This is a genomic window from Planobispora longispora (assembly GCF_016863135.1).
In the GTDB taxonomy this organism is placed as follows: domain Bacteria; phylum Actinomycetota; class Actinomycetes; order Streptosporangiales; family Streptosporangiaceae; genus Planobispora; species Planobispora longispora.
Genome location: NZ_BOOH01000074.1, coordinates 1 through 44,727 on the forward strand (window position 1 = coordinate 1; position 44,727 = coordinate 44,727).

General features: G+C 73.4%; 42 protein-coding genes and 2 pseudogenes. 18 read left to right on the forward strand and 26 right to left on the reverse strand.

Annotation, left to right across the window (positions count from 1 at the left end; genetic code table 11):
• Positions 1–73 precede the first annotated feature (73 nt).
• The 3 genes from Plo01_RS38325 to Plo01_RS38335 all read right to left on the reverse strand — a co-directional run bounded on the left by Plo01_RS38325 (position 74) and on the right by Plo01_RS38335 (position 2,149).
• Positions 74–286 carry a hypothetical protein gene (locus tag Plo01_RS38325; RefSeq protein WP_203895709.1) on the reverse strand — a complete coding sequence of 71 codons (213 nt, stop codon included), beginning with the start codon at positions 284–286 and terminating at the stop codon, positions 74–76.
• A 111-nt stretch (positions 287–397) separates the two neighbouring features.
• The gene (locus Plo01_RS38330) at positions 398–1,282 is read right to left on the reverse strand and encodes a DUF2268 domain-containing putative Zn-dependent protease (RefSeq protein WP_203895710.1); all 885 of its coding nucleotides are present in this window, start codon (positions 1,280–1,282) and stop codon (positions 398–400) included.
• Positions 1,283–1,387: 105 nt separating this feature from the next.
• Positions 1,388–2,149 carry a hypothetical protein gene (locus tag Plo01_RS38335; RefSeq protein ID WP_203895711.1) on the reverse strand — a complete coding sequence of 254 codons (762 nt, stop codon included), beginning with the start codon at positions 2,147–2,149 and terminating at the stop codon, positions 1,388–1,390.
• Between the two features lie 128 nt (positions 2,150–2,277).
• On the opposite strand from Plo01_RS38335, the gene Plo01_RS38340 reads away from it, so the two are divergent.
• The 3 genes from Plo01_RS38340 to Plo01_RS38350 all read left to right on the forward strand — a co-directional run bounded on the left by Plo01_RS38340 (position 2,278) and on the right by Plo01_RS38350 (position 5,342).
• Entirely contained in the window at positions 2,278–3,282 is a 1,005-nt protein-coding gene (locus Plo01_RS38340; RefSeq protein ID WP_203895712.1) for an AAA family ATPase, read from the forward strand.
• Positions 3,283–3,444: 162 nt separating this feature from the next.
• Positions 3,445–4,398, forward strand: coding sequence for a DUF58 domain-containing protein (locus tag Plo01_RS38345; RefSeq protein WP_203895713.1), 954 nt, complete (start codon positions 3,445–3,447; stop codon positions 4,396–4,398).
• On the forward strand, positions 4,395–5,342 hold the full coding sequence (locus Plo01_RS38350) for a VWA domain-containing protein (protein ID WP_203895714.1): 948 nt from the start codon (positions 4,395–4,397) through the stop codon (positions 5,340–5,342). The genes Plo01_RS38345 and Plo01_RS38350 overlap by 4 nt, the downstream gene beginning before the upstream one ends.
• A 66-nt stretch (positions 5,343–5,408) precedes the next feature.
• Here Plo01_RS38350 and Plo01_RS38355 read toward each other — a convergent pair whose 3' ends face one another.
• The gene (locus Plo01_RS38355) at positions 5,409–7,004 is read right to left on the reverse strand and encodes an ABC-F family ATP-binding cassette domain-containing protein (protein WP_203895715.1); all 1,596 of its coding nucleotides are present in this window, start codon (positions 7,002–7,004) and stop codon (positions 5,409–5,411) included.
• A gap of 254 nt (positions 7,005–7,258) precedes the next feature.
• On the opposite strand from Plo01_RS38355, the pseudogene Plo01_RS38360 reads away from it, so the two are divergent.
• From Plo01_RS38360 to Plo01_RS38370, 3 genes and pseudogenes are all read left to right on the forward strand, one after another.
• Positions 7,259–8,501: pseudogene (locus tag Plo01_RS38360) on the forward strand (IS701 family transposase).
• Positions 8,502–8,636: 135 nt separating this feature from the next.
• On the forward strand, positions 8,637–9,251 hold the full coding sequence (locus Plo01_RS38365) for a class I SAM-dependent methyltransferase (protein ID WP_203895716.1): 615 nt from the start codon (positions 8,637–8,639) through the stop codon (positions 9,249–9,251).
• A 100-nt stretch (positions 9,252–9,351) separates the two neighbouring features.
• Positions 9,352–9,921, forward strand: coding sequence for a TrmH family RNA methyltransferase (locus tag Plo01_RS38370; RefSeq protein WP_203895717.1), 570 nt, complete (start codon positions 9,352–9,354; stop codon positions 9,919–9,921).
• 153 nt (positions 9,922–10,074) lie between these two features.
• On the opposite strand, the gene Plo01_RS38375 is transcribed toward Plo01_RS38370, so the two are convergent.
• From Plo01_RS38375 to Plo01_RS38410, 8 genes are all read right to left on the reverse strand, one after another.
• Complete coding sequence (locus Plo01_RS38375) at positions 10,075–10,248, reverse strand: hypothetical protein (RefSeq protein WP_203895718.1); 174 nt, start codon at positions 10,246–10,248, stop codon at positions 10,075–10,077.
• A 545-nt stretch (positions 10,249–10,793) separates the two neighbouring features.
• Complete coding sequence (locus Plo01_RS38380; protein WP_203895719.1) at positions 10,794–11,432, reverse strand: hypothetical protein; 639 nt, start codon at positions 11,430–11,432, stop codon at positions 10,794–10,796.
• On the reverse strand, positions 11,429–12,679 hold the full coding sequence (locus Plo01_RS38385; RefSeq protein WP_203895720.1) for a DUF58 domain-containing protein: 1,251 nt from the start codon (positions 12,677–12,679) through the stop codon (positions 11,429–11,431). The genes Plo01_RS38380 and Plo01_RS38385 overlap by 4 nt, the downstream gene beginning before the upstream one ends.
• The gene (locus Plo01_RS38390) at positions 12,676–13,656 is read right to left on the reverse strand and encodes an AAA family ATPase (protein ID WP_203895747.1); all 981 of its coding nucleotides are present in this window, start codon (positions 13,654–13,656) and stop codon (positions 12,676–12,678) included. Before Plo01_RS38390 ends, Plo01_RS38385 begins: the two co-directional genes overlap by 4 nt.
• Before the next feature lie 2 nt (positions 13,657–13,658).
• Positions 13,659–14,108, reverse strand: coding sequence for a hypothetical protein (locus tag Plo01_RS38395; RefSeq protein WP_203895721.1), 450 nt, complete (start codon positions 14,106–14,108; stop codon positions 13,659–13,661).
• Positions 14,109–14,225: 117 nt separating this feature from the next.
• The gene (locus Plo01_RS38400) at positions 14,226–14,918 is read right to left on the reverse strand and encodes a DUF4129 domain-containing protein (RefSeq protein ID WP_203895722.1); all 693 of its coding nucleotides are present in this window, start codon (positions 14,916–14,918) and stop codon (positions 14,226–14,228) included.
• Positions 14,919–15,059: 141 nt separating this feature from the next.
• The gene (locus tag Plo01_RS38405; RefSeq protein ID WP_203895723.1) at positions 15,060–17,060 is read right to left on the reverse strand and encodes a Xaa-Pro dipeptidyl-peptidase; all 2,001 of its coding nucleotides are present in this window, start codon (positions 17,058–17,060) and stop codon (positions 15,060–15,062) included.
• Positions 17,061–17,243: 183 nt separating this feature from the next.
• Entirely contained in the window at positions 17,244–17,912 is a 669-nt protein-coding gene (locus Plo01_RS38410; protein WP_239317883.1) for a TetR/AcrR family transcriptional regulator, read from the reverse strand.
• Positions 17,913–18,001: 89 nt separating this feature from the next.
• On the opposite strand from Plo01_RS38410, the gene Plo01_RS38415 reads away from it, so the two are divergent.
• Both Plo01_RS38415 and Plo01_RS38420 read left to right on the forward strand, forming a co-directional pair.
• Positions 18,002–19,021, forward strand: coding sequence for an oxygenase MpaB family protein (locus Plo01_RS38415; RefSeq protein WP_239317886.1), 1,020 nt, complete (start codon positions 18,002–18,004; stop codon positions 19,019–19,021).
• Positions 19,022–19,142: 121 nt separating this feature from the next.
• Positions 19,143–19,802 (forward strand): nucleotidyltransferase domain-containing protein, encoded by a 660-nt coding sequence (locus Plo01_RS38420; protein ID WP_203895724.1) that lies wholly within the window; start codon positions 19,143–19,145, stop codon positions 19,800–19,802.
• Between the two features lie 16 nt (positions 19,803–19,818).
• On the opposite strand, the gene Plo01_RS38425 is transcribed toward Plo01_RS38420, so the two are convergent.
• Positions 19,819–19,956, reverse strand: a complete 138-nt coding sequence (locus tag Plo01_RS38425; RefSeq protein WP_203895725.1) for a hypothetical protein — start codon at positions 19,954–19,956, stop codon at positions 19,819–19,821.
• Here Plo01_RS38425 and Plo01_RS38430 point away from each other — a divergent pair.
• The gene (locus Plo01_RS38430; RefSeq protein WP_203895726.1) at positions 19,955–20,866 is read left to right on the forward strand and encodes an oxidoreductase; all 912 of its coding nucleotides are present in this window, start codon (positions 19,955–19,957) and stop codon (positions 20,864–20,866) included. The two genes, Plo01_RS38425 and Plo01_RS38430, sit on opposite strands and share 2 nt — an antisense overlap.
• Before the next feature lie 58 nt (positions 20,867–20,924).
• Here the strand turns inward: Plo01_RS38430 and Plo01_RS38435 are convergent, their stop codons facing one another.
• On the reverse strand, positions 20,925–21,707 hold the full coding sequence (locus Plo01_RS38435; protein WP_203895727.1) for a thioesterase family protein: 783 nt from the start codon (positions 21,705–21,707) through the stop codon (positions 20,925–20,927).
• Between the two features lie 312 nt (positions 21,708–22,019).
• Here Plo01_RS38435 and Plo01_RS38440 point away from each other — a divergent pair, with 312 nt between their 5' ends.
• The 3 genes from Plo01_RS38440 to Plo01_RS38450 all read left to right on the forward strand — a co-directional run bounded on the left by Plo01_RS38440 (position 22,020) and on the right by Plo01_RS38450 (position 27,300).
• Entirely contained in the window at positions 22,020–24,593 is a 2,574-nt protein-coding gene (locus Plo01_RS38440) for a DUF4118 domain-containing protein (protein WP_203895728.1), read from the forward strand.
• Positions 24,590–25,258 (forward strand): response regulator, encoded by a 669-nt coding sequence (locus tag Plo01_RS38445; RefSeq protein WP_203895729.1) that lies wholly within the window; start codon positions 24,590–24,592, stop codon positions 25,256–25,258. Before Plo01_RS38440 ends, Plo01_RS38445 begins: the two co-directional genes overlap by 4 nt.
• Positions 25,259–25,362: 104 nt before the next feature.
• Entirely contained in the window at positions 25,363–27,300 is a 1,938-nt protein-coding gene (locus tag Plo01_RS38450) for an APC family permease (protein WP_239317888.1), read from the forward strand.
• A 31-nt stretch (positions 27,301–27,331) separates the two neighbouring features.
• On the opposite strand, the gene Plo01_RS38455 is transcribed toward Plo01_RS38450, so the two are convergent.
• A complete protein-coding gene (locus Plo01_RS38455; RefSeq protein WP_203895730.1) occupies positions 27,332–28,222 on the reverse strand; it encodes a Rossmann-fold NAD(P)-binding domain-containing protein in 891 nt (296 codons plus the stop codon).
• A 71-nt stretch (positions 28,223–28,293) separates the two neighbouring features.
• On the opposite strand from Plo01_RS38455, the gene Plo01_RS38460 reads away from it, so the two are divergent.
• Positions 28,294–29,238, forward strand: a complete 945-nt coding sequence (locus tag Plo01_RS38460) for a GlxA family transcriptional regulator (RefSeq protein ID WP_203895731.1) — start codon at positions 28,294–28,296, stop codon at positions 29,236–29,238.
• A gap of 130 nt (positions 29,239–29,368) precedes the next feature.
• On the opposite strand, the gene Plo01_RS38465 is transcribed toward Plo01_RS38460, so the two are convergent.
• The 4 genes and pseudogenes from Plo01_RS38465 to Plo01_RS38480 all read right to left on the reverse strand — a co-directional run bounded on the left by Plo01_RS38465 (position 29,369) and on the right by Plo01_RS38480 (position 33,948).
• Positions 29,369–30,583 carry an RNA polymerase sigma factor gene (locus tag Plo01_RS38465; protein ID WP_203895732.1) on the reverse strand — a complete coding sequence of 405 codons (1,215 nt, stop codon included), beginning with the start codon at positions 30,581–30,583 and terminating at the stop codon, positions 29,369–29,371.
• Positions 30,583–30,998 (reverse strand): annotated as a pseudogene (locus Plo01_RS38470) (YciI family protein). Before Plo01_RS38470 ends, Plo01_RS38465 begins: the two are co-directional and overlap by 1 nt.
• A gap of 316 nt (positions 30,999–31,314) precedes the next feature.
• Positions 31,315–31,926: a hypothetical protein gene (locus tag Plo01_RS38475; protein ID WP_203895733.1), complete on the reverse strand. Its 612-nt coding sequence runs from the start codon at positions 31,924–31,926 to the stop codon at positions 31,315–31,317.
• 249 nt (positions 31,927–32,175) lie between these two features.
• Positions 32,176–33,948: a helix-turn-helix domain-containing protein gene (locus Plo01_RS38480; RefSeq protein ID WP_203895734.1), complete on the reverse strand. Its 1,773-nt coding sequence runs from the start codon at positions 33,946–33,948 to the stop codon at positions 32,176–32,178.
• A 222-nt stretch (positions 33,949–34,170) separates the two neighbouring features.
• Between Plo01_RS38480 and Plo01_RS38485 the strand changes: the two genes are divergently transcribed.
• Positions 34,171–34,593 carry a hypothetical protein gene (locus tag Plo01_RS38485; RefSeq protein ID WP_203895735.1) on the forward strand — a complete coding sequence of 141 codons (423 nt, stop codon included), beginning with the start codon at positions 34,171–34,173 and terminating at the stop codon, positions 34,591–34,593.
• Between the two features lie 713 nt (positions 34,594–35,306).
• Here Plo01_RS38485 and Plo01_RS38490 read toward each other — a convergent pair.
• The 3 genes from Plo01_RS38490 to Plo01_RS38500 all read right to left on the reverse strand — a co-directional run bounded on the left by Plo01_RS38490 (position 35,307) and on the right by Plo01_RS38500 (position 37,876).
• Entirely contained in the window at positions 35,307–36,425 is a 1,119-nt protein-coding gene (locus Plo01_RS38490) for an MBL fold metallo-hydrolase (protein ID WP_203895736.1), read from the reverse strand.
• A gap of 119 nt (positions 36,426–36,544) precedes the next feature.
• A complete protein-coding gene (locus Plo01_RS38495) occupies positions 36,545–36,844 on the reverse strand; it encodes an MTH1187 family thiamine-binding protein (RefSeq protein ID WP_203895737.1) in 300 nt (99 codons plus the stop codon).
• Between the two features lie 18 nt (positions 36,845–36,862).
• The gene (locus tag Plo01_RS38500) at positions 36,863–37,876 is read right to left on the reverse strand and encodes a helix-turn-helix transcriptional regulator (protein ID WP_203895738.1); all 1,014 of its coding nucleotides are present in this window, start codon (positions 37,874–37,876) and stop codon (positions 36,863–36,865) included.
• Between the two features lie 145 nt (positions 37,877–38,021).
• On the opposite strand from Plo01_RS38500, the gene Plo01_RS38505 reads away from it, so the two are divergent.
• Entirely contained in the window at positions 38,022–38,447 is a 426-nt protein-coding gene (locus tag Plo01_RS38505) for a VOC family protein (RefSeq protein ID WP_203895739.1), read from the forward strand.
• A 4-nt stretch (positions 38,448–38,451) separates the two neighbouring features.
• On the opposite strand, the gene Plo01_RS38510 is transcribed toward Plo01_RS38505, so the two are convergent.
• The 3 genes from Plo01_RS38510 to Plo01_RS38520 form a co-directional block, all read right to left on the reverse strand.
• Positions 38,452–38,625 carry a hypothetical protein gene (locus Plo01_RS38510; protein ID WP_203895740.1) on the reverse strand — a complete coding sequence of 58 codons (174 nt, stop codon included), beginning with the start codon at positions 38,623–38,625 and terminating at the stop codon, positions 38,452–38,454.
• A 73-nt stretch (positions 38,626–38,698) separates the two neighbouring features.
• The gene (locus Plo01_RS38515; protein WP_203895741.1) at positions 38,699–39,424 is read right to left on the reverse strand and encodes an MOSC domain-containing protein; all 726 of its coding nucleotides are present in this window, start codon (positions 39,422–39,424) and stop codon (positions 38,699–38,701) included.
• A gap of 10 nt (positions 39,425–39,434) precedes the next feature.
• Complete coding sequence (locus Plo01_RS38520) at positions 39,435–41,024, reverse strand: SDR family oxidoreductase (RefSeq protein WP_203895742.1); 1,590 nt, start codon at positions 41,022–41,024, stop codon at positions 39,435–39,437.
• Between the two features lie 101 nt (positions 41,025–41,125).
• Between Plo01_RS38520 and Plo01_RS38525 the strand changes: the two genes are divergently transcribed.
• Together Plo01_RS38525 and Plo01_RS38530 are read left to right on the forward strand one after the other, a co-directional pair.
• A complete protein-coding gene (locus Plo01_RS38525; protein WP_203895743.1) occupies positions 41,126–41,788 on the forward strand; it encodes an endonuclease V in 663 nt (220 codons plus the stop codon).
• A gap of 40 nt (positions 41,789–41,828) precedes the next feature.
• On the forward strand, positions 41,829–42,380 hold the full coding sequence (locus Plo01_RS38530) for a hypothetical protein (RefSeq protein ID WP_203895744.1): 552 nt from the start codon (positions 41,829–41,831) through the stop codon (positions 42,378–42,380).
• Between the two features lie 18 nt (positions 42,381–42,398).
• Here the strand turns inward: Plo01_RS38530 and Plo01_RS38535 are convergent, their stop codons facing one another.
• Positions 42,399–43,421 (reverse strand): Acg family FMN-binding oxidoreductase, encoded by a 1,023-nt coding sequence (locus Plo01_RS38535; protein WP_203895745.1) that lies wholly within the window; start codon positions 43,419–43,421, stop codon positions 42,399–42,401.
• A gap of 443 nt (positions 43,422–43,864) precedes the next feature.
• Here Plo01_RS38535 and Plo01_RS38540 point away from each other — a divergent pair, with 443 nt between their 5' ends.
• Positions 43,865–44,530, forward strand: coding sequence for a pyridoxamine 5'-phosphate oxidase family protein (locus Plo01_RS38540; RefSeq protein ID WP_203895746.1), 666 nt, complete (start codon positions 43,865–43,867; stop codon positions 44,528–44,530).
• Positions 44,531–44,727 lie beyond the last annotated feature (197 nt).

A 44,727-nucleotide genomic window follows, 5' to 3' on the forward strand; every position in this document is an offset into this window, starting at 1 on the left:
AGCAGATCGACAACCTTCTGCACACCCGGCTGACCACCGAGGCCGCCTGAGCCCCGCTCCCGGATCGCGGGGCTCAACCGTCGTCGGGGGATCTCAGCAGGGCGTCGCGCCGCGCCTCCAGCTCGATGATCAGAGTCTGCTGCTCGTCGGCCATATTGATCATCTGTGCCCGCTCGACGGCGTCGGTGGCTCCCAGGTCTCCGACCTGGTCACGCATGACGGCGACCTCGGAGCGCAACCGCTCCAGGTCCGCCTCCACCTGACGGAGTTCCTCTTGCTTGTCCATCTGCTGTCCATACCCTGAGATCGCGCCTCGACGCGGATCACCGCGCCCGGAGATCACCCCGCTCGGAGATCGCCGCGGGCCGGCCCACAGCGCCGGGGACGGCCCGCGGCGTCACGCCGCCGGGGCGCTCACCCCCGCGCTGCGCAGGATCTCCGCGCCGGACAGCACGGTGCTCTCCGCCACGGTCAGGCCGGAGGCGGCCAGGTGCGCGTCCACGATGCGCAGGCCCACGCCGTACCCCGCCATGTCCGGGACGCCGACGGGCTCCTGGCCGAACCTGCGCGCGGCCGAGTCGCCCAGCACGTAGGCCGGGGTGCGGGCCATCCCGGCCAGGCCCGCGTCCGCGGTGATCTTCTCGTAGGCGCGGTCGAACTCGGATCCGGTCACCATCGCCGACCACGGCCCCATGGCCTCCGGGCCGGACAGCTCGCGCACGAACGCCTCGGCCAGCCCTTCGGCCACGACGTGCTCGCCCACCGTCACCGTCACCGGGTTCCACTCGACGTTGTGGTAGCGCACCTGGTGGTGGAACTCGTGCACCGCGCAGTGCGCGATCCGGCCGATCACGTCGTCGGAGGGCCAGGCCAGCAGGTAGAGCCAGCCCGGCGAGCCGCCCATTCCGTAGTAGCCCCCGGTGATCTCCGTCAAGTAGCTGTTGTCGGGATCGCCGAGCACGAACATCACCTGCAGGCTGTCCGGTCCCTTGATTCCGGGGACCGCGCCGGACAGGTGGCTCCACGCGGCGTGGAGGGCGCGCTCGATCTGGCCGCGGACGTCCTCCCCGACCAGGCGGCGCAGGGCGGGCAGGTAGCGGTCGTCGTCCCGGTCGACCCGGAAGCCGCCGCCCTGGTGGTGGATGTCGACGAGGTCGCCGGGCATGGGGATGGCCTCGCGCATCGGGGCCAGCATGTCGCGCAGCGCGCCGGCGCGCCGCTCGAGCGGGAGCTCCGCCAGGTCCAGCATGACCCGCGGGGTGTCGTGAACGATGAATTCCATGGGGCCGACGCTAGAGACTCACGTCACGTGAGGTTCAAGCCCTTGTCCGCGGGCGTTCCCGGGCGGGAGCGTCCCCGGGGCGCGGGCGCTCCGGCCCGCGGGTGTTCAGATCGCGCCGTTCGCGTCGTCACCGTCCTCCTCCGGGCCGGGCGTCTGCGACCCGCTCTCGGAGGGCGACGGGGAGGGGGTGGGCTGCCGCGGTTCCGGCGTCGCCGGGACCGGCGGCGGGGTGGGCACGAACACCGTCGACGGCGGCGGGGGAGGGAACCGGTCGTCCTCCTCCTCGACGCGGAACAGCAGCCAGATCATCGAGGCCAGCAGCGACAGCAGGACCGCCAGCACCACGGCGGCGATGATCACCGACATGCGGGTCTCGACGGCCGGCGGGGCGACTCTGGGCGCGGGCAGCGCGGGCATGCGGTCACCCAGCCAGTGCGGCGCGAAGTCCGGGCCGTGCCGCTCGCCGATCAGGGTGCCGCGCACCAGCACCGGCTCCAGGAACCGCTCGGCCCCCACCCGGTCCGGCTCGTACGGCGTGGCGACCCACGGGGCGGTCCCGCCCCCCATCGCGAGCACCTGCGGGGCCGCGTCGATCACCGCGGTACGGCTGCGCGACGCCCTGGTCATCCACCCCCGCACCCCGTTCCGGCCCGCGGCGGCCTCCCGGATCGCGGTGACGAAGCGGTCGCGGGCCGCCGGGTCCTGCGCGGCGCCCTTGGTCAGCACCGCGACCGAGACCGCCCGCCCGTCCGGTCCCTGCCCCAGGTAGACCAGCCCGGCGGGTCCCACCCGCAGGCGCGCCTGCAGGACGAAGGGCCCGAGCAGGGGCGGGTCACCGTACTGGAGCGGAGTGGCCACGTCTGCCATGAAAGCACACGGGGGAAAACACAGCGAAAGACCCGAGAGTGATCACACCACGCGCCAGTGGGTATTGACAGGAAATCCGGATCCGATCAGCCGTGTCAGGCGGCGTCTCGTTTGGTGGAATATTCAACATGACCGTCGCCGAAGAACTGCCGGGCGAGACCGACGCCGGACTGCTGCGCGAGACGCTGACCGAGGTCCGGCGCGTCATCGTGGGCCAGGAGCACATGGTGGAGCGGTTGCTCGTGGCGCTGCTCGCGCGGGGCCACTGCCTGCTGGAGGGCGTGCCCGGGGTCGCCAAGACCCTGGCCGCCTCCACTTTGGCCACCGTGGTGGGCGGCAGTTTCGCCCGCATCCAGTTCACCCCCGACCTGGTGCCCAGCGACATCGTCGGGACCCGGGTCTACCACCCCTCGCGGGAGGAGTTCGACGTCGAGCTGGGGCCGGTGTTCGTCAACTTCCTGCTCGCCGACGAGATCAACCGGGCCCCGGCCAAGGTGCAGTCGGCGCTGCTGGAGGTCATGGCCGAGCGCCAGGTGTCGCTGGCCGGACGGACCCACCCGCTGCCCAAGCCGTTCGTCGTGCTGGCCACCCAGAACCCGATCGAGTCCGAGGGGGTGTACCCGCTCCCGGAGGTCCAGCGCGACCGGTTCCTGTTCAGGGTCCGCGTCACGCACCCCAGCGCCCATGAGGAGCTGGAGATCCTGCACCGGATGAGCGTCTCCCCGCCGGTGCCCCGGCCCGTCCTCGATCCCGTACGGCTGGCGGCCCTGCAGGATCTGGCCGACCAGGTCTCGGTGCACCAGCTCGTCGCCGACTACGTCGTCCGCCTGGTGATGGCCACCCGTTCCCCGGCCGAGTACGGCATGGTCGAGCTGGAGGACAGCATCGAGATCGGCGTCAGCCCCCGCGCCACCCTCGGCCTGGTCGCCGCCGGCCGCGCCCTGGCCCTGATCCGGGGCCGCGACTACCTGCTCCCCGACGACGTCCGCGACGTGGCCGTGGACGTGATGTCCCACCGGCTGATGCTGACCTTCGACGCCGTCGCCGACGGGCTCGACCCCGACGAGGTGGTCCGGCGGGTCCTCGCCGCCGTGCCGCCGCCCGTGGTCGTGTGGAACCAGGGCCCGCGGTGAGCCCGCGCCGCCGGGAGACGCCCCGAGCCGCGACGCGCAGCGGCGCCATGAGCCCGCGAGGGGGCGCCGGTGCGCTGGACTGAGGAGCGAAGGAGCGCAGCGGATGAGCGACGAGGGAAGGCACCGGTCACCAGCCCCCGAGCCGCGACGCGCAGCGGTGCCATGAGTACGGCGGAGCAGGCGCTCCGGCGGCTGGAGCTGACCGTCGTGCGGCGGCTCGACGGGCTGCTGCAGGGCTCGTACCAGGGCCTGATGCCGGGGCCGGGCAGCGAGGCCGGCGACAGCCGGATCTACGTCCCCGGTGAGGACGACGTCCGGCGGATGGACTGGGCGGTGACCGCCCGCACGTCCGTCCCCCACGTCAAGGACCTGATCGCCGACCGGGAGCTGGAGACCTGGGTGCTGGCCGACCTGTCCCCCAGCATGGACTTCGGCACCGCCGCCGTGGAGAAGCGCGACCTGGTGGTGGCGGCGGTCGGCGCGATCGGTTTCCTGACCGCCCGGGTCGGCAACCGGTTCGGCGCCTACGTCCTGCACGACGAGTACATCCACCGGATGCCCGCCCGGGGAGGCCGCGCGGCCCTGTACGGCCTGCTCAACTCGCTGGCGCAGGCCCCCCGCGGCCGGGCGGTGCCCGACGCCCCCGACCTGGCCGAGGCGGTCGAGGCGCTGGCCTCGGCCCGGCGGCGGCGCGGCCTGAGGGTGATCGTCTCGGACTTCCTGGACGCCCGGCCCAGCCTGGATCCCGGTCTGGAGCCGCCCTGGGAGCGGCCGATCCGCCGCCTGTCCGCCCGCCACCAGGTGCTGGCCGTCGAGGTGCTCGACCCGCGCGAGCTGGAGCTGCCGCCGGTGGGGCTGGTCAGCCTGACCGATCCCGAGTCCGGCCGGAGCCGCCAGGTCCGGCTCACCGCGAAGGTCCGCGCGGCCTACGCGGAGGCGGCGGCTCTCCAGCGGGAGATCACCCGCACGGCGCTGCGCCGCTGCGGCGTCGAGCACCTGGTGTTGCGCACCGACCGCGACTGGGTGGCCGACATCGCGCAGTTCGTGCTGAAGCAGCGCCGTACGGCGCACATCGCGCACCGGCACCCGGCCGCGGGGGCGGGGGCGATCCGATGACCTTCCTCTCCCCCGCCTGGTTGTGGTTGTTCGCCGCGCTCGCGGCCGTGGTGGCCGGTTACGTGGCCGCCCAGTTCGCGCGGCGCCGCCACGCGGTGCGCTTCACGAACCTGCCCCTGCTCGACCTGGTGGCCCCGGCGGGGCCGGGCTGGCGCCGTCACATCGCCCCGGTGCTGTTCTTCCTGATGATGAGCCTGCTGATCGTCGGGGCCGCCCGCCCGGCCGACTCGGTGCGGGTCCCCAGGGACCGGGCGACCATCATCATCGCGCTGGACGTCTCGCTGTCGATGGAGGCCGCCGACGTCCCGCCGAACCGGCTCGCCGCGGCCAAGGACGCCGCCCAGAAGTTCGTCGCCGACCTGCCGGAACGGTTCAACGTCGGCCTGGTGGCCTTCGCGCGCTCCGCGGGGGTCGTCGTCTCCCCCACCACGGATCACCAGGCCGTCGTCACCTCGCTCAGCAACCTGAACACCCGGGCGGGCACCGCCATCGGCGAGGCGGTCTTCAGCTCCCTCGACTCCGTCCGCTCCTTCGACCAGCAGGCCGTGACCAACCCGCCGCCCGCCGCGATCATCCTGCTGTCCGACGGCGACAACACCTCGGGCCGCTCGGTGGCCGAGGCGATCGAGTCGGCGGTCAGCGCCCGCGTGCCGGTCTCCACGATCGCCTACGGCACCCAGGAGGGCACCGTCTCCATCGACGGCCGCGACGTGAACGTCCCGGTGAACAAGGCCACGCTGCAGGCCCTGTCGGAGGGCACCGGGGGCCGCGCCTACGAGGCGGAGTCGGGCAGCGAGCTGCGGTCGGTCTACGAGCAGATCGGCACGTCCCTCGGTTACCGGACGGTCAACCAGGAGATCAGCCAGCGGTTCATCGTGGCGGCGGTCGTGGCGGGGCTGCTGTTCGCCGTCTTCGCCATGGTGCTGGGAACCCGCCTGCCCTGAGCCGGGCGCGGAAGCTCTGCTCGCGCTCGCCCGCCTGGCCGTACGGCTGCGCGTCATACGGCGGTGTCAGGCGAGCGATATCAGGTCGGCGTAGCCGGGGCTCCACAGGTCCTCGGCGCCGTCGGGCAGCAGCAGCACCCGGTCGGGCCGGAGCGCCTCCACCGCTCCCTCGTCGTGGGTGACCAGCACGATCGCTCCCCGGTAGGCGCGGATCGCGTCGAGGATCTCCCGTCGCGAGGCCGGGTCGAGGTTGTTGGTCGGCTCGTCGAGCAGCAGCACGTTGGCGCCGGAGCAGGCCAGGGTCGCCAGGGCCAGCCGGGTCTTCTCCCCGCCGGACAGCACCCCGGCGGGCTTGCCCGCGTCGTCGCCGGAGAACAGGAACGCCCCCAGGACGCGCCGGGCCTCGCCCTCGGTCAGCTGCGGCGCGGCCGAGGTCAGGTTCGCAAGGACCGTACGGCCCGCGTCGAGCGTCTCGTGCTCCTGGGCGTAGTAGCCCAGCCTGAGCCCGTGCCCGGGGACGACGATCCCGGCGTCGGGCCGCTCCCGTCCGGCCAGGATCTTCAGCAGGGTCGTCTTCCCGGTGCCGTTGAGGCCGAGCACCACGACCCGGCTGCCGCGGTCGACGGCCAGGTCCACGCCGGTGAACACCTCCAGCGAGCCGTACGACTTGGCCAGGCCGGCCGCGGTGAGCGGGGTTCTGCCGCACGGGGCGGGTTCGGGCAGCCGGAGTTTGGCGACCTTCTCCGCGCGCCGCTCGGGCTCGGTGGCGGCGAGCATGCGCCGCGCCCGGCGCTCCATGTTCTTCGCCGCGGCCGCCGTGTTGGCTCCGGCCCGCATCTTGCCGGCCTGGGCCAGCAGCGTGCCCGCCTTGCGCTCGGCGTTGACCCGCTCCCGCCTGCGCCGCCGGGCGTCGGTCTCGCGCTGGGCCAGGTAGGCCCGCCAGCCGAGGTTGTAGACGTCCAGGCACGCCCGGTCGGCGTCCAGGTGGAAGACGCGGTTGACGACCGCTTCCAGCAGGCCGGTGTCGTGGCTGATCAGGACCAGCCCGCCCCGGTGGGCGGCGAGGAACCCGCGGAGCCAGCCGACCGAGTCGGCGTCGAGGTGGTTGGTGGGCTCGTCGAGCAGCAGGGTGTCGTGCCCGGCGAACAGGACGCGGGCCAGCTCGACCCGGCGTCGCTGCCCGCCGGACAGGGTGCCCAGCGGCCGGGCCAGCACTCGGTCGGGCAGGCCCAGTCCGGCGGCCACCCGGGCCGCCTCGGCTTCGGCGGCGTACCCGCCGCGGGCCTGGAACTCGGCCTCGGCCCGGGTGTAGGCCCGCATCGCCTGCTCGGCCGGCCCCTCCTCGGAGGCCATCGCCGCCTCGGCGGCGCGCAGGTCGCGGATGACCCGGTCGAGGCCGCGGGCGGACAGGATCCGGTCGGCGGCGGTGCCGCCGAGGTCGCCGGCGCGGTGGTCCTGCGGGAGGTGGCCGGCCGAGCCCACCCGGGTGACGGCGCCGGAGGCGGGCTGGGTCTCCCCCGCCAGGATCCGGGTCAGCGTGGTCTTGCCGGCGCCGTTCCGGCCGACGAGGCCGATCTTGTCGCCGGGGGCGACGCGGAAGGCGGTCCGGGAGAGCAGGAGACGGGCGCCGACACGCACGTCGACATCGGCAATGGTGATCATTACGGTTACGCTCCGTAGCTGGCTGAAGACACAGGGGTGATGTGAGACCTGGTCTTCCGGCTAGGAAGTGCGGGGCGTAGCCATGACGCCGATGCTAGTACTCCAGTGACACTTCGCGATCTGCCTGATGCGGGGTCGCATGGAGACGGCCACCACGTGATCATTCGGAGTTTGTGAAGACATCTGAAGATCGCGTGATGGCCGCAGCCGACAGCGTAGACCCCAACGGCTGGCTGGTCACCTTCAACGACCTGATGGGCCGCATCGCCCACTGCTTCGGCCGCATCGAGCCCCGCCGTACCGCCACCGCCTACGTGCGCGGCCTGCTGGCCGATCTGGAACGCAAGAACTGCTGGACCCTGGCCGAGCACGCCGCCCTGCCCGGCCCGCAGACCATGCAGCGCCTGCTGCGCACCGCACGCTGGGACGCCGAAGCCGTGCGCGATGAGGTACGCGCCTACGCCGTCGACCAGCTCGGCCCGCGCGGCGTGCTGATCGTCGATGAGACCGGGTTCATCAAGAAGGGCGCCTGCTCGGCCGGGGTGCAGCGTCAATACACCGGCACCGCAGGAAAGATCGAAAACAGCCAGGTCGGCGTGTTCTTGGCCTACGCCACCCCCCCACGGGCGCGCGCTCATCGACCGGCGCCTGTATCTGCCCGCCCGCACCTGGCTGGCCGAGGCCGCCCGCTGCCGACGCGCCAAGATCCCTGAGCGGGCCGCCTTCGCCACCAAGCCCGTCCTGGCTGCGCAGATGATCGACGCCGCCCTGACCGCCGGGGTCCAGGCCTGCTGGGTCACCGCCGACGAGGTCTACGGTCAAGCCCCGGACCTGCGCGCCTTCCTGCAAGCCCGCCGCCTGGGCTATGTGCTGGCCATCGCCGCCAACCGGCGCGTCACTGTCGAGGGCATCGCGCGCACGGCCGCTGAGGCCGCCGCCCTGGCCGCCGATCGGCACTGGCACCGCTACAGCGCCGGCCCCGGGGCCAAGGGTCCGCGCTTTTACCTGTGGGCCTGGGCCCGCATCGATGCCGAGGAGACCGAGCTCGTCGGCGGGCACCGGTGGCTGCTGATCCGCCGCCACCCGGCCTCCGGTGAGCTGGCCTTCTACCGCTGCTATGCGCCCGCACCGGTGCCGCTGCTGCGCCTGGTGCGCATCGCGGGCATCCGCTGGGCGGTGGAGGAGTCCTTCCAGGCGGCCAAGGGCCAGGTCGGGCTGGACCACTACCAGGTGCGCACCTGGAGCGGTTGGTATCGGCACATCACCTTGGCCATGCTCGCGCTGGCGTTTTTGGCCGCCGTGGCCGCCGTGGTCGCCCAGCAGACCAGCAGCGGTGGCGAGCTCATCGCGTTGACACTGCCCGAGATCCGCCGTCTGCTGGCCGTCCTTTGGGCCCGGCCCCGCGAACTCGACGAGGTCCTGCGCTGGTCGCGGTGGCGTCGCCGTCATCAGGCCATCGCCCGGCAGTGCCACTACCAGCGCAGATCCCAGCCATGATCTCGAAATGTCACTGGAGTACTAGGCGCCTTCGCGGGGCGCGCGCATCCGGTTTTCCCGCGGCCGGGCGTCCCCGGAGGCGGCACGGGGGCCGTGGCGTGCGGAGCGGCGCACCGGAGACGCGACAATAGGCGGGTGGCACATTACTTCGAGGAGCACCCCGCGACCGCCGGCCGTCCCGGCTCGGTCACGCTCGTGCTCCCCGACCTGCACCTGAAACTCGAGACCGACAGCGGGGTGTTCTCCCCCGAGCGGGTCGACCAGGGCACGCGGATCCTGCTGGAGAGCGTGCCCCCTCCCCCGCCGGAGGGCGACCTGCTGGATCTGGGGTGCGGTTACGGCCCGATCGCGCTGACCATGGCCTCGCGGGCTCCCCGGGCGACCGTCTGGGCGGTGGACGTCAACCGCCGGTCCGTGGATCTGTGCGCGAGGAATGCCCGGAGCGCCGGCCTTGACAAAGTAAGGTCACTGCACGTCGACGAGGTCCCGCCGGACGTCAGGTTCCGCGCCATCTGGTCCAATCCCGCCATCCGCATCGGCAAGGCCGCCCTGCACGAGATGCTCACCCGGTGGCTGTCGCGCCTCACCCCGGACGGCGTCGCCTATCTGGTGGTGCAGAAGCACCTGGGTTCCGACTCCCTGCAGCGCTGGCTGAACGAGCGGGGATGGCCCGCCGACCGCACGGCCTCCCGGTCCTCCTACCGGATCCTCGAGGTCAGGTCGCGCGAGGCGGCGGAAGCGGCCCCGTGATCCGGGCGGATCGGTCGCCGCCGCCGCGGCGGCCGGCCGGTCCCCGGCGGGGAGCCGTGCACAGATCCAGGAAGAACGAACGAGGAGCGCTGAGGCACCGATGACCACCAACCCGCGCAGGCAGCTGCGGCCGACCGACGTCAAGCGGCTCAACCGCACCTGGCGCCGGAACACCGAGGGCCGGCTGGCTCTGATCGTGGAGTCGGTGACCGGGCCGTTCAACATCGGCTCCGTCTTCCGTACGGCCGCCGCCTTCGGCGTGGAGCACATCTGGCTGGCCGGCAACGCCACTCCCCCGACCAATCCCAAGGCGCAGAAGACCGCCCTGGGCACCGACCGGCTGGTCACCTGGGACGAGCCGGTCCCGGTGGTGGAGGCCGTCCGGGCCGCCAAGGCGGCCGGCTTCCGCGTGGTCGCGGTGGAGCTGACCGGCGACGCCGTGCCGCTGCACGAGGCGGACCTCTCCGGCGACGTGTGCCTGGTGGTCGGCGGCGAGGACCACGGCTGCTCGCCCGCCCTGCTGGAGGCCGCCGACGCCGTCTGCTACATCCCGCAGGTCGGTCGGGTCGGGTCCTTCAACGTCTCGGTGGCGGCCGCCATCGTCGTGGCCGAGGCGCGCCGTCAGGAGTGGGCGGCGCTGGAGCCGGTCCACGCCCTGCACGGAGAGTGACCCCGCCCCGATCCGGCAGGGTCTCCCCGCGGAGGGGACCCTGCCGGAAGGCGCCCCCGAGCGGCGCCCCGGCCGCGGACGGACGCGGACGCGCCGGTCGCGGACACCTCGGTCACAGACGCCTCGGTCACAGACGCCTCAGTCGCGGACGCCTCAGTCGCGGACGCGGGAAGACCCGCGGAAGAGCTTGGCGGCGAACATGACGACCACGGCCACCAGGCCGATGATCAAAGCCCACTTGAGCAGGCCGAACAGGAAGCCCAGCACCGAGCCGAGCAGCATGAAGGCGACTATCACGGCCGCCACGATCAGCAGAATTCGTCCCATGTGTCCACGGTATGTCCCCGCCGGGCCGTACGGCAGGCGCGCGGGCCCACATCAGGGACAAGCCAGGGTCACCCCTCAGGGTCGTCCCCACCCGGACATGAGCACGAGCCGTCGCGATCAGTACCAAATCGTCGAGGTTCCCGAGATCCACCCTCCAAGGGCGTCATGGGTCACCTGAGTGACGCTGACGGTCCCTACACGACCATCGCTGGTGCGTATGCAGAGCGTCAGGCCGGGCTTCACCATGCCGGTTTTGATCAGCGAAACACCCTCGCCGGCGACGTGGTTCTGGCAGACCTGTTCCGATAGGGAGCAGAACCCCCGAACCACCGGTTCCTATACGTGTGGTTTTCCGTGATTGATCAATGTCGCCTCCGGCGATCGCCGAATTCTTCATCGGATGCGAATGTGGCCACATCGCGACGGTTCTTCGATAGCCAGTGCACCAGTTTCACCTGCCTCGCTGTACGTGGTTGGACGCGTACCGCAGGTGCGTGGTTGGCGTGCGCTCGTTGATCCTCCAATCATCGGGACGGCCGACGCCGTCAGCGGCCGGCGTTGCGCAGCACGCGGGCCAGGACCAGCGCCCCGGCGGCTCCCAGGACCACCGCCGCCGCGGCCGGCACCGCGGCGGCCGCCGCGCCGGTGATCACGGTCAGGGCCAGGCAGACGGCGGCCGAGGCGAGGGTCACCGTCCCGGTCCTGGTCAGCCAGGGGACCAGGAGCGCCGCCGGGATGCGGGCCGAGGCCGGCACCTGGGCCGCGATCGCGGCCATGCCGTGGTGGAGGTAGAGCAGCAGGCCGATGAGCAGGCCCATGGCCGGTGACGGACTGTAGCCGTACAGCATGGTCGTCAGCAGCCATGCCGCCACCGCGACCGCCTGCGTCGCCGAGACCCACCCGCCGTCCGGGTCGGCGGCGGTGAGCAGGCTGATCAGGACCGCCAGCAGCGGCATCACCGGCCCGGCCCGGTAGTCCGGCGGCATGGCGACGAGCAGGGCGGCCGTCCCCGCCGCCCACACCAGCGCCCGCCAGGCCAGCGAGTGCAGCAGCAGGCGCCCCGCCGTGCCGCCCTCCCGGCCGGAGGCGGCGGGACCGCCCTGGTCGGTGGAGGCGGGACCGCCGCCGCCCTGCCGGGAGGGAACGCCACCCTGCCAGGAGCGAGCGTCGCCGGGGCCGTTCATCGCATCGCCGCCGCGGCGCGGGCCACATCGCGCAGGACCGCGTCCAGGCTCCCCGAACCGCGCCAGGCTTCGACGGGCACGCCGGCCTCCCGCAGACGGCCGACGGTGTTGTCGCGCTCCAGCCGCCAGATGCGCTCGGCCAGTTCCGACCACTCGCCGGCGGATCGCAGCGGCAGCCCTTCCGGCAGGGTGTCGACCGCGACGACCGCGCGCCGGGCCCGGGCGAGGACGGCCAGCGCGGTGGCGCTGCGCGCGTCCAGCAGCGGGGTGAGCATGACGACCAGGGCCCCGGGAGGGAGCATCCCGGTGGCCAGCAGCCGGTCGCCGAGGGTCTCCTGCCCGCCGGGCCCGACCTTGATCTCGGCCAGCCAGGCGAGCTGGGCCAGGTGGTGCCTGCGTCCGGTGCCGGGGCGCAGCCTCCGCAGCCGGGGGCCGAACTCCACCAGCGAGACCCGGTCCCCCTGGTGCGTGTAGTGCCCGGCGATCGCCGCGGCGGCCCGGACCGCGGCGTCCAGCGCACCGGGGCCGTCCGGCCCGCCGCCCGCGTCGCGCAGCACGTCGAGGAGGATCACGATCTCGGCGTCGCGGTCGGGCTGGGTGGCGTTCACGTACGGCTCGCGGGCGCGCAGCGTGACCCGCCAGTCGATGCGGCGCAGCCGGTCCCCCGGCCGGTAGGGCCGGACCCCGGCCAGCTCTCCCCCGTCGCCCGCCCGCCGGGAGCGGTGGATGCCGGATATCCCGCCGGGGCGGGGCACCGGGGTGCGGGAGGAGTACGGCTCGGCGGCGGGCAGCGCCCGCACAGGCTTCGGCGCCAGCGCCCGCTCGGGGAACTCCAGGAGCCCGTCGCAGGCGAACACCCGGACGCGGACCGGCCCGAAGGTGTGCACCCCCCAGCGCAGGGCGGTGGCGGACAGCGGCACCGTGGCGGGGGCCCCGGTCACCGCGGGCCTGGTCTCCAGGTCGAGCGCGGGGCCGGCCGCCGGGACGACCACGCAGATCGCCGCCGGGTCGGCGGCGACGGTGACCGTCCCGGTGAGCGTGCCGCCCTCGGTGACGGTGTTCCCGGTCAGGACCAGCTCGGCCTGCGGGGCGCCCGCGGGCCGGGAGCGCAGTGACAGGAGGGTGCCCAGCGCGAACGGCACGGCGACGGCCAGCAGGTCCGGCCGGCCCAGGGCCACCCCCAGCAGGCACAGCCCGGCCGGAAGGACGGTCGCGCGGCGGAAGGCCCGTGTCGTGACCCACGTCATGACGGTGAGCCGGTGTAGGTGGGGAGGTGGCCGGAGGCGGGAGCGGGGACGCGGGCGCAGATCTCCTCGACGATCGCGGCGGGGTCGACGCGGCGCAGCCACATCTCCGGGCGGAGGCTCAGCCGGTGGGACAGGGCGGCCGGGGCGACCCGCTTGACGTCCTCGGGGACGACGTAGTCGCGGCCGTCGAGGACGGCGCGGGCGCGGGCGGTCAGCAGCAGGGCGAGCGAGCCGCGCGGGGAGGCGCCGACCTGGACCTGGGGGTGGTCGCGGGTGGCGGAGACGATGTCCACGACGTAGCGGCCGACCGAGTCCTCGACGGCCACGTCCTCCAGCGCGTCCTGCATGGCGGTCAGGGCGGCGGCGTCGACGACGGGCTCCAGGACGGTCTCCTCGGTGCGGCGGGCCATGCGGCGCCGGAGCATCGTCCGCTCCTCCTCCGGCGTGGGGTAGCCGAAGGAGACGCGGAGCAGGAACCGGTCGAGCTGCGCCTCGGGCAGCGGGTAGGTGCCCTCGTACTCGATCGGGTTGGCGGTGGCCAGCACGTGGAAGGGCGTCCGGAGCCGGTGGGTGACGCCCTCGACGCTGACCTGGCGTTCCTGCATGGCCTCCAGCAGCGCCGCCTGGGTCTTGGGCGGGGTGCGGTTGATCTCGTCGGCGAGCAGCAGGTTGGTGAAGACGGGGCCCCGGCGGAAGACGAAGTCGCCTTCCCGCTGGTTGTAGAGGAAGGAGCCGGTGACGTCGGCGGGGAGCAGGTCGGGGGTGAACTGCAGCCGGGTGAAGTCCAGGCCGAGGGTCTGGGCGAAGCAGCGGGCGGTGAGGGTCTTGGCCAGGCCGGGGTAGTCCTCCAGCAGGACGTGGCCGCCCGCCAGGATTCCGGCCAGCACCAGTTCCAGGGCCTCGCGTTTGCCGACCACGACGGTGCCGACCCGATCGAGCACCGCGCGCGCGTGCCTGCCGGCCTCGGCGGGTTCCATGGTCATATCTCCTCGATTCGCGCGACCAGGCGGGCCAGCTCGGCGCGGGTCGGGATCTCCGCGCGGGGGGCGGTGATCAGGGCGTGCAGGTCGTCTCCGAGGATGTCCCGGGCCCGTTGCGGGCCGGTCGCCCCGTGCCGCAGGCGCAGCCGTTCGGCGGCCAGGTCGGCGAGCCGGTCGCGGACGAGCGAGGGATACTTGGCGGGGTCGTCGTAGGCGAAGGCGAGCCGCCGTTCCCACCAGCGGAGCTCGCGGATCTCGTGGTGCTCGCGGAGCTCGCGGAGCTCGCGGAGCTCGGTGAACTCCTGCCCGGACGGTTCCGGTGTCCCCGGCCCGGCCGCGGGGCGGCGGGGCGCGCCCGCCGGGATCCGGCGCAGCAGGAGGAAGGCCGCCACCCCGGCGACCGCGAGCACGCAGGCGTGCCACACCAGCCCGGTCACGATCTCCTCCACGGATCCGGCCCCATCACGATCTCCTCCACGGATCCGGCCCCATCACGATTCCTCCCGGGTCCGCCCCGATCGCGTTCCCCGCCGCCGCCCCGATCGCGTTCCCCGCCGCCGGCCCGATCACGTCGCCAGCTCCGCGTCCACCTCGGCCAGCGCCCGCCGGGCCGTCTCCCGCAGGGGGTCGTCCACCTCGTGCGGGCTGTAGCGGGCCCGGCGGTAGGCGGCCGCGAGCCGCTCCAGCGCCGCCTCTCCCACCCGGTGCGCCGCCAGCAGCCGGGCGACCAGGTCGGCGGGGGTGTCGGCGAGCGCGCGAGGGGTTCCCGCCCTGGCCGCGGCGTGTTCGAGCCGGAGCCAGCAGGCGATCACGGCGCGGCGCGGGTCGCCCGCGGAGTCGAGGTCGGCCAGCCCGGCCCGGAGCGCCTCGCGCACCCGCAGCACCGTCTCCTCCGGCTCGTCCGGGAGCGGTGGCGGCGCGGGCGCCGGGAAGCCGTCCCCGGCGCGGAGGATCATCCTGATCAGCATGACGATCACCGGTGCGGCCAGCACGGCCCCCAGGACGACCACGGCCCAGAAGCCGAACTCCCCCATCGCCTCGTCCCCGGCGGGCCGGGGATCGCCGGAGCGGGAGGCGGCCGGGAGCGGGCCGGGGCGCCCGAGGTCGATTTCGAGGCCCAGCCCGTCCCCGAGCGCGAGCCCGCCTCCGTGACGGACCCAGCCCGCGGCGAGCCCGGCCGCGAGCAGGGCGGCGACGGCCAGGGCGAGCGATCCCCGGCGGCGCCGTCGCTCCGTCTTCCAGCTCCCTGAACGGCGCATATCGCAGCCACTACACCAGCGTGCCGGGCGGCAGTCAAGATCCGGAGCCGCCGGGGCGGCCGCCGGCGCCGGCGGCCCCGCGGCGTCCCCGGCACGCTGCGGGGACACCGCCGGACCCCGGTCCGGGCCTCGCCGTCCGCGTCAGCCGAGGGCCGAGCGCCCGCCGACGAGCGGGAGCGTCACCGAGCTCCTGGCCGGCTCGACCGAGACGTTGGTCCCGGCGGGCAGGCGGAGGGTGAAGTCGCGGTCGGTGGAGATGAGCACGACGCCGATCCGGTGCCCGGCCTTGACGACGTAGTCGTTGGGCTGGAGGTCGAAGTCGAAGTCATAGAAGCGGCCCTCGCGCAGCAGCTCGGTGCGGGAGTCCGAGTGGCGGTTGCGCACGTCGAGCCAGCCCCTGGTGATGATCTTGTAGGGAGCGGTGACGGTGACGTGCTCGGCCAGCCGGGCGCAGCCGGTGTCGCCGGGGATGCCCTGGCCGTAGCAGACCGGGGTGGGCCCGTAGACGACTTGGCCGTAGGCGCGGGCGTCGGTGCCGTAGTCGACCAGCAGCGCCGTCAGGTACGGCGAGCGCCCGCCGGAGAAGGCCGCCCTGATCCCGACCTTCGGGGTGCCGGACAGGCGGACGTCCCTGGTCAGCGGGGCCGACAGGTAGGCCAGGCGGTTGGGGTCGGTGGCGGCGACGTTCTCGGCGAGCTGCTCGGCGGTGCGCGCGTTCTGGTCGGTGAAGGACTCCACCGCGCGGCCGCGGCCGCGGTCCGGGGTCAGGGCGCCGTTCTGCCCGCCGGAGCCCGCGGTCAGGCCGAGCCGCACGTCACGGGTGCCGGGCAGCGGCCAGTCGGGGTGCTGGGCCCACTGGCCGGGACCGTGCTCCACGTCGGCCCGCGGCTCGCCGAGGATGCCGTTGCGCAGGCCGTACAGGTGGAAGTCGAACCAGCGGTGCAGCTGGCGCAGCCACTCGGCGTTGCGCTGGGCGAAGTTGAAGGGGTTGAAGTGCGCGCCCTGGTGCAGCCAGATCTTGCGCGGCACGCCCCGCTCGGCCAGCGCGTCCCACCACTGGACGGCCTGCTTGGTCTTGACGTTCCAGTCGTTGAGGCCGTGCACGAGGAACACGCTGGCCCGGACCTTGCGCACGTCGGGCAGGTAGTTGCGCTCGTGCCAGAAGCGTGAGTAGTCACCGGTGACGCGGTCCTGGTCGCGCTCGATCGCGTCCATCAGCGCACCGCAGACTTCCTGACCGTTCTCCCTGGTCAGGACGTAACGGGCGAGCACGTCGGCGTCCTCGCCCTGGAACCCGCCGGGGGCCACCACACCGCCGTTGGCCCGGTAGTAGTCGTACCAGGAGGAGATGGCGGCGATCGGCACGATGGTCTTCAGGCCCTGGACCCCGGTGGCGGCGACGGCGTTGGGCAGGGTGCCGTTGTAGGAGACGCCGATCATGCCGACGTTCCCGGTGGACCAGCCGGCCCGCACCTCGCCGCCCGCCGCGTCGAAGCCCTTGGCGCGGCCGTTGAGCCAGTCGATCGCGGCCTTGGGCCCGGCGGTCTCGTTCGGCAGGCCGGTGGTCGGGCAGCCGGTGGCGCGGCCCGAGCCGACGTTCTCCACCAGCACGACCGCGTAGCCGCGCGGTACGAAGTAGTTGTCGTAGTAGCCGCGGAACGGCGCGGAGGCGGCGCGGGCGGCCGAATCCTCGTCCAGGCCGAACATCTCGTCGTTCAGCTCGCGGAACTTGTTGCGGCGGTACTCCATGCCGGCCGGGTCGGAGCCGTCGAGGTCGACGACGTGGTTGTCCACGTCGTTGCCGCCCGCGTAGTAGGGGCTGGACTCCATGACGACCGGGACCTTCAGCCCGGCGGCGGTCTCCTTGGGCCGGATGATGTCGACCGCGACCCGGTCCGGGCGGCCGTCGGCGTCGCTGTCGGTCCCGGCGACCTCCACGAACACGGTCTCGATCAGAGCCTCGGCGCGGGAGTAGACCGGCTGGGTCTCGTTGTCCTCGATCGGCCCGGAGGGCGTGGGCGACGGGGTCGGGGGTGGCTGGGGCGGGGAGGCCGCGGACGCGGCGGGGACGGTCGCCATGGGCAGTGCGCTCAGGGGTACGGCCACCGCCACGGCGAGCAGAAGGCTCTTCCATCTGTTCATTGAGGGTCGCTCCGAAAGCCGATGGAGATTTGACAGCTGCCGTCAATCTCTTCCAAGGGATCTTCTCCCGCAAGATCCTGGATGTAACGAATCGGCGGCTGCGCGGCGCCGCGGGCGGGTGATCGGGCGATCGTCCGGCTTCTGCCCCGGCCCGCTGTCGCCGGCGACGGCCCGGTCGCCCCTTCACCCGGCGTACGGCGTCCGCAGGAGCGCGGCCGCGTGCTCGACGACGGCGTCCAGATCGTCGCCGAGACCGCCGGTCAGCCACTGCTGGGCGAGCTCCACCATCGCGCCGGTGAACATCGCGGCGCCCACCCGCGCCAGGCGTGGATCGGCGGCGGGGCGCGTCCGGGTCTCCTGCCGCAGGACCGCGTCCATCAGCGCGGTCTGGGCGGCCTGTCGCCGGGCGATCAGCACGGGGTTGGCCCGGGCCTCGGTGAACAGCACCCGGCCCCGGCGCGGATCGGCCGAGCTGAAGTCCAGCACGGTGCGGATGCCGGCGCGGATCCGTTCGGCCGCGTCGTCGCCGGCCGCCTCCAGGACCGCCGGCAGGAGCCCGGCCAGATCGGAGGCGACCTTGTCGTAGACCGCGCCGAGGAGCTGGCCGGTGTCGGCGAAGTTCTCGTAGAAGTAGCGGGCGTGCAGGGCGGCGGCCCGGCACACCGCGCGCACCGACACCCCGGCCTCGCCCTGGGTGCCGAACAGCTCGAACGCCGCCTCCACCAGCCGGGCCCGGCGCTCGCTGCGCCGGACGGTCAGCGGCACACCGGCCCACCGGGTCACCGCGGGCTCAGCGGGCCCCGCGAGCTCCGCGAGCTCCGCGGCTGCCACGGTCTCTGCGTCGCTCGCCACCCGCTCAGCCTATCCATCCGATTCTGGCTACACATGTAGCCAGAATTCTCCTATTCTGGATACATCTGTAGCCAGATTTGGGAGCCGGCATGATCCCCCTGCCCCACCAGACGCTCATCCGGCACCTCGCCGGGCGGTTCGACCGGCACTTCGACACCCATGTGCGGTCCCGCTTCTTCAGGGGACTCGACTTCGCCGGCCCCGCCGGGGACCCCGGCTGGTTCGGCCCCGGCAGCGCGGTGTGGCACGTGCACTCCCACACCCCGGCCCTGTCCTTCGGGCTGGCGTGCGCGGCCTACCTGGAGGGCCTGGACCCCAGCATCCACTGGATGGGCGTCGACCACTCCCGGATCACCGCCCGGGACTCCGGGGGCGGGCCGACCGGCGAGTTCGACCCGGAGGGCGCCGCCGTGCGGTTCGGGCACTCCCTGTCGTTCTTCATCGGCACCGCCTACGGCTCCACCGAGACCGCCGAGCGCCTGGCCCGAACGGTGCGCGCCATGCACCACACCGTCAAGGGCACCCGCCCCGACGGCCTCCCCTACGACGCCGACGACCCCGGCTGGCTGCGCTGGAACTACGCCACCGTCGTCTGGGGCCTGGCCACCGCGCACGAGCGCTACCATCCCCGCCCGCTGCGCGGGAAGGACCTGGACCGCTACTACGGCGAGTTCGTCCGCGTCGGCCACGCGCTCGGCGGCACCGACCTACCCGCCACCAAGGCCGACACCCTCGAATGCCTCCGGTCCTACCTCCCCCGCCTGGCCGTCACGCCCGGCAAGGCGGCGCGCACCGGCGTCAACCTCCGCGGCACCCCCACCACCCCGCTCACCGGCCCGTTCATGGACTGGGCCATCCGCGACACCCTTCCCACCTGGGCCGCCCGCATGGTCATGCACCAGCCGCTCAACCCCGTCGAGCGGCGGGCCCGCCGTACCGTCCTCCGGCTGGCCCTCAACGGCGTCCACACTCTCACCGGACCTCTTGAGGAGTTCCGCCAGGCCCAGGCCAGGGTCGCCGGCGGCATCACCGGGGCCCCCGCCGCACCCGCCTACGAACCCGGGAGCGACCCGGTCCGCAGCCGCGGCGAGGCCGAGGCCATGGCCTGAGCCGGGACGGTCGCCCCGTCCGCCGGCCGGCGGAGCGGCGCCCCGGGAAGCGGCGCCCCCGGGAAGCGGCGACCCGGAAAACCCGTACCGGGCGGCGCCGTACGGCTGGCAGGCTTGACCGGTGGAAACATGCTTCGTCCCGGATTTCCTGATCCTGTCGGTGGTGACCGGATCCCGCGCCTACGGGTTGGAGACCGCGGCCTCCGACGTCGACCGGCGCGGTGTCTTCACCGCGCCCACGCCGCTGTTCTGGCGGCTGGACAAGCCGCCGACCCACGTCGAGGGACCCGAGGCGGAGCAGTTCTCCTGGGAGGTCGAGCGGTTCTGCGCACTGGCGCTGGAGGCCAACCCGACGGTCCTGGAATGCCTGTGGTCGCCGCTCGTCGAGCACGTCACCCCGGCGGGCGAGGACCTGCTCTCCATACGCCGGGCCTTCCTGTCCCGGCGCGCCCGCCGGACGTTCAGCGGCTACGCCGACGCCCAGTTCCGCAGGCTCGACCCCGAGCGGCCGAAGTGGAAGCAGGCCATGCACATGATCAGGCTCATGCTCAGCGGGCTCCACCTGGTCCGCGAGGGAGAGCCGCTGGTGCGCGTGGGAGAGCACCGCGACCGGCTGCTGGCGCTGCGGCGGGGTGAGATCCCGTGGGCGGAGGTGGAACGCTGGCGGGCCGGGCTGCTCGCGGACTTCGAATCCCTGGGCGAGGCCGGCGCGCTCCCGGAGACCCCCGACCGGCAGACCGTCGACGACTACCTGGCCGCCGTCAGGAGAGCCTCTTTGTGACCTCCGCCCGACGCCGTCAGGAGAGCCTCTTTGTGACCTCCGCCCGACGCCCGCGGTCCGCGCCCTCCTCGGCGGTGTACCGCCCCGTCCCGCCGATCGCGAGGAAGATCATCCAAGCTCCGCGGCCGTCGGCGGCGTGGAAGAATCCGATCATGACTTCGGAGACCATCACCGCGGCGGCCGCGGGAACCTGGAAGCTCGGCGACCTGACGGTCAACCGGATCGGGCTGGGCGCGATGCGCCTGACCCAGAAGGGCGAGGCGTTCGTCGACGGCGCTCCGAGCGATCGCGACCGGGCCGTCACCGTGCTGCGCCGCGCGGTCGAACTCGGCGTCAACCACATCGACACGGCCGCGTTCTACTTCTCCCCGCTGCGCTCCGCCAACGAACTGATCAACCGGGCGCTGGCGCCGTACCCCGACGACCTGGTCATCGCCACCAAGGTCTGGCCGGGGCGGGATCCGTCGGGACAGTGGTGGTGGGCCGCTCCGGAGCAGCTGCGCGGCCAGGTCGAGGAGAACCTGCGCCAGCTCGGCCGCGACCACCTCGACGTGGTGAACCTGCGCGTTCCCCCCAGCCGGACGACCGGCTCGATCGCCGAGCACTTCGGCGCGCTGGCCGAGCTGCGCGAGGCCGGGCTCATCCGCCACCTGGGCCTGTCCAACGCCACCCCCGATCACCTGGCCGAGGCCCGGGCCATCGCCCCGGTCGTCTGCGTGCAGAACGCCTACGGCATCGGCCTCCGGTCGGACGGCCGGGCGTTCCTGCGTGCCTGCGGGGAGCAGGGCATCGCGTTCGTCCCGTTCTTCGCGATCGCCGGCGCCGGCCGCGAGGCGGGCGCGAGCGGCGCCGAGGACGAGGAGGTCCTGGCCGTCGCCCGCGCGCACGGGGCGACGGCCGCGCAGGTCCGGCTGGCGTGGACGCTGCAGCAGGGGCCGAACGTGCTGGCCATCCCCGGCACCGGGAACCCGGATCACCTGGTCGACAACATGGCCGCCGGCGCGCTGCGGCTCTCCCGGGACGAGCTGGCCCGCCTCGGCTCCCCGCGCCGGGAGGGAGCCTGACCGGCGAGGCGGAGCACCCGCCCCGCAGCATCGGCGCGCCGCCGGAGCGGCCGGTGGTTCACCGCCGGCGGATGAGCAGGGGCTGGGCGACCTCCCCCAGGTAGCCGCCGGGGTCGCGGAGGGTGGCGCGGGCCAGTCCGAGGCCGTCGTCGGACAGATGGGTGCGGCAGTCCATGTGGACCCAGTCGCCGACGGGCGGGCGGAGCAGAGTGGTGGTCATGGCGGGCGGGATGGACAGCCACTCCTGGAGGGGGAGGGCCAGCGACAGGCCGTTGGCGGAGTCGGCGACGATGAGCGTGCGGGCCAGGCCGGTGAGGTCTTCCCCGGCGATGAGGGGGATCCGCACGCGGGTCCAGACCTGGGCGGCGCCGGGGGCGCGGGGGGCCTGGTCGGTGGAGCGCCATTCGACGGCCTGGCCGTAGCCCCAATCGGACGGGGCGGGCAGGAGGTGTTCGGCCGGGGCGGCGGGCAGGGGCGGGGGCGGGAGGGGCGGGCCGGCGGCCGGCGGGGTGGGGCCGGTGGCGATGTGCCAGGCCTGGGCGCTCACGGCGGGCCGCCCGTCGATAATCAGGTGGGCCTGGGCGAGACGGATGCGGCGGCCCGGCCGTACTTCGGTCACCTCGACGCGGGCGGGGCGGCGCGGGATGGGGCCCAGGAAGTCCACGCCGATGCGGGCCAGGCGCATTCCCGGCCCCGCGGCCGCGTCCAGGGCGTGGGCCAGCAGAGCGGTGGGCGGGCCGCCGTGCTGGGCGTCGCCGTCCCACGGGCTCTGGGTGGCACGGGTGGGTTCGTATAGATCGTCGCCGACGGGCAGGTAGAACGCCTCGGGCAGGTCGCTCATGGAGCAGTCCCCGGGGCGGGGTGAGCGGTCTTCGGGATCTCCGGCATGACGTCTCCGTTCGCATGATCCCCACCCGGCTATGACGACCGTCATAACCGGAGGCGGGAGGCCAAGCTACAACGATCACCGCGACCGGAGGGAGGGCATGTGACCCAGCGCACAGGCGCGTCCCGGGAAGAGGCGTATGGATCGCGTCAACAATCCGTCCGGCGGCGTAGGGAAAGCGTCAAGATGCGGGGAAAACGCCGGCTGTCGCTATTTCATGGGTTTTGGCCCTCGCGAGGGCCTCGGTAGGTTTCCGGGATCTGGGAAATGGTGATCGGCGTGCCACGGGGGCGGCTGCGGATTTACCTGGGCGCGGCCCCGGGGGTCGGCAAGACCTTCGCCATGCTGAGCGAGGGGCGGCGCGGCGTGGAACGCGGCCGGGACGTGGTCGTGGGCCTGGCGGAGACCCACGGCCGGGCCCGCACCGCCGCGCTCCTGGACGGCATGGAGATCGTCCCCCGCAAGACCCTGATCCATCGGGGCGAGGTCGTCACCGAGCTGGACACCGCGGCGGTCATCGCCCGCCGGCCGGAAGCCGCCCTGATCGACGAGCTCGCCCACACCAACGCCCCCGGCTCGGGGAACGCCAAGCGCTGGCAGGACATCGAGGAGATCCTCGACGCCGGCGTCGATGTGGTCTCCACGCTCAACATCCAGCACCTGGAGTCGCTCACCGACGTGGTGCGGCAGATCACCGGGGTGGCCCAGCACGAGACCGTGCCGGACGAGGTCGTACGGCGGGCGGAGCAGGTCCAGCTGGTCGACATGGCCCCCCAGGCGCTGCGCCGCCGTCTGGCGCACGGCAACATCTACGCCCCGGAGGAGATCGACGCGGCGCTGTCGAGCTACTTCCGGGAGGGGAACCTGACCGCGCTGCGGCAGCTGGCGCTGTTGTGGGTGGCGGGCAAGGTCGACGAGCAGCTGGAGCGCTACCGCGCCGAGCACGGCATCGCCGGGACCTGGGGGGTGCGCGAGCGGATCGTGGTCGCGCTGACCGGCGGTCCGGAGGGCGACACGCTGATCCGGCGGGCGGCCCGCATCGCCGGTCGCAGCAGGGGCGCCGACCTGCTGGCGGTGCACGTCACCCGGGCGGGCGGCGGCCTGAGCGGCGCCAGCCCTGCGCATCTGGCCCGCCAGCGCACTCTGGTCGAAGCCCTGGGCGGCTCCTACCACCAGGTGGTGGGCCGGGACATCGCACGCGCGCTGCTGGACTTCGCCCGCGGCGTCAACGCCACCCAGCTGGTGCTGGGCGCGTCGCGTCGCGGCCGGCTGGCCCGGCTGCGCTCTCGCGGCGTCGGCGTGGAAACCATCGCGATGTCCGGTTCCATCGATGTGCACATGGTCACCCACGAGGAGACCGCCACCGGCCGGCGGCGCCCGTGGCGCTCGCGTGCCGGGCTCTCCCGGATCCGGCGGCTGGCCGGGTGGGCTCTGACCGCGTCCGGCCTGCCCGCCCTGGCCTCGCTGCTGGTCCTGCTGGGCGGGGCGGTGAGCATGTCCAGCCGGATCCTGCTGTTCCTGCTGCTGGTCGCCGGTGTGGCGCTGGTCGGCGGCAGGTGGCCGGCGATCACCGCCGCCGTGGGCGGGTCCGCCCTGCTCAACTGGTTCTTCACGCCGCCCCTGCACACCCTGTTCGTGGCCGATGCCGACAACCTGCTCGCGCTCATCGTGTTCGTGCTGGTCGCGGTCACCGTCAGCGCCGTCGTCGACCTGGCCGCCCGCCGTACCGCCGAGGCCGCCCGCGCCGGCGCCGAGGCCGAGGTGCTGTCCACCCTGGCCGGGCACGTGCTGCGCGGCCAGGCCGCGCTGGCCTCCCTGCTGGCCCGGCTGCGCGAGACCTTCGCCCTGACCTCGGTCACCCTCCTGGAGCGCGTCGGCGAGCCGGGCCTGGAGGACCGCGGCGATCCCGAGGCCTGGCGCATCCTGGCCACCTCCGGCGGTCCGCCCTGCACCCACCCGGCCGCCGCCGACACCGACGTGGCCGTCGACGCCTCCCTGGTGCTGGCGGTGCGCGGGCGACTGCTGGCGGCCTCCGACCGCCGGGTGCTGGAGGCGTTCGCCACCGAGGCCGCCGTCGCCCTGCGCCAGGAGCGCCTCCAGTACGAGGCCGCGCAGGCCAGGCCGCTGGCCGAGGCCGACAGGATGCGCACCGCCCTGCTGGCCGCCGTCAGCCACGACCTGCGCACCCCGCTCGCCTCGGCCAAGGCCGCCGTCGACAGCCTGCGCAGTACCGAGATCGACTGGTCGGCGCAGGACCGCGCCGAACTGCTGGCCACCGCCGCCGAGTCCCTGGCCATGCTGGACCGCCTGGTGGCCAACCTGCTCGACATGAGCCGCCTGCAGGCCGGCGTGCTCGGCCTGGCCCTGCATCCCGTGGCGCTGGAGGAGGTCGTGCCGCGCTCCATCGACGCCCTGGGCCCGCTGCGCGACCGCGTCGAGGGCGACATCCCGCTGGAGCTGCCCGAGATCGTCGCCGATGCGGCCCTGCTGGAACGCGTGCTGGTCAACCTGATGTCGAACGCGGCCCGCCACAGTCCGCCCGGCCAGAAGGCCCTGATCACCGCCAGCCGGCACGGCGGCCGCGTGGAGATCCGCGTGATCGACCGCGGTCCCGGCATCCCGCACGCCGCCCGCGAGCAGGTCTTCCTGCCCTTCCAGCGGCTGGGCGACCGTGACAGCCACACCGGCGTCGGACTGGGTCTGGCGCTCGCGCGCGGGCTCACCGAAGCCATGGGCGGCACCCTGGTCCCCGACGAGACCCCCGGCGGCGGACTCACCATGATCGTTTCCATGCGCGTCCTCTCCCCGGCCGAGGACGAGCCCATCGGGGAGGGCCCGTGACCCGCGTCCTGATCGTCGACGACGAGCCGCAGCTGCTGCGGGCGCTTCGCATCAATCTGGTCGCCCGCCACTACGAGGTCGCCATGGCCGACGACGGCGGCTCCGCTCTGCGCCAGGCCGCGCAGTTCCACCCCGATCTGGTCGTGCTGGATCTGGGTCTGCCCGACATCGACGGGGTGGAGGTGGTCCACGGCCTGCGCGGCTGGACGTCCGTGCCGATCGTGGTGCTGTCGGGCCGGGCGGGCAGCCAGGACAAGATCGACGCCCTGGACGCCGGCGCCGACGACTACGTCACCAAACCGTTCGACATCGAGGAGCTCCTGGCCCGCATCCGGGCCGTGACCCGGCGCGCCTCACCGCACGACGCGCAGCCGGCGCAGATCCGGATCGGCGACCGCACGGTCGACCTGGCCGCCAAGACGGTCTCCGGCGACGTGCGGCTGACCCCCACCGAGTGGCGTCTGCTGGAGCTGCTGCTGCGCAACCCGGGCAAGCTGATCAGCCAGCGCCAGATGCTCACCGAGGTGTGGGGCGCCGGCTACGACAGAGAGACCCACTACCTGCGCCAGTACATGGCCCAGCTGCGCCGGAAGCTGGAGCCCGACCCCGCCCGCCCGGCCCATCTGATCACCGAGCCCGGCATGGGCTACCGGTTCGCGCCCTGAAGACCCGGCATCCGCCGCAGTCCCGGGAGGAAGCGCGCCGTGCGCACCACACGCACCACACGACCGCACCGACGAGTGACATCGACCACGGGGGGTGGACCGGGGTGAACACATCGACCCCGCCGAGAACCGGATCCGCGCCCGGTGAATCCGCGCTGCGCGGCTGGCTGCTGCACGGCCTGCCGCGCAGCGACGCCAGGACCACCGGCCCGCACCACGAGGAGGCCCCCGGCCATCAGCACTCCTGGTGGCAGGTGATGTGCCTGACCGGTGTGGACTACTTCTCCACCCTGGGCTACCAGCCCGGCATCGCCGCGCTGGCCGCCGGGGCCCTCAGCCCGGTCGCCACCCTGCTGCTGGTCGCGCTCACCCTGCTGGGGGCGCTTCCCACCTACCGGGCCGTGGCCGAGCAGAGCCCGCACGGCCTGGGCTCGCTGTCGATGCTGGAGAGCCTGCTGCCCGGCTGGCGCGGCAAGCTGCTGGTCCTGTTCCTGCTCGGGTTCGTCGCCACCGCGTTCATCGTGACGATCACCCTGTCGGCCGCCGACGCCACCGCGCACGTGCTGCACAACCCGTTCGTTCCCGGGTTCCTCTCCGGCCGGCAGGTGCCGGTCACCCTGGTGCTGATCGCGGCTCTGGGCGGGGTGTTCCTGCTCGGTTTCAGCGAGGCGATCTCCATCGCCGTGGTGCTGGTCGCCGTCTACCTGACGCTGAACGTCGTCGTCGTCGGCGTCGCGGTCGAGCACGTGCTCGTCGAGCCCGGCCTGGTCGGCGACTGGCGGGCCGCGCTGACCGCCGAGCACTCCAGCCCGATCGGCATGATCGCCGTCGCGCTGTACGTCATGCCGAAACTCGCCCTGGGCCTGTCGGGTTTCGAGACCGGTGTAGCGGTCATGCCGCTGGTCCGGGGCGACCTGGCCCGGCGCGTCAAGGGCGCGCGCAAGCTGCTGACCACCGCCGCGCTCATCATGAGCGTCTTCCTGATCGCCTCCAGCTTCGCCACCACCGTGCTCATCCCCGCCGAGGAGTTCGCCGAGGGCGGCAGCGCCAACGGCCGCGCCCTGGCGTATCTGGCCCACGCCTATCTGGGCGACTGGTTCGGCACCGCCTACGACGTCTCCACCATCGCGATCCTGTGGTTCGCCGGCGCCTCGGCCCTCGCGGGACTGCTCAACATCGTCCCGCGCTACCTGCCCCGCTACGGCATGGCCCCGGACTGGTCCCGCGCCACCCGGCCGATGGTCCTGGTCTTCACCGCCATCTCGTTCGCCATCACGCTGGTCTTCGACGCCGACGTCGAATCCCAGGGCGGCGCCTACGCCACCGGCGTGCTCGCGCTGATCCTGTCGGCGGCCATCGCGGTGACCCTGTCGGCCGCCAGGAAGCGGCGGATCGGAGCGGCCGCCGGGTTCGGCTCCGTCACGGTCGTCTTCGTCTACGCCACCATCGCCAACATCATCGAACGCCCCGACGGACTGGTGATCGCCGCGTTCTTCGTCGCGTTCATCGTGGTGACCTCCCTGGTCTCCCGCGCCACCCGCTCCACCGAGCTGCGCGTCACCCGTATCAGCATGGACGACACCGCCCGGCGCTACATCAACGAGGCCGGGGAGATCCACCTGATCGCCAACGAGCCCGACGCGCGCGACTGCGCCGAGTACGTCGGCAAGACCCGCGAGGCCTGGGAGCTGCACCGGCTGCGCACGAAAGAAGGGGCGCTGTTCCTGGAGGTCACCGTCCCCGACGCCTCCGAGTTCGAAAGCGAGCTGCGGGTGATCGGAGAAGAGCGCCACGGCTTCCGCATCCTGCGCATGGAGAGCACCACGGTCGCCAACGCGATCGCCGCGGTGCTGCTGTATCTCCGTGACGAGACCGGCAAGACGCCCCACGTCTACTTCCACTGGGCCGCCGAGGGCAACCCGATCGGCGCGCTGCTGCGCTATCTGGTCTTCGGCGGCGGCGACATCCCGCCGCTGACCCGCGAGGTGCTGCGGCAGGCCGAGCCGGACCCGGCCCGCCGCCCTCTCGTCCACGTCGGCTGAGCAGCCGCCGCGGAGCGGGCCCGCGCCGGGATCAGAGCAGTCCGGCCAGGACCTCCTCGACCGGCGTGGCCGTGACGCCGAGCAGTTTCTCCGTCTCGGTGAAGTCGGAGACGTACGGCCTGCCCGGCGTCTCCAGCACCTCGGTCAGCTCCGCCCAGAACGGGCCGGTGAGCGACAGCAGCGCCAGGTCCCGCTCGGTCAGCTCCTCCAGGCGGGGCTCGGGCGCCCCGGCCAGCCCGGCGAGCCGCGCGGCCAGTTCGCGCACCGAGGGCGTGACCACCGGCACGTGCCAGGCCCGTCCCCAGGAGCTCGCGTCGCGACCGGCGGCGACCAGCGTGCGGGCCGTGTCGCCGATCGAGGAGTAGCTGTGCGGCAGGTCCAGCTCCTGCGGCACCAGGGCGAGCGCGCCCGCCAGCACTTTCGGCTGGACCATGAGGCTGAAGACCGACACGGCGCCGGCGCCGTAGAACTGCGCGGCCCGCACCTCGGTGACCCGCGCGCCCGAGGCGGCGGCCTCCTCCCACAGGCGCGCCCGCAGGCGGCCCTTGGGTCCGGCGGCCCGCAGCGGCAGGCCCGGGTGGACCGGGCCGTCGACGAGGCCGTAGCCGTACAGGTTGCCCAGCATGACGTAGGGCACGCCGGTGCGCGACGCGGCGGTCAGCAGGCCGGCCGCCAGCGCGGGGAACTCCTGCGGCCAGAGGTGGTAGGGCGGCGCGGCGCAGCCGAACAGCGTGGTCGCGCCCTCCAGCAGCCGGGTGAGCAGGTCGGCGTCGGCGGCGTCCGCGGCCGTCTTCTCCACCAGGGGGTGCTCGGGCCCCGCGCCGCTTCTGCTGACGATCTTGACGCGCTCGCCGTCGGCGGCGAGCAGCAGGGCGGTGCGGGAGGCGGCGGCACCGGCGCCGATGATCACGTGGAAGGTCATGGACCTACCGTCCCTCACGCCCTTAGGCTGGCGGCAGTGGCCAGAATGCCAGCTATCCGGAGGATCCGGCCATGCACCGAATCGTGCTCGTCGTCGTGACGCCCGTCATGAGCTTCGACGTGTCCATCCCCTACATGGTCTTCGGCGGCGTCGAGACCGACGGCGGTCCCGGCTACGCCATCCGGGCGTGCACCGCCGAGCCGGGCATCGTGCCCACGGCCGGCGGCCCCGACCTGTTCGTCCCGGACGGCCTGGAGGCGGTGCGGGGGGCCGGAACCGTGATCGCGGTCGGCAGCGGCGGCGAGCCCGCCCACCCGGAGGCGCTGCGGGCGGTGCGGGAGGCGGCGGCCGCCGGGGCGCGCATCGCCTCGCTGTGCACCGGAGCCTTCGTGCTGGCGCAGGCGGGCCTGCTGGACGGCCGCCCGGCGACCACCCACTGGGCCCTGGCCGACGCGCTGGCCGCCCGCCACCCCGCCGTCGAGGTCCGCCCCGACGTGCTCTACGTCGACGACGGCCGGGTGCTGACCTCGGCGGGCGCGGCCGCCGCCATCGACCTGTGCCTGCACCTGGTCCGGCTCGACCACGGGGCGGCGGTCGCCAACGCCGTGGCCCGGGCCGCGGTCGTCTCCCCCGTCCGGCCCGGCGGCCAGGCCCAGTTCATCGACACGCCGCTGCCGCCCGAGCGCGGCGCGTGGCTGGCCGCGACCCGGGCCTGGGCGCTGGAGCGGCTGGACCGCCCGCTGACCCTCGGAGACCTGGCCGGCCACGCCGGCACCAGCGTGCGCACGCTGACCCGCCGCTTCCATGCCGAGACCGGGCTCAGCCCTCTGCAGTGGCTGCTGCACCGGCGCATCGACCGGGCGCGGGAGCTGCTGGAGACCACCGACCTGCCGATGGGCGAGATCGCCTGGAGAAGCGGGCTGGGCAGCGCCGACTCCCTGCGCAAGCACCTGGTCGGCCGGGCGGGGATCACGCCCAGCGCCTACCGCGCGGGATTCCGCCGTACCGGGCGCTAGGCGGTCCGGAGCCTCCGGCGTCACCGGTGGGCATCGTGGACGCGGGGCTTGAGCGGCAGCCGTACGGCCGGTGGCGTCAGCGGGCCGCCGGAGCCCGGCTCACCGCCACCGGCCGGCTGCGCCGGAGAGGTCAGCCCAGCGCAGCCGCCTTGCGCAGCAGCACCGAGCGTTCGCGCCGGTTGGCGCAGAGCCGGGCCGCCAGCTCCAGCTCGGCGCGCGCTTCCGATCGCCGTCCGAGCCGGGCCAGCAGTTCACCGCGTACGGTCGGGACCAGATGCGAACCGGGGAGCCGGTCCGAGGCGATCAGCTCGTCCACGATGGCCAGGGCCCGCGCCGGGCCCGAGGCCATGGCGACGGCCACGGCCCGGTTGAGCTCGACCACCGGCGAGGGCGCGACCCGGCCGAGGGCCTCGTAGAGCAGCACGATCCGGTCCCAGTCGGTCGCCTCGACCGAGGGCGCCGACACGTGGGCGGCGGCGATCGCGGCCTGCAGGCCGTAGGGGCCGAGACCGCGAGCCGACGCCCTGGCCAGCGCGGCCAGCCCGCGGCGGATCGCCGAGACGTCCCACCGCCGCCGGTCCTGGTCCTCGAGCAGGACCGGCGAGCCGTCCGGGCCGGTACGGGCCGGGAAGCGCGCGGCTGTCAGCTCGCACAACGCGAGCAGGCCGTGCACCTCCGGCTCGGCCGGTTGCAGCGCGGCCAGCGTGCGGGCCAGCCGGATCGCCTCGTAGGCGACGTCGGGGCGGAGCAGCCGGTCGCCCGACGTGGCCGTCGACCCCTCGGTGAAGATCACGTAGATGACGCTGAGCACGCCGCCCAGCCGCTCCCGGCGCTCGGCGGCCGACGGCAGCTCGAACGGCACCCCGGCCGCCGCGATCGTCTTCTTGCCCCGCGTGATGCGGGCCTGCACGGTCGGCACGGGCACGAGGAACGCGCGGGCGATCTCCTCGCTGGACAGGCCGCCGACCACGCGCAGGGTCAGCGCCACCCGGGCCTCGGGGGAGAGCACCGGATGGCAGCTGATGAACATCAGCGCCAGCACGTCGTCATCGATCTTGTCGGGATCGATTTCCTCGTCGGCCGCCGAGCCGGCCACCAGCAGGGCGTACCGGTCCTGAAGGGCGGTCCGGCGGCGGATCGCGTCGATCGCCCGCCGCCGGGCCGTGGCCATCAGCCAGCCGGCCGGATTGGCCGGAGAGGCGAGCGGCCACGACGCCAGCGCCTCGGCCACCGCCTCCTGGGCCGCGTCCTCGGCCAGCTCGAAATCGCCGGTGAGCCGGGTCAGCGCCGAGACCATCCGCGCCGACTCGATCCGCCAGACGGCCTCGACATCGGCCGTGCCCATCAGGTCCGGCCGTCGCTCTCGCGCCCGGCCCGGTCCTCGACGATCACTTGTCGACCTGCGGGACCTCGTCGCTCCCGGGCACCCGCCGGATCTCGATCTTGGCCCCGGGTGCCGCCGGGACCCGCTTGGCCCACTCGACCGCCTCCTGCTTCGAGGCGACGTCGAGCAGGAAGAAGCCCCCGAACAGTTCCTTGGTCTCGCCGTACGGCCCGTCCGTGACCACCGGGGCCTGGCCGCTGAAGTCGACCACGGCGCCCTGGCCCGGATCGTCCAGCCCCTCGGCCGCGAGGAGAACGCCGGCCTTGACCATCTCCTCGATGAACTGGTGGGTCCTGGTCATCATCTCGTCGATGTCGGCCATCATGGCCGCGTTCGACTCGTCGGTGCCCCGCATGATCAGCAGGTACTTCGACATCGTGTTCTCCTCGTTTCGTCCGGCGGGGCCGCCTCTCGGCTCTCGCACCCTTACGTCGAACGAGCGGCCCGCGGATCGACACGGCCCCGGAGAAATCTCTCGCCGCGACGGATCGCTCCGAGCCGCGCTTCGCCCGCCGGAGCGGTTTCTGAGCGGTGACCGGTGCGGACGCCCCGCCGATCGGAAAGCCTATCGCCGCGTCTCCGGAAAGCGGCGACGCTCACACAGACCTGGGGAAAGCATTCGGGGCGCGCCCGGTGTTCTCCCCGCTACGGGCCCGCGGAGAGGGCCCCCGAATCGCCGGCCCGGACCCGGCTCAAGGGTCGTCGGTTGATCCGGCGCTCCCGCCCGGGCCCGCTTCCCGGGTTTCACGATCCAGCCGACCCACCCTGGCCAGCAAGAACATGGCGGCGGCCGGCAGCAGGCCCGCCAGCACGACGAGCGCGAGCATCGCCGGTGGCTGCCAGCCGGGGTTATGCGCGATGAACCCGCTCTGGTCGTCGGCGGACACGGCGCTCGTCATCGCGTTGAACCGCGTGACGAAGGCGAATCCCAGCAGATGGAACACGCCGCCGATTCCGGTGACGGTGGCGTACCCCGGTTCGGCGCCGTGGCGTAACACCCTTCGGCCGAGCAGCGCCAGCAGGACCGCGACCGGCAGCGTGAACACGGCTCCTCCCCACGTCCAGACGCGAGCGGAGTACGCCATCCATCCAACGGAGCCCAGAGACCGGGACGTCCGCGGGCCGCCGGAGATGCCCATCGGGTCGGCCGGGTGCTCGGCATACCGGATGGCCACCAGCTGGACCACGAGGAACGCAACCGTGATCAGCGGGGTGAGCAGCAGGACGAGCCCGCCCGCCCGGGCGTGCGCCCGTGCGTCGGTGCGGGACTCCCCGGCTGCAGCCACCGGCGCGGCGACCTCCACGGCTTCGGCTCCGGCTCGGCGAGCGCCCGAACAGGAGGCGGCACCACCGCGGGTCGCCGCCCCGGGCGACGGCCGCGGCACCGACAGCGCCGCATGTCGGACACGACACACCATTATGGCGGGTGCCTGCTCGGCTGAGCCGAACGACGCGAGCACGGGGTTCGAAGACCCCGGTCGCAGCCGCGGACACCGGGAGGGCCAGGACCGGCACGCGGCATCATCGAGACAGGCGATGTCCGATCGCCGGCCTCAGTAGATGATGAGCACGGGCCTCTCGGTGATCTGGACAGGGTCCCCCGGCCGGACCGAGACGCTGGATCCATCGAGGTGCCTCACGCTTCGAGCCCCGGGGGCGGCCACGGAAGCCGTCCCCGTGACTGTCCACCGCAGGACGGCCTCATGCGCACCGCGCGATCCGGTGAGGGTGAGCTCGCACTGCCAGACGTTTGCCGGCAACGCGATGGCCAGACCCTGCCCGCAGGAGCGGAGGCGGGTGTGGGCAAGCCAGCGCTGCAACTGCTCGACGGCCAAGGCGGCCCTGGTCGGGGCGCCGCCCTCAGCCTGCAGCACGATGGGCAGGGAACTGCCGCCCCAGTTATAGAAATACATGCGCTCCAGCTTGAAATCGGCGGCGTACAGGCCCAGCAGGTAGAAGCGCACCGCGTAGTCGGTGGCTCGCCGCTCATCCAGTGAGCCCTGCAGCGGGATGTCATAGGTCGTCCCGGTATTCCACAACGGCGGATGCACGCCGATCCGATGGAAAACCCGGTCGATCAGGACCAGAAGCTCCAGCATCGTCTCAGGCGGATCCGCGGCGCGGCGCTGGTGCAGCTTGATGCCCGCGACATCGCAGTGCCGGTAGCCGCCCAACTCGGCGAAGCGTTCCAGGACCCGCCGGGCAGCCGGTTCCCACAGCCGTCCCATGCCCGGGCACACGACGATGGCGCGCGGATCGGCACGCCGGATAATCCGGGAGGCGCGGCGCGTCATCTCCACCAAGACGGTGACGTCACCGGTGAAGAACCGCTCGTCGTTGCCCATCACCCAGAGTTCGTAGGCCTCAAGGCGCCCCCGGTAGCGAGTGACCAGCGCGCGCACCAGCGCCTCCCAATCGGCGAGGTCCTCGGGCGGCCCAGCTCGGGACTGGTCGCCGTAGGGGGTGAGCGGGGCCTGCGGCGCCGCCCACGAGGGGGTCCCGCCCAAGACGAACAGAGCGGGCAATCTGGCCCGCTCGGCACCGGCCACCAGACGATCCAGCGTGCTCCAGTCGTACTCTCCCCGGCGCGGCTCGAGTGACGCCCAGCGCGTCCCGCTGTCCCAGAACCGGACAGCGCCGACCTGGAAGGCGGGCATCGTGCCCGTATTGGAGTTGATGGTGACGCCGAACATCTCACGGCGCACCGGCATGGGCGCCCGCACCCAACTGGGGCCGGAGATCCACTGCCCCGCCCGCATGATCTCTGCGCGCGGCGCCGTCCTCGCCGGGGTGGCCGCGCTTCCCGCCATCCCGGCGAGGAGGGCGAGCGCGGCGAGGACGCCGGCAAGACGCATCCCCTGCGACCGGCCCACCGCAGCACCACCTGATCGGCCGCGGACAGGTTCCGGAAGGGGGATGGGCGCTGGAGGGCGCGGCCTCGGGTCGGGCGGTCTCGGGATCGTCGAGCACGAGACCGGCGGCTCCTGAGCCGCCTTCCTGACAGCCGGCGGCGCGGAGCGGGCATGGAGATCCCGAGAAAGCGCGGGGGGCTCGCCCTGCGCGCCCTCAGCCGCCTCGCCGACGGCGCATGTCGCCGCCGACCAGGCACGCAGTACTTGCTCCAGCTCCCGGCTCCCGGCCCCGCACTCCCTGGCGATGCGCATCACCACCCCGATGTCGGAGGGCAGGCTCTTGCCGTTGCAGTAGCGGTGCAGGGTCGACCGGCTGACGAACGACACCACGGCCAGGTCCTCGTAGCTACGTCCGCTACGTTCCTTCAGCCTCCGCAGCAGGAAGGAGAAGTCGCGCTCTTCTCGCTCGCCCACCGAGCCTCCTCAGCGCTCCAGTCTTGACAGTGAAGGCTGCCAGATATCGCGCCGAAGGATCTCAAATCCTCCCAAACAGGGGATGAACTCGCAGGCCAGAACGGGCTTCCGCATCTCACGCATCCCGTTTCGCGCCGCCCCCCTTGGCAGGAGAGCGGCTCCGCGGCAACAGTTCAACCCGGCCAGTCATCCACAATCGCACCGACTTTTCAGGAGGCACTCATGCCGCTCGTCCGACGCCGGACCACCGCGGTTCTCGCCGGGCTCTTCCTCGCCCTTCCCACGCTCGCGCTCACCGGCCCGTCCGCCCTCGCCGACACCAACTGCGGTAGCTGGCCCGGTAACGGGATCGCCCACCACGACGTCAAGACGCGCACGATCACCCATGGCGGCCGGACGGTGAAAGTCGCTCTGGTCAACCAGCGGCTGAGCGACCACTCCTTCGCGGCCGTGCGAAGCGGCTACCGCTCCGGCGACCAGACATGGGTCGACCGCTCCTACGACGGCGGCTCCACCTGGACCCAGTGCGGCCCGTTCAACTCGAAGTTCTCCAACGACCTGAACAACTACCGCAACAGCATGCGCGCATGCGTGCGCTTCAACGGGGAGAGCTTCTGCACCGGTTGGTACTACGACGAGGGCTGATCCGTATCCGGACGCCGGATCGGGCGTGCGCTCAGCCCTGCCGCGCGAGCGGACGTATGACGGTATGCGTCGCGGTCGGATCACCCTTGCGCGGGTCCGGCCGAGCGATGTAGACCTCGCAGGTCGGATAGGAGCGTCCCGCGAACAGCGACGGCGGCTGCTGGGGCCAGGTTCCTCTGGCCCCAGCAGGGCCTCGACGAGGTGGCCGGCACGCTCGGGGATCTCGTCGAAGACGTGAACGCGGGGACCCACCGACATGACCACCCGCAACGACATCACCGAGTCCTTCGAGGACCCCGCCGCGGTGACCGAGCGGCGCAGCAGCGCCAGGACCGCCAGCACGGGAACGGCCAGGCCGCCCCAGGGGAGGAAGGTCTCCGGCATGCTGCCGAGATTGCCCGCGGTGTCGGGCACGAGGCCGGGGAACGCCAGCAGCGGGGCCACCAGGACGGCCGCCGCCGCGAGGATCCGGCCGCGCGTCCAGGCCGTCCGGCGTGGGGTGTCCTCGCCCCGGCGGCGCCGGCCGATGCGACCGGGGGCCTCTCCGCGGCGCGAACTTCCCGATCTTCGATGCGCATACGTCCGACCGTACGGGCCGGCGGCTTCCCGCGCGCCGTCCGGCCGCGGACGAGCCGGGACGCCTCATCCGACCGGACCAACCAGCCCGGCCGGTCAGCCGATCCGGCCCGGACATCCCCCAACGGACCGCGTGGTCAGGCTCCCTTGAGCAGTTCCCACCAGGGGTCCACCGGCTGGGCGTCGCCGGCGTCGATCCGGTCCCCCGGACGCGGGATCGCGAGCCGGACGTCGCGGGCCTTGGCCTCGTACCAGAGCCGGTCGACGGGCTCGGCCCAGGGATGGAAGGCGAGGGTGAACGTCGCCCAGTGCACCGGCAGGAGCAGCTTCCCGCCCAGGTCGAGGTGGGCGGCGACCGCCTCCTCGGGGTTCATGTGGATGTCGGGCCAGCCCGGGCTGTAGGCGCCGATCGGCATGAGGGTCAGGTCGAAGGGGCCGTGGTCGGCGCCGATGCGGGCGTACCCGTCGAAGTAGCCCGAGTCGCCCGCGTAGAACACCCGCTTGTGCTCGCCCGCGACCACCCAGGATCCCCACAACGTGTCGTTGCGGGTGAGGGAGCGTCCGGAGAAGTGACGGGCCGCGGTGGCGACGAAGCGCAGGCCCGCGACGCTCGCCTCCTCCTCCCAGTCGAGCTCGATGATCCGCTCGGCGGGCACGCCCCAGCGCTCCAGGTGCGCGCCGATGCCCAGCGGGACCAGGAACGGCGCGCTCTGCCCCGCGGTGAGCGCGCGGACCGTCGCCCGGTCGAGGTGGTCGTAGTGGTCGTGCGAGATCACGACGGCGTCGATCACCGGGAGGTCCGACAGGGGCACCGGGAGCGGGTGGATGCGCCGGGGGCCGATGAAGGGGACGGGCGAGACCCGGTCGCTCCACACCGGGTCGAACAGCACCCGCCGTCCCTCGATCTCCACCAGCGTGGTGGCGTGGCCGTACCAGACGGCGCTCAGACCGGTCTCGGACGGCCGGACCGCCGGAGAGGTCACCAGCGGGACCGGTCCGGCGGGCTTGCGTCCCTCACGGTCGGTGACGAATTCACGCAGCATCTGGGGCGCGCTGTCCGGCGGCGGCGTGGTCGAGGAGGGCGTGGTGTTGTGGAAGACGCCGTCGCGGAACTGCGGCGACCGCACCATCCGCTCCAGCCGCTCACCCCGGGCCCGGCCGCCGAGCTCCGCCGGGACGTTCCGCAGCGACCACCCGGCGGCGGCCAGCGCCAGCCCGCCCGCGATCAGCCGCCCCACCGATCCTTTTCCCACCATCCGGCACACTCCCTGAACGTTGTTCTATCCGTCCAACCGACCGCGGGCCGCCGGTGTTCCCGGGAGAGCTCGGAAGTGGAGCAGATCACCTCGGCCGGGGGCTAGGCCATCGGCCGGGGCTAGGCCAGATGCCGCTCCACGGTGGCGACCTTGGCGTCCAGCCGGCCGCTCCCGCCCTCGCGGATGTCGGCCTTGAGAACGAGGCTGACCCGCCCGCACCGGGCCTCGACCGCGGCGACCGCGTCCTTGACGACCCGCATCACCTGGTCCCAGTCCTCTCCCTCGATCGTCGTGAACATCGCGTCGGTGCGGTTCGGCAGCCCCGACGCCCGCACCACCCGGACGGCCTCGGCGACGAGCTCCCCCACGTCCTCACCCGCTCCGATCGGCGTAACGCTGAACGCCACAAGGACCGACATGCCTCTTCCCCTCTCCGATCATTTCTTGGCCGTCCCCACGGTACGGGCCGCGGCGGCGTCGGCGTAGCGGCGGGCCAGCCGGGCGAAGGCGGCTCTGAGCTCGGCCGGGCCGACGACCTCGATGCCGGCGTCGAACCTGCCGACGGCGGCGGCCAGGCCGGTCCATGACCACGAGCCCAGGACGAGCCGGCAACGGTCCGGGCCGAGTTCCTCGACGGCTCCGTCGTCGATGTGGCGGGACACGACGGCGGCGGGCAGGTCGAGGATCATCTCGCCGACGCACGGCCAGTCGCCCGAGCCGCCCGCGCCCCGGAAGCGGCCGGTCACGAAGGCGGCGACCTCGCCGCCGGGCAGCACGCGGGGGGTGAAGCGGGGCCCCGTGGGGGTGCGCGGACTGATCCGGTCCGCGCGGAAGGTACGCCAGTCCTCGCGGTCGAGATCCCAGGCCACGAGGTACCACCGTCCGCTCCGGGTGACGAGGTGGTGGGGCTGCACCCGGCGCGGAGGGGCCTGCGCGCCGCCGTCGTCCGTCCCTCCTCCGGATGCGGGGAGGTAGTCGAAGCGCAGCACCTCACGGGCGTGGACGGCGGCGCTGAGCGCCGTGAGCACACCGCTGTCGGCCCGCGGGGCGGGCCGGATCGCGGGCCGTTCGACGGCGGTGACCCGGACCGTGTCGATCCGGCGGCGCAGCCGGGCGGGCATGACCTGACGGACGGTGTTCAGCGCGCGCGCCGCGGCTTCCTCGATGCCCGCCCCGGCGGCGGTGGCGAGCTGGAGCGCGACGGCCAGTGCCACGGCCTGCTCGTCGTCGAACAACAAGGGGGGCAGTTCCGCGCCGGCGTCCAGCCGGTAGCCGCCGTCGGGACCCTTGATCGCGATGATGGGGTAACCGAGTTCGCGCAGGCGATCGACGTCACGCCGCACGGTGCGCGGGCTGACGTCCAGCCGCTCGGCCAGCAGCGCCCCCGGCCAGTCCCGGCGCGCCTGGAGCAGCGAGAGCAGTGCCAGCAACCGCGCTGAAGTCTTCGGCATGGCTTCCATGGTGCCCCAAGTAGCGGCCACACCCTGTCCGCTTCCCCTGTCACTGTGGTCACCGAGCAGGGGCGGGCGGGCCGCAGGACGACGGCGACCCGCAAGACCGCCCCGATGACAGGAATCGAAAGGCGAGGACCTCATCATGTCCGTCAACGTTGTGACCCACCTGAACTTCCGGGGGGACGCCCGCGCGGCACTCGCGTTCTACCAGTCCGTCTTCGGCGGAGACGTGGCCGTGGTCACGTACGGGGACGCCGGGGACGTCCGGGAGACGTCCGCGGCCGACCAGGTGATGTGGGGCCAGGTGACCGCGGGCAGCGGCTTTCGCGTGATGGCCTACGACGTGCCCTCGCACCAGCCCTGGGATCGGGGCGAGAACGCGTTCTTCGTCTCACTCCGGGGCGGGGCGGCCGAGGAGATCAGCGCGTACTGGGAGAAGCTCTCCGACGGCGCGACCGTCCTGCAACCGCTGGGGCCCGCGCAGTGGGCGCCCCTCTACGGGATGTTGAAGGACCGGTTCGGCGTCACGTGGGTCGTGGACGTCGTCAGCGAGTACGACGCATCCTGACGATCTACCGGGCCCGCAGCCGGTCCAGGTGGTAGGGCACGCTCGCCATGGCCTGGTCGGGGTCGCGCACGCCGAGCAGGATAAGGAGCTCGTCCGCGCCGTGGGCCTGCTGCTCGACGAGACGCGGGCGATGCTCGCGCAGTTGAGCGGGCACCAGCGCTCCGACCTGGTGGTCCACGACGGCCCGATGTGCTGGTGGGGCCGGATCCCGGCCGGGCGATGTGCCCCGCGCCGGAGCGGCGACGGCCCGGTCAGAGATCGATCGCCGGGACGGCCGTCGCCCGGTCGCCCCGCCGCACGGTGCCGGGCCGGGTCACCCTCATGATCACACCGAACTTGTTCCCGTGCCGCTGGATGAGGTGCTTCTGCAGCTCGGGCCAGCGCTCCCGGCCGTCGGGATCCCAGCTGGGCACGGCGCACCTGATGCACGGCCCCGCGTGGTCGCCGGTCACCGTCAGCTCCACCTCGCCCACCGAGATCACGGTGCCCGCGCCCCAGTCCTGCTCGTCGAAGGCGGGGGCGTCGAGGCTGAGATGGAGGTTGGGCCGGAACCTGCGCAGGTCCACCGGACCGCCCAGCTCCTCCTCCAGCGCCGTCCGGGACGCCTCGACCGTGACCAGGACCGTCGGCCCCCGGTCCTGCTGGCCGTCGGCGGCGTGCAGGCTCAGCGGGACGCCCAGCGACTCCGACAGGGCTCCGACGAGTCCGGGGTCGTCCCACTTCCAGACGGCCCCGTCCGGCGCGGTCAGCACCGGGACGTCCCCGCCGTCGTAGCCGCTGTGCCAGTGGAGCGTCTCGGGCCGCTGCCGTACGGTCAGCCGCCTGCCCTCATGGGTCTCCCGCCCGTCGATCAGCGCGTAGGCCCGGTCTCCGGCCATCCCCCGATCGTCGAAGCGCGCCTGCTCGATCTCCTCGCCCCGCAGCGACTTCACCGGCCACCGCAGTACCCGCTGGACACTCCCCTGGTACGTCGTCATGCCCCAAACCTTAGTGAGCCGCATCCCGTGCCGCGCGGGCGGTCGCGGCCCGGGCGATGTTGCGCGGCATCCGGCCGAAGATCAGGCTGTGGAAGGGCGATATGCCCCACCAGTACGCGTGTCCCAGCAGGCCGTGCGGGTGGAACACCGCGCGCTGCCGGTAGACCGCCCGCGCGGCGCCGGCCCGTGGAGCGGAGGCGCCGGTCTCCGGGAAGGCGGGATCGGCCTGCGGGGAGGCGGAGTCAGCCTGCGGGGAGGCGGAGTCAGCCTGCGGGGAGGCGGGGTCGGCCTGCGGGGAGACCGACAGCTCCAGCCAGGCGAGTCCCGGCAGCAGCATCTCGGCGCGCAGCCGGAGCAGCCGGCCGGGCTCGATCTCCTCCACCCGCCAGAAGTCCAGCGAGTCGCCCACCCTCAGCCGTTCGGGGTCGCGGCGCCCCCTGCGCAGGCCCACGCCGCCCAGCAGCCGGTCGATCAGGCCGCGTATCCGCCAGGCGACGGGCAGGGAGTACCAGCCGTTGGCCCCGCCGATCGCCTCGATCACCCGCCAGACCGCCGCCGGGGGCGCGTCCACGGCGAGTTCGCGCTCGTCGGCGTAGAGACTGCCGCCGGCCCAGTCCGGGTCGGTGGGCAGGGGGTCGCTCGGCGCTCCGGGGGTGGAGGCGGAGCACCAGCGGGTGACGACGTCGGCTTCCTTGATCCGGCGCAGCGCCAGCCGTACGGACTCGTCGAAACCGATCAGCCCGCCGGGCGGGTCGGGGACGAACCGGGCGATGTCGTTCTCGGTGCGTACGGCCTCGTGGCGTAGCGACTCCACCAGGGGCCGGGCGATTCTGGCGGGCACGGGGGTGACGAGGCCGACCCAGTGGCTGGACAGCGCGGGCGAGAGGAACGGCACCGGGATGATCACCCGTGGCGGCAGTCCCGCGACGGCGGCGTACCTTCGCATCATGTCGCCGTAGGTCAGGACGTCCGGCCCGCCGACGTCGAAGGCGCGGTTGACGTCGCCGGGGATGTCGGCCCAGGCGGCCAGGTAGCGCAGCATGTCGCGGACGGCGATGGGCTGGGTGGGGCTGCGCACCCAGCGGGGCGTCGTCATCACCGGCAGGCGCTCGGTCAGATACCGCAGCATCTCGAACGAGGCCGATCCGGAGCCGATGACCACGGCGGCCCGCAGCACCACGGCGGGCGTCGGCGCCTTCAGGAAGATCTCGCCCACTTCCGCGCGGGAGCGCATGTGCGGGGACAGCTCGCCCGGGGCGTGCGTCAGCCCGCCCAGGTAGACGATCCTGCGCACGCCCGCGTCGGCCGCGGCCGCGGCGAACGTCTCGGCCGCCCGCCGGTCGCGCTCGACGAAGGAGGGCCCCGCGGCCATCGAGTGGACCAGGTAGTAGGCCACGTCGACGCCGCGCATCACGCGCCGCATCGCCTCCGGGTCGTTCACGTCCCCCTCCGCGGCCCGCACCCGCCCGGCCCACGGCAGGTCCCGCAGCCGCCCCGGGTGCCGGGCCGCGCAGGTCACCTCGTGCCCCGCCTCGAGCAGCCCGGGGACCAGCCTCCCGCCGATGTATCCGGTGGCTCCCGTGACCAGAACACTCCCCATGCCGTTACCTTCTCAGGTCACCGGCCGGGCGGTTGCATGTGAGGCGCGACCGGCGCGGCTCCCGGTCCCGCGGCGCGCCCGGCAGGCACGATCATGGGGGTATGAAGGTACGCGCTCCCCGCACCGCCGCCGAGGCCGAGGCGATCCAGGACGAGCTCCGGCCGCTGCTGGACCTGACCGGGCCGGGCCCGCTCCGGCCCGCCACGGTCGCCGGGGTGGACGTGGCCTACGACGGCGACCGGCTGGCGGCGGCCGTGGCCGTGCTCGACGGGACCACTCTGGAGGTCGTCGAGGAGGTGACCGTCACCGGCCGGACGGCGTTCGGATACGTCCCCGGTCTGCTCGCCTTCCGCGAGCTCCCGGCCCTCCTGGACGCCCTGGACCGCCTGACCGTCGTCCCGGAGCTGGTCGTCTGCGACGGGTACGGCCTGGCCCATCCGCGCCGCTTCGGCCTGGCCTGCCACCTGGGCGTGCTCACCGGGCTGCCCTCGATCGGCGTCGGCAAGACCGCCTTCGTCGGCGGCTGCGCCGAGCCCGGGCCGGAACGGGGCTCCTGGACGGACCTGACCCTGGACGGCGACGTCGTCGGCCGGGTGCTGCGCACCCGGGACGGCGTCAAGCCGGTCTACGTCTCCGTCGGCCACCGGGTCGACCTCGACACCGCCTGCCGCAACGTCCTGCGCCTGACCCCCGCCTACCGGCTGCCGGAGACCACCCGCGTCGCCGACCGCCTGTCCCGCGCCGCGCTCGCGGGCGCCGGATGACGCCCCGGAGGGCCGGACGCCGGATAGAGTCGCAGGAACCATGAGAAACCACACGATCACCGCGCTGTGGGAGGAGATTCCCGACGACGCCGACGACCTGGTCCTGGTCAGCGGCGGCTTCCGGATCTACGTCTGCCTGTGCGGCAAGCAGCTCCCGGACCGGACGGCGGCCGAACTGCACGCCATGGAGACCGGCCAGTGCTCAACGTGCCTGGGCACCAAGGTCGAGGACATCGTGCCCGGATTCGCCCAGGACTGCACGGCCTGCGCCGGGACCGGCCGGCGTGGAACGCAGCTGCGCTGGCAGCTGGCCCACGCCGAGGCCGAGACGGTGATCACCGTCGAGCTCGTCCGGGCGGTGATCGCCCCGCTCAGCGGGCCGTTCCGGCTGTCCGAGGTCGCCGACACCGTCCGCGAATCGCTGGGCCTCCCGGTCGGCCGCCTGCCCGTCGGTCCCCGGGTCCGCGACGTCCTGCGCGGCCTGGAGGCGATGGGCGAGCTGATCATGGTCTCGGCCCCGGACAAGCTGCTCCGCGGCACCGGCGTGGTCCTCTACCGCGACCCCTCCTGGGAGCACGTGAGCGCGGGATGACCCCCGCTCCCGGAGCCGTCAGCGCTCCTGGAGCACTTCCCCGACCGGCCGCCGGGTGCTCGCGCCCTCGTCGAAGGAGAAGCCCAGCCTCGTGATCATCTGCGGGTACTCGTCCGAGCAGAGCTCCTGGCGCAGGAACTCCCGCAGGTGGAACATCTCCAGCGACTGGGTGTGGAAGGCCGCGCCGACCCCGTGGGCGGAGGCGTGCAGCAGGACGCGCTGCAGCGCCTGACCGGCCGCGATCCAGTCCTCGCGGGAGTCGCCGCGCGTGGTCAGCAACGCCACCACACCGGTGGAGGTGGACATGGACTGGTCGTCGTCGTTGCCCCACGGGCGTCCCTGGGCGTAGTCGCGCTGGGCGAAGTGCGGGGTGGTGCGCCCGGGCTCGCGAGGGTAGCCCTCCGCCGGGACGCCGTCGCGCCGGGTGCCGCCCGGCGGCCGGGCCCAGCGGATCAGTTCCAGGCTGAACGTCCGGTCCCGGGACTGCACCTCCTGGGCGGCGCTGGTGAGCGCGGCGATCACCCTGACGGCCGCCGCCGACCGGACCGGCGTCAGCCGTACCCCCTCCGCGGCCGCCTGGGAACCGAGCGCCTCGACCAGACGGTCCGGCACCGGCAGTTCGGTGAACCCGGCCCGGTGGGTACGGCGGCGCTCGATCTCGGCGTGCGTCAGCAGGGTGTGCTCGTCCGGCGCCACGCGCCGCCCGGCCCGGACGGTCGCCAGCAGGGACGGGCGGTCGGGGTCGGGCAGCACCCGCACCAGCGGCTCGTAGCCGAGCCTGCGCAACGTGAGCCGTGCGTCGAACAGGGCCGCGCCGCAACTGATCAGGAGCTCCCGGCCGGCCGGGTCGCTGATCGTGAGTTTCCTGGAGGAGTCGGCGCGTACGCTGATCTCCCCGTTCTCGATGACGAAGGTCCACGGCTGGGTGTTGTGCACCGACGGCGCCCGCGTGGCGGCCTCCACCGCGCTACGGAGCACGAAGGCGGTCTCCTCGTCCGGGCGGGCCTCGAATTCCTTGCCCTCGAATTCCTTGCTCTTCATGTCCGGCCTCCTTTCCTCCAGGGTTTCCCGGCGGGGCGAGGGCGGTAAGCGGGCGGAGGTCCCCCGCGGGCGGGTCTTACGGCCTGCCCTCCGTGAGCCGTACGCCCTTCGCGGACCGCCCCCGCCCGATCCGTCCGCACGGCTCGCAGGGGCCGAAAGACCCTGCCGGCGGGGTCTTCCGGCCCCTGCCGGGAGATCACGGCCGATGGTGGAGTGGGAGACGGCGCCGAGCGCCGGACCCGGATGGGGCCACGCCTTCCCGGGCCCCGGCGCCCGGACCACCCGGTCCCCGCTCGGCGGCCTCTGGCGGGGACCGGGTGGTCCGGGTTAGAGGCGCCCGCCCCTGGGGAGATCCGGGGGTGACCCGGATCAGGACATCGTGCGGAACAGCGGGATCTCTCTCACCTGGACCGACATTCCGCCTTTATCTAAGGAATCCACCCATGACCCACGACACCACGGCCCCCGGCGACCTCGGCAGGCGGGTCGCCAGGCGGCGCGAGGAGCTCGGCCTCAGCCGGGAGGAACTGGCCGGGCGGGCCGGGATCGACGCCGGTTACCTCTCCTACCTGGAGGAGGCGCCCGCCTCCCCGACCTCCGAGACCGTACAGGGCCTGGCCAAGGCGCTGGAACTCACGCCCGAGGAGCTGCTCGGCGGTCCCGCCGGACAGCCGTCCGCACCCGCCTCCCACGCCGAACTGGAGAAGATCGACCGGCAGGAGTGCCTGCGCCTGATCTCGCCCGGCGGCATCGGCCGGGTGGCCTTCAACGACGCCGGAGGACCGGCCATCCTGCCGGTCAACTACGCGCTGCGGGACGACAGCGTGATCTTCCGTACCGCGCCGGAGGGCCCGCTCGACAAGGAGCTGCGCACCGGCGTCGCCGGGGTCGAGCTCAAGATCGCCTTCGAGGTGGACCGCCTGGACGAGACCCGCCAGGAGGGATGGAGCGTGGTCGTCCGGGGCGGAGCCCACCTCGTCTCCTCCGCCGAGGAGCAGGCCGCCGTGGAAGGCTCGGGCGTGCAGCCGTGGGCGGGCGGCGAGCGGGGGCTCTACATCAAGATCGTTCCCGCCGAGATCACCGGCCGTCGGATCCGGCACGGCATGTGATCTCCGCCGATCCCCGTGAGGCCGTACCGCGTCCTCAGGCCGTGCCGCATCCTCGCGAGGCCGTACCGCCCGGTGGCGCGTCCGGGACCTCGCGCATGTTTTGATGATTCATCCGGGGACGCGGCGATCGCCGTCGCCCGGAGAAGGCCGTCCGGGGGATCCGGGCGGCCGGGAGCAGGACGAGGAGGGCCGGAGCG

What these genes read in the sequence shown, in the direction of transcription:
- Plo01_RS38370 (WP_203895717.1), top strand. Translation starts at nt 9,352, where the DNA reads ATGACCACCAACCCGCGCAGGCAGCTGCGGCCGACCGACGTCAAGCGG.
- Plo01_RS38495 (WP_203895737.1), bottom strand. Translation starts at nt 36,844, where the DNA reads ATGTCGGTCCTTGTGGCGTTCAGCGTTACGCCGATCGGAGCGGGTGAG.
- Plo01_RS38385 (WP_203895720.1), bottom strand. Translation starts at nt 12,679, where the DNA reads ATGACGTGGGTCACGACACGGGCCTTCCGCCGCGCGACCGTCCTTCCG.
- Plo01_RS38340 (WP_203895712.1), top strand. Translation starts at nt 2,278, where the DNA reads ATGACCGTCGCCGAAGAACTGCCGGGCGAGACCGACGCCGGACTGCTG.
- Plo01_RS38485 (WP_203895735.1), top strand. Translation starts at nt 34,171, where the DNA reads ATGCCGCTCGTCCGACGCCGGACCACCGCGGTTCTCGCCGGGCTCTTC.
- Plo01_RS38460 (WP_203895731.1), top strand. Translation starts at nt 28,294, where the DNA reads ATGCACCGAATCGTGCTCGTCGTCGTGACGCCCGTCATGAGCTTCGAC.
- Plo01_RS38380 (WP_203895719.1), bottom strand. Translation starts at nt 11,432, where the DNA reads ATGAACGGCCCCGGCGACGCTCGCTCCTGGCAGGGTGGCGTTCCCTCC.
- Plo01_RS38405 (WP_203895723.1), bottom strand. Translation starts at nt 17,060, where the DNA reads ATGAACAGATGGAAGAGCCTTCTGCTCGCCGTGGCGGTGGCCGTACCC.
- Plo01_RS38505 (WP_203895739.1), top strand. Translation starts at nt 38,022, where the DNA reads ATGTCCGTCAACGTTGTGACCCACCTGAACTTCCGGGGGGACGCCCGC.
- Plo01_RS38435 (WP_203895727.1), bottom strand. Translation starts at nt 21,707, where the DNA reads ATGAGCGACCTGCCCGAGGCGTTCTACCTGCCCGTCGGCGACGATCTA.
- Plo01_RS38390 (WP_203895747.1), bottom strand. Translation starts at nt 13,656, where the DNA reads ATGGAACCCGCCGAGGCCGGCAGGCACGCGCGCGCGGTGCTCGATCGG.
- Plo01_RS38490 (WP_203895736.1), bottom strand. Translation starts at nt 36,425, where the DNA reads ATGGTGGGAAAAGGATCGGTGGGGCGGCTGATCGCGGGCGGGCTGGCG.
- Plo01_RS38375 (WP_203895718.1), bottom strand. Translation starts at nt 10,248, where the DNA reads ATGGGACGAATTCTGCTGATCGTGGCGGCCGTGATAGTCGCCTTCATG.
- Plo01_RS38335 (WP_203895711.1), bottom strand. Translation starts at nt 2,149, where the DNA reads ATGGCAGACGTGGCCACTCCGCTCCAGTACGGTGACCCGCCCCTGCTC.
- Plo01_RS38500 (WP_203895738.1), bottom strand. Translation starts at nt 37,876, where the DNA reads ATGCCGAAGACTTCAGCGCGGTTGCTGGCACTGCTCTCGCTGCTCCAG.
- Plo01_RS38520 (WP_203895742.1), bottom strand. Translation starts at nt 41,024, where the DNA reads ATGGGGAGTGTTCTGGTCACGGGAGCCACCGGATACATCGGCGGGAGG.
- Plo01_RS38540 (WP_203895746.1), top strand. Translation starts at nt 43,865, where the DNA reads ATGACCCACGACACCACGGCCCCCGGCGACCTCGGCAGGCGGGTCGCC.
- Plo01_RS38345 (WP_203895713.1), top strand. Translation starts at nt 3,445, where the DNA reads ATGAGTACGGCGGAGCAGGCGCTCCGGCGGCTGGAGCTGACCGTCGTG.
- Plo01_RS38325 (WP_203895709.1), bottom strand. Translation starts at nt 286, where the DNA reads ATGGACAAGCAAGAGGAACTCCGTCAGGTGGAGGCGGACCTGGAGCGG.
- Plo01_RS38530 (WP_203895744.1), top strand. Translation starts at nt 41,829, where the DNA reads ATGAGAAACCACACGATCACCGCGCTGTGGGAGGAGATTCCCGACGAC.
- Plo01_RS38525 (WP_203895743.1), top strand. Translation starts at nt 41,126, where the DNA reads ATGAAGGTACGCGCTCCCCGCACCGCCGCCGAGGCCGAGGCGATCCAG.
- Plo01_RS38425 (WP_203895725.1), bottom strand. Translation starts at nt 19,956, where the DNA reads ATGATCGGATTCTTCCACGCCGCCGACGGCCGCGGAGCTTGGATGATC.
- Plo01_RS38440 (WP_203895728.1), top strand. Translation starts at nt 22,020, where the DNA reads ATGGTGATCGGCGTGCCACGGGGGCGGCTGCGGATTTACCTGGGCGCG.
- Plo01_RS38455 (WP_203895730.1), bottom strand. Translation starts at nt 28,222, where the DNA reads ATGACCTTCCACGTGATCATCGGCGCCGGTGCCGCCGCCTCCCGCACC.
- Plo01_RS38355 (WP_203895715.1), bottom strand. Translation starts at nt 7,004, where the DNA reads ATGATCACCATTGCCGATGTCGACGTGCGTGTCGGCGCCCGTCTCCTG.
- Plo01_RS38350 (WP_203895714.1), top strand. Translation starts at nt 4,395, where the DNA reads ATGACCTTCCTCTCCCCCGCCTGGTTGTGGTTGTTCGCCGCGCTCGCG.
- Plo01_RS38515 (WP_203895741.1), bottom strand. Translation starts at nt 39,424, where the DNA reads ATGACGACGTACCAGGGGAGTGTCCAGCGGGTACTGCGGTGGCCGGTG.
- Plo01_RS38465 (WP_203895732.1), bottom strand. Translation starts at nt 30,583, where the DNA reads ATGGGCACGGCCGATGTCGAGGCCGTCTGGCGGATCGAGTCGGCGCGG.
- Plo01_RS38535 (WP_203895745.1), bottom strand. Translation starts at nt 43,421, where the DNA reads ATGAAGAGCAAGGAATTCGAGGGCAAGGAATTCGAGGCCCGCCCGGAC.
- Plo01_RS38415 (WP_239317886.1), top strand. Translation starts at nt 18,002, where the DNA reads ATGATCCCCCTGCCCCACCAGACGCTCATCCGGCACCTCGCCGGGCGG.
- Plo01_RS38430 (WP_203895726.1), top strand. Translation starts at nt 19,955, where the DNA reads ATGACTTCGGAGACCATCACCGCGGCGGCCGCGGGAACCTGGAAGCTC.
- Plo01_RS38330 (WP_203895710.1), bottom strand. Translation starts at nt 1,282, where the DNA reads ATGGAATTCATCGTTCACGACACCCCGCGGGTCATGCTGGACCTGGCG.
- Plo01_RS38400 (WP_203895722.1), bottom strand. Translation starts at nt 14,918, where the DNA reads ATGCGCCGTTCAGGGAGCTGGAAGACGGAGCGACGGCGCCGCCGGGGA.